The 56565-nt window shown below is 40.3% G+C and carries 62 protein-coding genes and 2 rRNA genes (1 of these 64 only partly in view); 36 read left to right on the forward strand and 28 right to left on the reverse strand.

The features are described 5' to 3' along the window. From HMPREF3020_RS06000 to hemN, 5 genes are all read left to right on the forward strand, one after another. A 23S ribosomal RNA gene (locus HMPREF3020_RS06000) occupies positions 1 to 160 on the forward strand; the annotation flags it as partial. A gap of 137 nt (positions 161 to 297) precedes the next feature. Then, positions 298 to 413, forward strand: a 5S ribosomal RNA gene (rrf, locus tag HMPREF3020_RS06005). Between the two features lie 178 nt (positions 414 to 591). After that, entirely contained in the window at positions 592 to 1149 is a 558-nt protein-coding gene (gene yihI, locus HMPREF3020_RS06010; RefSeq protein WP_070775900.1) for a Der GTPase-activating protein YihI, read from the forward strand. A gap of 5 nt (positions 1150 to 1154) precedes the next feature. Continuing rightward, on the forward strand, positions 1155 to 1598 hold the full coding sequence (locus HMPREF3020_RS06015; RefSeq protein ID WP_070775902.1) for a DUF2489 domain-containing protein: 444 nt from the start codon (positions 1155 to 1157) through the stop codon (positions 1596 to 1598). After that, complete coding sequence (hemN, locus tag HMPREF3020_RS06020) at positions 1598 to 2965, forward strand: oxygen-independent coproporphyrinogen III oxidase (RefSeq protein ID WP_070775904.1); 1368 nt, start codon at positions 1598 to 1600, stop codon at positions 2963 to 2965. The genes HMPREF3020_RS06015 and hemN overlap by 1 nt, the downstream gene beginning before the upstream one ends. Before the next feature lie 43 nt (positions 2966 to 3008). On the opposite strand, the gene lysA is transcribed toward hemN, so the two are convergent. Further along, positions 3009 to 4259, reverse strand: a complete 1251-nt coding sequence (lysA, locus tag HMPREF3020_RS06025; RefSeq protein WP_070775906.1) for a diaminopimelate decarboxylase — start codon at positions 4257 to 4259, stop codon at positions 3009 to 3011. Positions 4260 to 4286: 27 nt separating this feature from the next. Further along, a complete protein-coding gene (locus HMPREF3020_RS09515) occupies positions 4287 to 4412 on the reverse strand; it encodes an LPS translocon maturation chaperone LptM (RefSeq protein WP_005697346.1) in 126 nt (41 codons plus the stop codon). Positions 4413 to 4507: 95 nt separating this feature from the next. Between HMPREF3020_RS09515 and cyaY the strand changes: the two genes are divergently transcribed. Together cyaY and recQ are read left to right on the forward strand one after the other, a co-directional pair. Beyond that, the gene (cyaY, locus tag HMPREF3020_RS06030; protein ID WP_070775908.1) at positions 4508 to 4813 is read left to right on the forward strand and encodes an iron donor protein CyaY; all 306 of its coding nucleotides are present in this window, start codon (positions 4508 to 4510) and stop codon (positions 4811 to 4813) included. Further along, positions 4813 to 6678 (forward strand): DNA helicase RecQ, encoded by a 1866-nt coding sequence (recQ, locus tag HMPREF3020_RS06035; protein WP_070775909.1) that lies wholly within the window; start codon positions 4813 to 4815, stop codon positions 6676 to 6678. The genes cyaY and recQ overlap by 1 nt, the downstream gene beginning before the upstream one ends. A gap of 42 nt (positions 6679 to 6720) precedes the next feature. Here the strand turns inward: recQ and HMPREF3020_RS06040 are convergent, their stop codons facing one another. Further along, positions 6721 to 8262: a YjjI family glycine radical enzyme gene (locus HMPREF3020_RS06040; RefSeq protein ID WP_070775910.1), complete on the reverse strand. Its 1542-nt coding sequence runs from the start codon at positions 8260 to 8262 to the stop codon at positions 6721 to 6723. A gap of 190 nt (positions 8263 to 8452) precedes the next feature. Here HMPREF3020_RS06040 and HMPREF3020_RS06045 point away from each other — a divergent pair, with 190 nt between their 5' ends. After that, a complete protein-coding gene (locus HMPREF3020_RS06045) occupies positions 8453 to 9118 on the forward strand; it encodes a membrane protein YczE (protein ID WP_049368706.1) in 666 nt (221 codons plus the stop codon). Here the strand turns inward: HMPREF3020_RS06045 and HMPREF3020_RS06050 are convergent. From HMPREF3020_RS06050 to HMPREF3020_RS06075, 5 genes are all read right to left on the reverse strand, one after another. Beyond that, on the reverse strand, positions 9068 to 10099 hold the full coding sequence (locus tag HMPREF3020_RS06050; protein WP_070775912.1) for a glycosyltransferase family 9 protein: 1032 nt from the start codon (positions 10097 to 10099) through the stop codon (positions 9068 to 9070). The two genes, HMPREF3020_RS06045 and HMPREF3020_RS06050, sit on opposite strands and share 51 nt — an antisense overlap. Continuing rightward, positions 10096 to 11340, reverse strand: a complete 1245-nt coding sequence (locus HMPREF3020_RS06055) for an O-antigen ligase family protein (protein WP_049384073.1) — start codon at positions 11338 to 11340, stop codon at positions 10096 to 10098. The genes HMPREF3020_RS06050 and HMPREF3020_RS06055 overlap by 4 nt, the downstream gene beginning before the upstream one ends. Positions 11341 to 11422: 82 nt before the next feature. Beyond that, on the reverse strand, positions 11423 to 12502 hold the full coding sequence (gene fbaA, locus HMPREF3020_RS06060) for a class II fructose-bisphosphate aldolase (RefSeq protein WP_070775914.1): 1080 nt from the start codon (positions 12500 to 12502) through the stop codon (positions 11423 to 11425). 371 nt (positions 12503 to 12873) lie between these two features. Beyond that, a complete protein-coding gene (pgk, locus tag HMPREF3020_RS06070; protein ID WP_070775916.1) occupies positions 12874 to 14034 on the reverse strand; it encodes a phosphoglycerate kinase in 1161 nt (386 codons plus the stop codon). Positions 14035 to 14132: 98 nt separating this feature from the next. Next, a complete protein-coding gene (locus HMPREF3020_RS06075) occupies positions 14133 to 14846 on the reverse strand; it encodes a ribonuclease T2 family protein (RefSeq protein WP_070775918.1) in 714 nt (237 codons plus the stop codon). A gap of 75 nt (positions 14847 to 14921) precedes the next feature. Here HMPREF3020_RS06075 and HMPREF3020_RS06080 point away from each other — a divergent pair, with 75 nt between their 5' ends. The 7 genes from HMPREF3020_RS06080 (at position 14922) to rpoH (ending at position 20922) form a co-directional block, all read left to right on the forward strand. Next, complete coding sequence (locus tag HMPREF3020_RS06080) at positions 14922 to 15182, forward strand: YfhL family 4Fe-4S dicluster ferredoxin (protein WP_014064693.1); 261 nt, start codon at positions 14922 to 14924, stop codon at positions 15180 to 15182. Positions 15183 to 15217: 35 nt separating this feature from the next. Beyond that, positions 15218 to 15370 (forward strand): DUF1232 domain-containing protein, encoded by a 153-nt coding sequence (locus tag HMPREF3020_RS06085; RefSeq protein WP_005696968.1) that lies wholly within the window; start codon positions 15218 to 15220, stop codon positions 15368 to 15370. Positions 15371 to 15512: 142 nt separating this feature from the next. Next, positions 15513 to 16727: an MFS transporter gene (locus HMPREF3020_RS06090; protein ID WP_070775920.1), complete on the forward strand. Its 1215-nt coding sequence runs from the start codon at positions 15513 to 15515 to the stop codon at positions 16725 to 16727. Between the two features lie 134 nt (positions 16728 to 16861). Beyond that, positions 16862 to 18565 carry a nitrate/nitrite two-component system sensor histidine kinase NarQ gene (gene narQ / locus HMPREF3020_RS06095; RefSeq protein ID WP_070775922.1) on the forward strand — a complete coding sequence of 568 codons (1704 nt, stop codon included), beginning with the start codon at positions 16862 to 16864 and terminating at the stop codon, positions 18563 to 18565. A 9-nt stretch (positions 18566 to 18574) separates the two neighbouring features. Next, positions 18575 to 19600, forward strand: coding sequence for a UDP-N-acetylmuramate dehydrogenase (gene murB, locus HMPREF3020_RS06100; protein ID WP_070775924.1), 1026 nt, complete (start codon positions 18575 to 18577; stop codon positions 19598 to 19600). Between the two features lie 19 nt (positions 19601 to 19619). Then, complete coding sequence (locus tag HMPREF3020_RS06105; protein WP_070775926.1) at positions 19620 to 19931, forward strand: DUF2322 family protein; 312 nt, start codon at positions 19620 to 19622, stop codon at positions 19929 to 19931. Between the two features lie 148 nt (positions 19932 to 20079). Continuing rightward, positions 20080 to 20922 carry an RNA polymerase sigma factor RpoH gene (gene rpoH / locus HMPREF3020_RS06110; protein ID WP_070775927.1) on the forward strand — a complete coding sequence of 281 codons (843 nt, stop codon included), beginning with the start codon at positions 20080 to 20082 and terminating at the stop codon, positions 20920 to 20922. A 48-nt stretch (positions 20923 to 20970) separates the two neighbouring features. On the opposite strand, the gene plsY is transcribed toward rpoH, so the two are convergent. Beyond that, on the reverse strand, positions 20971 to 21570 hold the full coding sequence (gene plsY / locus HMPREF3020_RS06115) for a glycerol-3-phosphate 1-O-acyltransferase PlsY (protein ID WP_014064698.1): 600 nt from the start codon (positions 21568 to 21570) through the stop codon (positions 20971 to 20973). 97 nt (positions 21571 to 21667) lie between these two features. Here plsY and folB point away from each other — a divergent pair, with 97 nt between their 5' ends. Then, positions 21668 to 22024, forward strand: a complete 357-nt coding sequence (gene folB / locus HMPREF3020_RS06120; RefSeq protein WP_070775929.1) for a dihydroneopterin aldolase — start codon at positions 21668 to 21670, stop codon at positions 22022 to 22024. A gap of 54 nt (positions 22025 to 22078) precedes the next feature. Here the strand turns inward: folB and HMPREF3020_RS06125 are convergent, their stop codons facing one another. Then, a complete protein-coding gene (locus tag HMPREF3020_RS06125; RefSeq protein WP_070775931.1) occupies positions 22079 to 22690 on the reverse strand; it encodes a cation diffusion facilitator family transporter in 612 nt (203 codons plus the stop codon). A gap of 85 nt (positions 22691 to 22775) precedes the next feature. Between HMPREF3020_RS06125 and HMPREF3020_RS06130 the strand changes: the two genes are divergently transcribed. After that, entirely contained in the window at positions 22776 to 23159 is a 384-nt protein-coding gene (locus tag HMPREF3020_RS06130) for a MerR family transcriptional regulator (RefSeq protein ID WP_070775933.1), read from the forward strand. A 51-nt stretch (positions 23160 to 23210) separates the two neighbouring features. On the opposite strand, the gene HMPREF3020_RS06135 is transcribed toward HMPREF3020_RS06130, so the two are convergent. The 7 genes from HMPREF3020_RS06135 to HMPREF3020_RS06165 form a co-directional block, all read right to left on the reverse strand. Continuing rightward, positions 23211 to 24308: an NnrS family protein gene (locus tag HMPREF3020_RS06135; protein ID WP_070775935.1), complete on the reverse strand. Its 1098-nt coding sequence runs from the start codon at positions 24306 to 24308 to the stop codon at positions 23211 to 23213. Then, positions 24301 to 24993, reverse strand: a complete 693-nt coding sequence (locus HMPREF3020_RS06140) for an ATP-binding cassette domain-containing protein (RefSeq protein ID WP_180363115.1) — start codon at positions 24991 to 24993, stop codon at positions 24301 to 24303. The genes HMPREF3020_RS06135 and HMPREF3020_RS06140 overlap by 8 nt, the downstream gene beginning before the upstream one ends. Next, a complete protein-coding gene (locus HMPREF3020_RS06145; protein WP_070775937.1) occupies positions 24993 to 25790 on the reverse strand; it encodes an ABC transporter permease in 798 nt (265 codons plus the stop codon). The genes HMPREF3020_RS06140 and HMPREF3020_RS06145 overlap by 1 nt, the downstream gene beginning before the upstream one ends. Positions 25791 to 25811: 21 nt before the next feature. Continuing rightward, positions 25812 to 26789, reverse strand: a complete 978-nt coding sequence (locus tag HMPREF3020_RS06150) for an ABC transporter substrate-binding protein (protein WP_070775939.1) — start codon at positions 26787 to 26789, stop codon at positions 25812 to 25814. Positions 26790 to 26972: 183 nt separating this feature from the next. Then, positions 26973 to 27458, reverse strand: coding sequence for a hypothetical protein (locus tag HMPREF3020_RS06155; protein ID WP_070775941.1), 486 nt, complete (start codon positions 27456 to 27458; stop codon positions 26973 to 26975). Positions 27459 to 27484: 26 nt separating this feature from the next. Next, positions 27485 to 28894 (reverse strand): multicopper oxidase domain-containing protein, encoded by a 1410-nt coding sequence (locus tag HMPREF3020_RS06160; protein ID WP_070775943.1) that lies wholly within the window; start codon positions 28892 to 28894, stop codon positions 27485 to 27487. Position 28895: 1 nt separating this feature from the next. Further along, positions 28896 to 29618, reverse strand: coding sequence for a 1-acylglycerol-3-phosphate O-acyltransferase (locus HMPREF3020_RS06165; RefSeq protein WP_070775946.1), 723 nt, complete (start codon positions 29616 to 29618; stop codon positions 28896 to 28898). A gap of 87 nt (positions 29619 to 29705) precedes the next feature. Here HMPREF3020_RS06165 and lpxH point away from each other — a divergent pair, with 87 nt between their 5' ends. Next, positions 29706 to 30410, forward strand: a complete 705-nt coding sequence (lpxH, locus tag HMPREF3020_RS06170; RefSeq protein ID WP_070775948.1) for a UDP-2,3-diacylglucosamine diphosphatase — start codon at positions 29706 to 29708, stop codon at positions 30408 to 30410. A 64-nt stretch (positions 30411 to 30474) separates the two neighbouring features. Here lpxH and glmS read toward each other — a convergent pair whose 3' ends face one another. The 6 genes from glmS to nudC form a co-directional block, all read right to left on the reverse strand. After that, complete coding sequence (glmS, locus tag HMPREF3020_RS06175) at positions 30475 to 32307, reverse strand: glutamine--fructose-6-phosphate transaminase (isomerizing) (RefSeq protein WP_070775950.1); 1833 nt, start codon at positions 32305 to 32307, stop codon at positions 30475 to 30477. Between the two features lie 50 nt (positions 32308 to 32357). Further along, positions 32358 to 33140 carry a DeoR/GlpR family DNA-binding transcription regulator gene (locus tag HMPREF3020_RS06180; RefSeq protein ID WP_070775952.1) on the reverse strand — a complete coding sequence of 261 codons (783 nt, stop codon included), beginning with the start codon at positions 33138 to 33140 and terminating at the stop codon, positions 32358 to 32360. Positions 33141 to 33266: 126 nt separating this feature from the next. Continuing rightward, the gene (locus HMPREF3020_RS06185) at positions 33267 to 33539 is read right to left on the reverse strand and encodes an HU family DNA-binding protein (protein WP_005696943.1); all 273 of its coding nucleotides are present in this window, start codon (positions 33537 to 33539) and stop codon (positions 33267 to 33269) included. Positions 33540 to 33676: 137 nt separating this feature from the next. Then, positions 33677 to 34267 (reverse strand): YjaG family protein, encoded by a 591-nt coding sequence (locus tag HMPREF3020_RS06190; protein WP_070775954.1) that lies wholly within the window; start codon positions 34265 to 34267, stop codon positions 33677 to 33679. A gap of 11 nt (positions 34268 to 34278) precedes the next feature. Further along, on the reverse strand, positions 34279 to 35343 hold the full coding sequence (gene hemE / locus HMPREF3020_RS06195; protein WP_054419031.1) for a uroporphyrinogen decarboxylase: 1065 nt from the start codon (positions 35341 to 35343) through the stop codon (positions 34279 to 34281). A gap of 14 nt (positions 35344 to 35357) precedes the next feature. Continuing rightward, positions 35358 to 36149 carry an NAD(+) diphosphatase gene (gene nudC, locus HMPREF3020_RS06200; RefSeq protein WP_070775956.1) on the reverse strand — a complete coding sequence of 264 codons (792 nt, stop codon included), beginning with the start codon at positions 36147 to 36149 and terminating at the stop codon, positions 35358 to 35360. Positions 36150 to 36296: 147 nt separating this feature from the next. On the opposite strand from nudC, the gene HMPREF3020_RS06205 reads away from it, so the two are divergent. After that, on the forward strand, positions 36297 to 36752 hold the full coding sequence (locus tag HMPREF3020_RS06205; protein ID WP_070591889.1) for a DUF3290 family protein: 456 nt from the start codon (positions 36297 to 36299) through the stop codon (positions 36750 to 36752). Next, positions 36752 to 37387 carry a DUF421 domain-containing protein gene (locus HMPREF3020_RS06210; protein ID WP_070591886.1) on the forward strand — a complete coding sequence of 212 codons (636 nt, stop codon included), beginning with the start codon at positions 36752 to 36754 and terminating at the stop codon, positions 37385 to 37387. The genes HMPREF3020_RS06205 and HMPREF3020_RS06210 overlap by 1 nt, the downstream gene beginning before the upstream one ends. A 42-nt stretch (positions 37388 to 37429) precedes the next feature. Here the strand turns inward: HMPREF3020_RS06210 and HMPREF3020_RS06215 are convergent, their stop codons facing one another. Further along, positions 37430 to 38644, reverse strand: coding sequence for an aromatic amino acid transporter (locus HMPREF3020_RS06215; RefSeq protein WP_070775957.1), 1215 nt, complete (start codon positions 38642 to 38644; stop codon positions 37430 to 37432). A 176-nt stretch (positions 38645 to 38820) separates the two neighbouring features. Between HMPREF3020_RS06215 and HMPREF3020_RS06220 the strand changes: the two genes are divergently transcribed. The 4 genes from HMPREF3020_RS06220 to murQ all read left to right on the forward strand — a co-directional run bounded on the left by HMPREF3020_RS06220 (position 38821) and on the right by murQ (position 42686). Next, a complete protein-coding gene (locus tag HMPREF3020_RS06220) occupies positions 38821 to 39684 on the forward strand; it encodes a YicC/YloC family endoribonuclease (protein ID WP_070775959.1) in 864 nt (287 codons plus the stop codon). An 8-nt stretch (positions 39685 to 39692) separates the two neighbouring features. Then, positions 39693 to 40532: a CAF17-like 4Fe-4S cluster assembly/insertion protein YgfZ gene (locus tag HMPREF3020_RS06225; RefSeq protein ID WP_070775961.1), complete on the forward strand. Its 840-nt coding sequence runs from the start codon at positions 39693 to 39695 to the stop codon at positions 40530 to 40532. Between the two features lie 123 nt (positions 40533 to 40655). Then, positions 40656 to 41774 (forward strand): anhydro-N-acetylmuramic acid kinase, encoded by a 1119-nt coding sequence (locus HMPREF3020_RS06230; protein ID WP_070775963.1) that lies wholly within the window; start codon positions 40656 to 40658, stop codon positions 41772 to 41774. A 3-nt stretch (positions 41775 to 41777) separates the two neighbouring features. Next, positions 41778 to 42686 (forward strand): N-acetylmuramic acid 6-phosphate etherase, encoded by a 909-nt coding sequence (gene murQ, locus HMPREF3020_RS06235; RefSeq protein WP_070775964.1) that lies wholly within the window; start codon positions 41778 to 41780, stop codon positions 42684 to 42686. Positions 42687 to 42746: 60 nt separating this feature from the next. Here the strand turns inward: murQ and HMPREF3020_RS06240 are convergent, their stop codons facing one another. Beyond that, the gene (locus HMPREF3020_RS06240) at positions 42747 to 44405 is read right to left on the reverse strand and encodes a phospho-sugar mutase (protein ID WP_070775965.1); all 1659 of its coding nucleotides are present in this window, start codon (positions 44403 to 44405) and stop codon (positions 42747 to 42749) included. Positions 44406 to 44594: 189 nt separating this feature from the next. Then, positions 44595 to 45164 carry a DUF5358 domain-containing protein gene (locus tag HMPREF3020_RS06245; RefSeq protein ID WP_080972310.1) on the reverse strand — a complete coding sequence of 190 codons (570 nt, stop codon included), beginning with the start codon at positions 45162 to 45164 and terminating at the stop codon, positions 44595 to 44597. A 152-nt stretch (positions 45165 to 45316) separates the two neighbouring features. Between HMPREF3020_RS06245 and menB the strand changes: the two genes are divergently transcribed. From menB to fis, 12 genes are all read left to right on the forward strand, one after another. After that, on the forward strand, positions 45317 to 46174 hold the full coding sequence (gene menB / locus HMPREF3020_RS06250; RefSeq protein ID WP_005698319.1) for a 1,4-dihydroxy-2-naphthoyl-CoA synthase: 858 nt from the start codon (positions 45317 to 45319) through the stop codon (positions 46172 to 46174). 92 nt (positions 46175 to 46266) lie between these two features. After that, on the forward strand, positions 46267 to 47037 hold the full coding sequence (locus HMPREF3020_RS06255; protein WP_049368672.1) for a glycosyltransferase family 25 protein: 771 nt from the start codon (positions 46267 to 46269) through the stop codon (positions 47035 to 47037). A 61-nt stretch (positions 47038 to 47098) separates the two neighbouring features. Continuing rightward, a complete protein-coding gene (gene menC, locus HMPREF3020_RS06260) occupies positions 47099 to 48088 on the forward strand; it encodes an o-succinylbenzoate synthase (RefSeq protein ID WP_070775966.1) in 990 nt (329 codons plus the stop codon). A 60-nt stretch (positions 48089 to 48148) separates the two neighbouring features. Next, positions 48149 to 48601, forward strand: a complete 453-nt coding sequence (gene aroQ / locus HMPREF3020_RS06265; protein ID WP_049368670.1) for a type II 3-dehydroquinate dehydratase — start codon at positions 48149 to 48151, stop codon at positions 48599 to 48601. A 161-nt stretch (positions 48602 to 48762) separates the two neighbouring features. Continuing rightward, positions 48763 to 49227 (forward strand): acetyl-CoA carboxylase biotin carboxyl carrier protein, encoded by a 465-nt coding sequence (accB, locus tag HMPREF3020_RS06270; protein ID WP_005698314.1) that lies wholly within the window; start codon positions 48763 to 48765, stop codon positions 49225 to 49227. Between the two features lie 60 nt (positions 49228 to 49287). Further along, positions 49288 to 50634, forward strand: a complete 1347-nt coding sequence (gene accC / locus HMPREF3020_RS06275) for an acetyl-CoA carboxylase biotin carboxylase subunit (protein ID WP_070775967.1) — start codon at positions 49288 to 49290, stop codon at positions 50632 to 50634. Between the two features lie 96 nt (positions 50635 to 50730). Then, positions 50731 to 50985 (forward strand): YhdT family protein, encoded by a 255-nt coding sequence (locus tag HMPREF3020_RS06280; protein ID WP_070775968.1) that lies wholly within the window; start codon positions 50731 to 50733, stop codon positions 50983 to 50985. Then, on the forward strand, positions 50985 to 52409 hold the full coding sequence (gene panF, locus HMPREF3020_RS06285) for a sodium/pantothenate symporter (protein ID WP_070775969.1): 1425 nt from the start codon (positions 50985 to 50987) through the stop codon (positions 52407 to 52409). Before HMPREF3020_RS06280 ends, panF begins: the two co-directional genes overlap by 1 nt. A gap of 16 nt (positions 52410 to 52425) precedes the next feature. After that, the gene (locus HMPREF3020_RS06290) at positions 52426 to 53301 is read left to right on the forward strand and encodes a DMT family transporter (RefSeq protein WP_070775970.1); all 876 of its coding nucleotides are present in this window, start codon (positions 52426 to 52428) and stop codon (positions 53299 to 53301) included. Between the two features lie 12 nt (positions 53302 to 53313). Beyond that, positions 53314 to 54201: a 50S ribosomal protein L11 methyltransferase gene (gene prmA / locus HMPREF3020_RS06295; protein ID WP_049373572.1), complete on the forward strand. Its 888-nt coding sequence runs from the start codon at positions 53314 to 53316 to the stop codon at positions 54199 to 54201. A gap of 149 nt (positions 54202 to 54350) precedes the next feature. After that, positions 54351 to 55331, forward strand: a complete 981-nt coding sequence (dusB, locus tag HMPREF3020_RS06300) for a tRNA dihydrouridine synthase DusB (RefSeq protein WP_070591835.1) — start codon at positions 54351 to 54353, stop codon at positions 55329 to 55331. Further along, on the forward strand, positions 55325 to 55624 hold the full coding sequence (fis, locus tag HMPREF3020_RS06305; protein WP_005696908.1) for a DNA-binding transcriptional regulator Fis: 300 nt from the start codon (positions 55325 to 55327) through the stop codon (positions 55622 to 55624). The genes dusB and fis overlap by 7 nt, the downstream gene beginning before the upstream one ends. Before the next feature lie 50 nt (positions 55625 to 55674). Here the strand turns inward: fis and HMPREF3020_RS06310 are convergent, their stop codons facing one another. Both HMPREF3020_RS06310 and exbD read right to left on the reverse strand, forming a co-directional pair. Continuing rightward, positions 55675 to 56475, reverse strand: coding sequence for an energy transducer TonB (locus HMPREF3020_RS06310; protein ID WP_049365291.1), 801 nt, complete (start codon positions 56473 to 56475; stop codon positions 55675 to 55677). Next, positions 56472 to 56565 carry the 3' end of a TonB system transport protein ExbD gene (gene exbD, locus HMPREF3020_RS06315; RefSeq protein ID WP_070583513.1) on the reverse strand. 344 nt of this gene lie beyond the right edge of the window, so only the last 94 of its 438 coding nucleotides appear in the window; its start codon lies beyond the right edge, outside the window; the stop codon is at positions 56472 to 56474. Before exbD ends, HMPREF3020_RS06310 begins: the two co-directional genes overlap by 4 nt.

Below are 56565 nucleotides of genomic sequence, written 5' to 3' on the forward strand. Positions count from 1 at the left end.
AGTGCTGAAAGCATCTAAGCACGAAACTTGCCTTGAGATGAGTTCTCCCTGTCTTTGAGACAGTAAGGGTTGTTTAAGACTAAGACGTAGATAGGTCTGGTGTGTAAGCGGTGCGAGCCGTTGAGCTAACAGATACTAATTGCCCGAGAGGCTTAACTATACAACGCTCAAGGGTTTTGGGTGTTGTGAAGACGAAACTCTAGACGAAAGAGAAAGTTTTGAAGTTGAATCAGCTTGTTTGGTTGTGAGCGCTAGAGATAGCGGAACAGAAAGAAATAGAGTTATTAAAGGAATAATCCTGGCGGCGATAGAGCGGTGGTCCCACCTGACCCCATACCGAACTCAGAAGTGAAACGCCGATGCGCCGATGGTAGTGTGGGGCTTCCCCATGTGAGAGTAGGACACCGCCAGGTAGTGAATGTGAACCCCGAGCTGAATGGCTTGGGGTTTTTATTTTTAGATTTTATTTTAATAAATAAAAAGTGCGGTCAAAATCAGAATAGTTTTATTAAAGATGTTTAAATCTTTTAATGAGAAAATAGAGGTGGAATGGTACAATCACCAAAATTTTTTATAGGATAAATAACACAAATGGCTCGTAAAAAGAAAAGTCGTAAAATTAGCGATATTATGCCAATTCGTAAATCGGACAAGAAACCTGAAGCACCAAAGCTATCAGGTAAGAAATTAACACGTTATGAATTAGACGCTAAGGCAAGAGAAGATAAGAAAAAACGTAAACATAAAGGTTTAGCATCCGGTTCTCGTCATAGTAACGCTGAACAAAATAAAAATAACCAAATCATTGAACAAAAAGATCCGCGTATTGGTAGCCGTAAAAAGGTTCCACTGATTGTTGAATTTGTGAATAAGCCTGAGAAAGGGATGACAATTCCAGCCGTCAAAGAACCGAAAAAACTTGCGCCTGAAGTGGAGTTAGAACGTTTAGAAAATAATGAAATTCTAAATGAATTGTTGGATGCTTTAGATGAAGGCAAAACGATTAGTAAAGCTGATCAACAATTTGTAGATGAATGCTTAGATCGTATTGCTCAGTTAATGGAAGAATTAGGTATTCAAGATGAAGAAGAGACAGAGGATGACCTCTATCGAACCTTCGAGAAGATTGATATCAACCAATTCAGATAATTGTCATGTGGCCGATTATTTTAAGTATTATTGCTTTGGGAATTATTGCTGGCGTATCATTTTATGCCTTTAAATTACTTAGGAAGTTACGCCATCAAAACACTCTCATTAAACAGGCTAAGATAGCACGTACAAAACGCCTAAAAGAGAGTATGGTAATTATCGCTAAAGCGATGCAAAATGGAGATTGTAACCATTCAGAAGGGGTGATTCGTTTATCAATGCTTTTACTCCCTTTTGGACAATCTTTGCAGCCATATCAAGCCATGTATGCACTTTATAATATTGTAAAAGAAATGCCTACGCATGAAGCTCGGAAAGCATTGTTAAAAAAAGAAAGAATGAAACTCGATCTTGAGCGAGAAAGTGCAGAAGCAAAATTTGAAGAAGAAATTATGTTGGAGTTACGTCAGTTTTTAAATGACGTAGAGAAATTTGGGGAAGTTTAATGTCTGAAATTATTTGGGATCTTGCGTTAATTCAAAAATATAACCAATCAGGACCTCGTTATACATCTTATCCAACTGCATTAGAATTTAATGAAAGTTACACAAACGAAGATTTTATTGCAGCAGCTAATCGTTATCCGGAAAGACCACTTTCCCTTTACGTACACATTCCGTTTTGTCACAAACTTTGCTATTTCTGTGGCTGTAATAAGGTGATTACTCGTCATCAACATAAGGCGGATATTTATCTTGATTACCTTGAAAAAGAAATCAAAGCGCGTTCAGAATTATTCAAAAATCGTGTTGCGACTCAAGTGCATTGGGGCGGCGGTACACCGACTTATTTGACAGAAGAGCAATCTGCTCGTTTGATGAAGATGCTTAAAGATCATTTTACGATTGCGGATAATGCAGAAGTTAGTATTGAGATGGACCCACGCGAAATTGAGCTCGACATGCTTGATCATTTACGCAATATTGGTTTTAACCGAATTAGCATGGGTGTACAAGATTTCAATAAAGCGGTTCAAAAAGCGGTAAACCGTGAACAAGATGAAGAGTTTGTGAATGCATTACTTGTTCGTGCTCGTGAGTTAGGTTTCCAATCGACCAACCTTGATTTAATTTATGGATTGCCACTTCAAAATGTGGAAAGTTTTATGTTTACATTACATAAAGTGATTGAATTAAATCCAGATCGTTTGAGTATCTTTAACTATGCTCATTTACCAAGTCGATTTGCGGGGCAGGCAAAAATTAAAGAAGATCAATTGCCGCCACCAGAAACTAAGTTAGAAATCTTACAGAAAACGATCGAAACCTTAGGTAATGCGGGTTATAAGTTTATCGGTATGGATCACTTTGCTAAACCCGATGATGAATTAGCGATTGCTCAAGAGAAAGGTGTCTTACACCGAAATTTCCAAGGCTATACCACACAAGAAGAATGTGATTTGCTTGGTTTAGGTGTATCAGCCATTAGTTTATTGGGGGATACATACGCTCAAAACCAAAAAGAATTAAAACATTATTATCATGACGTGGAAAATTCAGGAATCGCATTACATAAAGGTTTAGCGATGACAGAAGAGGATTGCCTACGCCGTGATGTGATTAAGCAGTTGATTTGTAACTTTAAGCTTGATTTTGCACCAATTGAAAAACAATATAATATTGATTTCAAAAAGCACTTTGCTGAAGATTTACAGTTATTAAAACCATTACTTGAAGATGGATTAATTTCTGAAACGGAAACAGGCTTACAAGTTTCGCCTAAAGGTCGATTATTAATTCGTAATATTTGCTTATGCTTTGATACCTATTCAAGAGCCGCGGCAAAACGACAACAATTCTCTCGAATTATTTAGTCATACAAAAAACGGTCAAGATATAAGTCTTGACCGTTTTTATTTATTTAGCGATGCTTTCTAGTGCCCATAATTCGCTGAGATTTTCTCTGCGACGAATTAAGTGAGCTTTGTTTCCATCCACTAACACTTCAGCCGTACGTGGACGAGAATTGTAGTTTGAGGACATACTTGCACCATAAGCACCAGCAGAACGTTGAGCAATATAATCCCCTTCAGCAATGGCTAATTCACGCTGTTTACCTAGAAAGTCAGAGGTTTCGCATACTGGGCCAACAACATCATAAATGGCTTTTTCACGCCCTAAAGTGCGGTCAATTTCAATGATGTTCATATAAGCTTCATAGAGTGCTGGACGAATCATATCGTTCATGCCGGTATCAGTAATCGCGAAGTTTCGGCTTTCATTACTTTTTAAGTATTGAACTTTCGCCACTAAAATCCCCGCATTCGCCGCGATCGCTCGACCTGGTTCTAAAATAATTTCGAGATCTTCATAATCTTTTAATTTATTCAGTAGCGCCGTCGCATAATCACTTGGATGAGGTGGCGTTTCATCAGTATAAGTTACGCCTAAACCTCCACCGAGATCTAAGTGTTTTAATGTGATGCCATCTTCTTTTAATTGTTCCATTAAACGAATGAGGCGATCAGTTGCATCTAAGAAGGGCTGTAATTCAGTAAGCTGAGAGCCAATATGGCAATCCATACCCGTAATTTTTACATGAGGTAAGGTTGCAGCTAATTTATATACCTCACGCGCTTCATCTACGCTCACACCAAATTTATTTTCCTTTAATCCCGTAGAAATGTAAGGGTGTGTATGGGCATCGACATCGGGGTTTACACGTAAAGAAATCGGGGCTACTTTGCCCATTTCACCCGCAATCTGATTGATGTGATATAGTTCCGCAATAGATTCCACATTAAAACAACGAATGCCTACTTCTAACGCTCGCATAATTTCTGAGCGAGATTTTGCCACGCCAGAAAAGACTACTTTTGAAGCCTCTCCACCAGCCGCTAAGACGCGTTCTAATTCGCCCTGTGAAACGATATCAAAACCAGAACCTAATTTTGCCATGACATTCAAGATACCAATATTAGAATTGGCTTTTACGGCATAGCAAATTAGGTGTGGATGCTCTCCTAATGCTGAATCAAAGGCATGCCAATGGCGCTCAAGCGTGGCGCGCGAATAAATATAAAGTGGTGTGCCAAATTCTTCAGCGAGTTGTTTGACGGGCAAATCTTCAACATAAAGTTGCTCGTTTTTATATTGGAAAAAATCCATGACGAATCCTTTAAGTGCGGTCAGTTTTTATTGTGTTTTTTGTGTGTTTTGCGGCTGTTCTTTTTCAGGGAAATATAATGGCCCTTTTACGCCGCAACCTGTCGCTAAAGTACAGAATGCACTGAGTAATAAAATAGAAAGTAATTTTTTCATTTTTCAATCTCTCTAATAAGTAAAATCTGCCTTTGCCAACGAGGCGAAAGGCTTTATAATTCACGGCATTCTATCAGATTTAATCGGAAAATTTTATGAATGTTGCAGAATTTCACCAAAATATTGAACAGGTTTGGCAAAAAATTGAAGAAACGTTAGAGAATCAAGATTGTGATGTGGATTGCGAAACGCAAGGTTCGGTATTTACCATTACATTTGATGATCGTTCACAAATCGTCATTAATAAGCAAGAACCACTTCTTGAACTTTGGCTTGCTAGCCGTTTGGGCGGATTCCATTTTGCCTATAAAAACAATGATTGGGTGGCAAATGATGGTAAACGCTTTTGGGATTCTTTAACCGAGGCGGTTGCTGCTCACGGAGACACGGTAACATTCTAATGACCGAACTCGCGGAACATGCCCCGCAAAAAACAGACTTAAAAACGACCGCACTTAATACGTTGCGGTCTGTTTTTGGTTACCAATCTTTCCGCAAAGGGCAGGAAGAAGTGATTCACGCTGCGTTAAGCGGTCAGGATGCCTTAGTGGTGATGGCCACAGGAAATGGCAAGTCCTTGTGTTATCAAATTCCGGCACTTTGTTTTCCTGGTCTCACATTAGTGATTTCGCCTTTGATTTCTTTAATGAAAGATCAAGTAGATCAACTCCAAGCAAACGGTATTGAAGCCGATTTTCTAAACTCTAGTCAGACGCCAGAACAACAGCAGCAAGTTGAAAATAAGCTGATTTCAGGTCAATTAAAATTATTATATGTTTCGCCTGAAAAAGTGATGACAAACAGCTTTTTTCAGCTGATTTCTTATGCTCAAATTTCCTTTATTGCCATTGATGAAGCCCATTGTATTTCACAGTGGGGCCATGATTTCCGCCCTGAATATACCCAACTTGGCGGCTTAAAAGCGGCGTTTCCAAATGCGCCGATTATGGCATTAACGGCTACAGCGGATTACGCGACAAGACAGGATATTCTCACTCATCTTAAATTAGACCATCCTCACAAATACATTGGCAGTTTTGACCGACCAAATATTCGTTATACGTTAGAAGAAAAATTTAAGCCAATGGAGCAGCTTACGCGTTTTGTCTTAGCTCAGAAAGGCAAAAGTGGCATTGTGTATTGTAATAGTCGTTCGAAAGTAGAACGTATAGCTGAAACTTTGCGAAATAAAGGTGTTTCAGCTGCGGCATATCATGCGGGAATGGAAACTGCACTGCGTGAACGCGTCCAGCAAGATTTTCAACGAGATAATGTTCAAGTTGTTGTTGCGACGATTGCGTTTGGAATGGGCATTAATAAATCCAATGTGCGTTTTGTTGCCCATTTTGATTTGCCGAGAAGCATTGAATCATATTATCAAGAAACTGGTCGCGCGGGGCGAGATGATTTACCTGCAGAAGCAGTACTTTTCTACGAACCGGCTGATTATGCTTGGTTACAGAAGATTCTGCTTGAAAAACCAGAGACGCCACAACGTCAAATTGAGCAACATAAATTGGAAGCCATTGGTGAATTTGCCGAAAGTCAAACTTGTCGCCGTTTGGTATTACTCAATTATTTTGGTGAATATCGTCAAACGCCTTGCCAAAACTGCGATATTTGTCTAGACCCGCCAAAGAAATATGATGGCTTAATTGATGCGCAAAAAGTGATGTCGACGATTTATCGTGTGGGGCAGTGTTTCGGCGTGCAATATGTGATTGCGGTATTGCGAGGGATGCATAATCAAAAAATTGTAGAACGCCAACATGATAAGTTAAGTGTTTATGGCATTGGTAAAGATAAAAGCAAAGAACATTGGCAATCGGTCATTCGCCAACTTATCCACCTTGGTTTTATTCAACAAGTAATCGGTGAGTTTAATAGTGCAACGCTTCAGCTCACAGAAAGTGCACGCCCTGTTTTAAAAGGCGAAGTGCCGCTTGAATTAGCGATGCCACGTATTTCATCCATTAATAAAATTGTGCATACGTCTCATAAAAATACAGTGGCAAATTATGATAAAGATTTGTTTGCGCGTTTGCGTTTCTTACGGAAGCAGCTAGCGGATAAGGAAAATATTCCACCTTATATTGTCTTTAATGATGCAACATTGCAGGAAATGGCACAGTATATGCCAACAAGTAATATTGAAATGCTACAAATTAATGGAGTCGGGGCGATCAAATTAGAACGCTTTGGGCAGCCGTTTATGGCATTGATTAGAGAACACAAAGCAATTTTAGAAAAGGCAGAAAAAGAATAAGTGCGGTCAAAAAACAAAGAATTTTTCGACCGCACTTTTTTTCTAGCTTGCACTTACATCTTGTTCATCGCGTAATTGGCGGTCAAAGACTTGTGCACAATCATCGGTACCTGAACCATACCAAGTGGTATCACGTAATGCTACTTCACCTTTACGGTATTTTTCTACTTCGCTTTTCTTCACCAAATAACCCGTTACCCGAATCAAATCGGTGTTTTTAAGATAAGTGGTGATATAACGGTAACCTTGCGCAAATGAACCATCGATAATATCAACGACGGCATCTAAATGATCCACATAGGTTTGGTCAAAGGCAAACAAATCTCCCGTACCTGATGGGAAGTATTTATGGAATGGCGCAGATTGTTTTAAATGAGCCAATAACGTTGGTTCTTCACCCACACGAATGCGATGTGCCGGCGCATTACGTTTATCTTCCTCATGATTGCTTGCACCTACTTGTGCATGTAATAAATAACGGTTGCCCGTGCGTTCAGCATACACGCCTTCATGGTTATCTGTGACTTCTTTCAATTTATCCATAATTAAGGTCGCAATTTCATCACCGCGTTGGCTTTTACCAAAGGTTTCATTTAAGCCTTCTTGTTGCAATAAATGATTTGCTGCATCAGCGAGACCAACAATAGCAAACATCCCCGTAAAATTAGTACGTTTGATAAACCCTTCTTTTTCGAGGAATGAGGTATTGAAGAAGTTGCTTTCTTCCACTACAAATTTATGGCGTTTATCCATGGTGGAAAGTGCACATTTTGCTACACGAGGTAAGAGTTCATTGACCATTTCATCCACGGTTTTACAGGCGCGAGCGATGGTACCTAAACGCAAGCGAGTGAGGGTATAAGCGCCGCCACATTCAGGCAGTGCGTTATAGCAGCTTGCAATACCATATTGTTCGCCTAAGTCAGAAATGTAGTAAGCATCATTGGCAAAAGACGGTTTGGAAACCAATAAGCACGCTTTTGCCGCCAATTCTGCAAATTCACGACTTGTTTTACTCTTATCATAACGAATGGTCATATTTGGTGTTGGCGCTTCCAATTCAATCACCGCTTTTAAAATCAAACGCCCTGCTTTGGTATCATAAGGACCAATATTGGCGTGGCAAAATGAATCCGGCACAGTTTTGTCTACATGATTTAAGAAACGTTTAATTTTGATGTAGTCTTGTTCCTCATCGGTAATAAACGGATCAAGTAGCACGTCTAAACGACCAATGTAAACTGGGAATGTGGTAATGGAGGGCACGTGGGAATATAAAATCAATAAGCCATCTAATGCTTCATCAAGATCTTTTGGTGGCGGCAATTCAAGGAATTCACTGCCTTTTTTAATATACACATTGTAATCCGGCAAAATATAGCGGGGGCGATAAATCGCATAGCCTTCGTTTAAATCACAGATCATTTGATTTTGAAGGAATTGCCATTCTTCATCCGTGTAGCCTAATAATTCACGAGGATCAAATAATCGCTCGGCGATATTGCCTAAACACATGAGTTTTTGTTGATAGGTGAGTGTATTGGATTTTACGGTATCCAAAATATCTTGAAGAGATGCAAGCATAATCATGTCCTAATTTAAAAGGGTAGCCTATTTTAAGTCAGTGGCTGAATGATGACAATTTTGACAATGTGATCTACATCACATTTATGATATTTATCAGTCAATTCGGTTATATCATATGACGTTAAAATGTTTTGGTTTTATGGGGTTTCCCATTATGATGTAAGCGTTAAATATAAATGGGAATAATATGAAAAAAGCACGGGTGATTCCTCACACCAGTTGGGCCGCCAAATCGCTATGGTCAGTCGAAGGTAAAACCATGTCGATGCTCTTATTTGCTTTGGCAATACTGGGCATTGGAGATGGCTTGATTGTGCTCGCTAATTTGGGTTCTTCACCTTGGACCGTACTTTCTCAAGGCGTGGCATTACAAGCTGGAGTTAGTATTGGTTGGGCATCATTCGGTATTAGCTGTTTGGTGATGTTGGCTTGGATTCCCCTTAGGTTAAGATTTGGGCTTGGCACGATTTTGAATATTATCGTGATTGCTTTTTTTCTGGGTTTAACCGTGAAAATTATACCTGAACCAACCGCACTTTTGAGTCGAATCTTATTCGGCGGAATTGGGCTTTTGCTTTATGGGCTTGGAACAGCATTATATTTAACCTGTCATCAAGGCGCTGGCCCGCGGGATGGATTAATGGTGGGGTTTTGCCAACGCCTTCATTTAAAAGTAGGCATTGTGAGAACAAGCCTTGAAGTGTCGGTTTGTGTGTTGGGTTATCTTCTCGGCGGCACAGTCGGAATCGGTACCGTTGTTTTTGCCGCCGCAATAGGTTGGATTGTACAGTTATGCTTAAACTCAATTGCTCGCTTGCCACATCTTCCGCACGAAGGGGATAATCTCAATTAAGGCATCATCAATCGAAATTAAGCCTAAATTAATTTCCTCTTTGCCTTTTGGCGGGCAGAAAGCAAGATGTTTATCTGCATCATTAATCGGCTTCCAACGACGAGGCTGAGATGAGCGACTATTTGGATAGAATCCGATCGTTGGCACATTGAATGCACTACTTAGATGCAATGGTCCAGTAGAGCCCGCAATGAATAAATCTGTACAAGCCAGTGAGTGAGCAAAATCCACTAATCCTTTATTCTTATCGTAAACCACCACATTTGGGTTATCGATTTTTGCCGCTAACTCATGGGCTTTTTCACTTTCACCAGGTCCTGCCGTTAAGATAATCTGACAGTCAAATTCGTTTAATAAACCTTGTATCAATTGAGCATACTGTGTCAGAGAAAGGCTTGTTGCTGAACCACCTGTTCCACTATGCACAAAGACCCATTTTTTATCCGCCGATAAACCGAATTGTTCTTGAAGAAAAATACGTTGTTTTTTAACCGCACTTTCAGGAAATGAAAGGTAAGGTGGTTTAGGTTCTACAATCGGCATGTTGTGTTTCTTTAAGAACGCCCGAGCCAGATCTTGATTGTACTCGGCTTCCGATTTTTCTGAACGTGAACGGCGTTGTGTTAAACGATGGTTATAAAGGATTTGTACCCATTTTGTTGCGGGCGCAAGACGATAAGGAATCCCACTTTTCCAGGCTAATTTACCGTTATGGGTATTGGAAAAGAAGCTAATCATGCCATCAAATTGCTGCTCTTTGATTTCTTTAATAAGCCGGTTGAAATCTGCTTTGTCGTTCTTAGCACTATCAATGATAACATCATCTAAATAAGGGCAAATTTGTGCAAGTGGTGCGGTATAAGCTGGCACAAGTGCGGTCAGTTTTAGCTCGGGATTTGAGGCTTTCAACATCGCAAAAGCCGGAAACGCCTGAACAAAATCACCCAGTTTATCGTTACGAATGACTAAAATTTTCATTATTCCGCCTTCTGATGTGTTCGTATTGCAGCATAAAACACAATCGTTAAGAAAAAGTAAAAAATAGTACCTGAATTATGTACCAAGAAACCTTGGCTTAAGCCATAAATCATCACAGATAAAATATGGGCAACACCTAACGTTGCAATCAGCTTAACCTCATCGTTCGTGGTGTTTAGCTTTTTCATAAAGGTACGCAGAGGAATAAATAAAACAGCAAGCAAGGCGAGTAATCCGACGATTCCTCGTTTGGAGAGGTCATCTAAATATTGGTTATGAGCATGTGTAAATTGTCCAATGTTACCTGTAGCAATTTTTTCTTCCGTTTCTTGCTTACGTTTTTCTGTTGCACCTTGAATACCCCAACCAAATAAAGGTTTTTCTTTTGCCATTGCAATTGCGCTTTTCCACATTTCAAAACGAGCACCTAGAGAGGTGTTACCATTATTTTTATCTAGATAAAGCTGGATATCTTTTTGAGCAACATTAATTCGTTCCATAATGCGGTTATTGGGCATTTGACTAATACCAATGCTCGCGACCACAATAATCCCAAAGAAAGTCAGGAAAAAACGTTTTGAAAGAGAATGACGATAAATATAAAGAATAACGACAAGCAAGACAGGCAATGCAACCCATCCACCTCGAGCGGTAGAAAGCAAACTTCCTACGATGCCACATAAACCACCAATAACACTAAGAGTGGTTAACTTTACGTCTTTTTTATGATGGGCATAGAGGGCAATAATTAGGCTAAAAATACCTAATGACATAGAAATATCACCACCTTGAATATGCATAATTCGAGGATTTTGCTCTGGGCGTAGATTCAAGATAAATTTATCATAAAGTGCTACGCAAAGGGAAATAATACTACCAAGCGGAATAGAGTAACTCAAAACGCAAGTTTTGATAGGGTATTTTAATAATAAAAGTAAAACAGGAACAAAGAAAACGACTCGGCTTGCAGTATCAAGATCGCGCATTTTCCCCCCGTTAATGCAGAGGGAAAGTACAAATGTAAGAAAATAAAAAAGGTAGCTATAAATTAACCATTTATCAACTTTCGATAAGTTTAAAAGTGGTTTCTTGATTAAAGCATAAACGCCATAACCTAAACCGATTAACATCAGTAGAGCAGGTGCAGCATTATATCCCCCCTTGACAATAAATATCGAAAGGAAGAAAAGCGTTACTGCAAAGTTTATTAGGGTAACTAACCAATTTTGTTTTGTTATTTGCATAGATTATGCTCGATATTTAGGTTATGTAAAATAAAAAAACCGCACTAGAAAGTGCGGTCTTATTTTAGTCTATTTTTATGGATTATAAAACATCAATGCAGTTTAAGTCTTCGAAAGATTGCTCTAAGCGTTTAGACATTGATTCTTCCATTTTACGTAACCAAACACGTGGGTCGTAGTATTTTTTATTTGGTACGTCAGGACCTTCAGGGTTACCTAATTGACCTTGGAGGTATGCTTCGTTTGCTTTATAGAAACTTAAGATACCATTCCATGCAGCCCATTGAGTATCCGTATCGATATTCATTTTGATTGCACCATAGCTAATTGCTTCGCGGATTTCTTCGCGGCTAGAACCTGAACCACCGTGGAAGACGAAGTTGATTGGTTTAGCTGGTAGATTGCGTTCTTTTGCAACGAACTCTTGTGATGCACCTAAAATAGATGGTTTTAATTTTACGTTACCTGGTTTGTAAACACCGTGTACGTTACCGAATGCTGCTGCAACGGTAAAATTAGGGCTTACAGGGTTTAATTGGTCGTAAACATAAAGCACATCAGATGGTTGAGTGTATAAGCGAGATTCATCGACATCTGAGTTATCTACACCGTCTTCTTCACCACCGGTAATGCCGATTTCGATTTCAAGGGTCATACCTAACTTGTCCATACGAGCAAGGTATTCACGGCAGATTGCCATGTTTTCTTCCATTGGTTCTTCAGATAAGTCAAGCATGTGAGAAGAGAATAATGGACGGCCAGTTTCTGCAAAGTGTTTTTCACCCGCTTCAAGTAACCCATCGATCCATGGAAGTAATTTTTTCGCAGCGTGGTCAGTGTGAAGAATAACAGGAACACCGTATTCTTTGGCTAAAGTATGAACGTGTTTCGCACCTGCGATTGCACCTAAAACGTCTGGACGTGCACCGCTTGTTGGTTTTATACCTTTACCTGCGTAGAAAGCTGCACCACCGTTTGAGAATTGGATAATTACTGGCGCTTTCACACGTGCAGCGGTTTCCAATACAGCATTTACGGAGTCAGAGCCCACGCAGTTTACTGCAGGGATAGCGAAGTTGTTTGCTTTAGCATAAGCAAAGATTTTTTGAACATCTTCACCTGTTACTACGCCAGGTTTTACGATATCTAATAATTTAGCCATTTTTACTTTTTCCTTATATGTTTGGGAGGATTAAATCCATCATTGACGTTTGTGAGAAGGTGATCACTTTTTAAACATAGGTCGCTTAAGATAAATACGCTCCATTGTCTTGTCAGAATGCCATTTAGCAGATCTTGGACACTTAGCTAAATAACCTTGAGAGGTGCCTGTATTTTGATCTGCAATATTATGAATACATTCCAACTGTGCTTGTCGCTCCAAACTGGAGCCAGATAAGTGCCTTGTATTGTAGACACTGGAACTTCCATCACTACAAGCAGTTAATAATATAACACTAACTAATAGACAGGGAGCTGAGGCTTTAGGCTCATTTATCATAAACTAGACCTTAGATTAGCAATTTTTTCCAATTAACCATTCGCACGTTTTTCAAGAATTTCTACTGCAGGTAATACTTTACCTTCAACGAATTCTAAGAATGCACCGCCACCGGTTGAGATGTAAGAGATTTTATCTGCAATACCGAATAAATCGATAGCCGCTAAAGTATCACCGCCCCCTGCGATAGAGAATGCATCGCTGTTTGCAATCGCGTGAGAAATGATTTCAGTCCCTTTACGGAAGTTAGGGAATTCAAACACGCCAACTGGACCATTCCATAAAACAGTTTTTGCATTTTTGATGATTTCAGCTAATTGTTCAGCAGATTTGTCACCGATATCGAAGATAGATTCATCATCTTTCACTTCGGTCACTGATTTTTCTGTTGCAGGTGCAGTTTCAGAGAATTCAGTACCTACACGTACATCAACTGGTACTGGAATGTCAGTGCTTGCTGCTAATTCTTTTGCCACAGGGATTAAATCTGCTTCATATAAAGATTTACCCACATTGTGGCCTGCTGCCGCGATGAACGTATTTGCAATACCACCGCCTACGATAATTTGGTCAGCAATTTTTGAAAGAGAGTTTAATACTTCTAATTTAGTGGAAACTTTGGAACCGCCTACGATCGCAACCATCGGGCGAGCAGGTTCTTTTAATGCTTTACCTAACGCATCTAATTCTGCTGCAAGTAATGGACCTGCACAAGCAACCGGTGCAAACTCCGCTACGCCGTAAGTTGATGCTTGCGCACGGTGAGCGGTACCGAATGCATCCATCACGAATACATCGCAAAGTGCGGCATATTTTTTACCTAATTCAGGATCGTTTTTCTTCTCACCTTTGTTCACACGTACGTTTTCTAAAACAACGATTTCGCCTTCTTTAACATTCACACCGTTTAAGTAGTCTTGCACTAAACGCACATTGAAACCTGCGTCTTTTAAGTAATCAACAACCGGTTGTAAAGAGTCTTCAGGTTTGAATTCACCTTCAGTTGGACGACCTAAGTGAGAGGTAACCATCACTTTTGCGCCTTTCTCTAAAGCTAGTTTTAACGTCGGGATAGTCGCACGAATACGCGCATCAGATGTCACTTTGCCATCTTTTACCGGTACGTTTAAGTCCGCGCGAATAAATACACGTTTACCTTTTAAATCTAAGTCGGTCATTTTGATTACTGACATAAGCTTTCCTCTTGGGTTAGTTAAAATTAAACGGGAACATTATACCTAGTTCTTACTAGGTTGTAACGATGTAGATCAAATAAAAAAGCGAATTATGCTTATTTTGGGCAATCGATTACTTCCCACTGGCGATTGTAACAAATGAATAGTTCATTATGGCTCGCCCCTAAATAAGCGCCTTTTAATTGCGGATTATGTTGCTTCATCCATTGAAATAATTCTTTACGGCTTAATTGTTCGTTTGGCAAGGAAAGCGATTCAAATAATGCTTTCTCTTGTTTGAAGTAAGCCTCCGCTGAATCAAATGCACAGCTACCGTGTTTTTCCCATTCGCCTTGCAACAATTTTGCGCCTGGCGAGATTGAAAGGTAAGGCTCGAGCGTTTCAATTGGAAGTGGCGCTAAATCACCCTTACAAAAACGTGGATGATCCGTAACAGAACGCGCATTCGCATTTTGAGGCCATAAGCCATGCACTACCCAGCCAAATTGATTTTTTATATCACATTGATATTGTGCTGAATCAGGTAAATTATTGCCATATTGCGCACGTTGTTTTTCACAGAATGCGGGTGACCAAGATAAGGCCAACATATAATAATCAACAGGGGCATTTTTGTTTTGCCCAATAGCATCATCACGCATGATGACATCATAATTCCCAAAATCTTTGGTGTTTTTGACCGCACTTTGACTTTGCTGTTGTGTGGTTGTTGGGGCGGGTTTTGTGTCTTTTTTGTGTTCAGTGAAATATTGCCAAATACTAAATGCGGCAAGGGCAATAAGGGAAAGAGTAGAAACCTGTTTTTTCATAAAAATCCTGTTTAAATTTTGTCAATTTTGCTTTTGTCGGCTATAATTCGCCGCTTTCTCATATAAAGGAATGGTATGGCGTTACTGATCACAAACAAATGCACAAACTGCGATATGTGTCTCCCCGAATGTCCGAATGAAGCAATTTCAATCGGCGAGGAGATCTATGTGATCGATCCTGTGCTTTGTACGGAATGTGTTGGTCATTATGACACGCCAACCTGCCAAAAAGTTTGCCCGATCACAAACTGCATCAAGCCAGATCCTGAGCACCAAGAAAGCGAAGAGCAGCTTTGGGAACGTTTTGTGATGATTCACCATTCGGATAAGTTGTAGAATTTACCTGATCTTTTTCTTTTCGTCCAATGACTATGAATAAAACGAAGTTAATTAAAATCGCCATCATTCTGATTTATCTGTTCAGTCCCATTGATATTTTGCCTGAAGCGGTGCTTGGCCCATTAGGTTTAGTGGATGATGCGGCAGCGATTGCCTTATTAATTCGAATTTTATTGAAAAAATAAAAACTTGAATAAAATCAACTGCACTTTGCTTTTCTTATTCTTGCAAAATTCCGTCAATTTCTCTAAACTACGCGTCGGAAAATTTCTTTCCTCATTATTTCACTTTAAACGCTACCCGTGAGTAGCAAAAGGGACCTCAATCATGACAAACGTCAATCAATATGGCTGGAAAGCCTTGGTTGGATCAGCTGTCGGCTACGCGATGGATGGATTCGATCTTCTTATTCTTGGATTTATGCTTAGTGCCATTTCGGCAGATCTTAATTTAACTCCTGCACAATCTGGCTCATTAGTTACCTGGACACTTATTGGTGCTGTGGTGGGCGGTATTGTATTTGGTGCATTAAGCGATCGTTATGGGCGTGTACGCGTGCTGACTTGGACAATCGTCCTTTTCGCCGTATTTACCGGTTTGTGTGCAATCGCACAAGGCTATTGGGATTTATTAATTTATCGCACCATCGCGGGTATCGGTTTAGGCGGTGAATTTGGTATCGGTATGGCATTAGCCATTGAAGCGTGGCCAGCAAAACACCGTGCAAAAGCCGCGTCTTATGTGGCGTTAGGTTGGCAAGTGGGTGTGTTAGCAGCTGCGTTACTCACCCCGGTATTGCTTCCACATATCGGCTGGCGCGGCATGTTCGTTGTTGGTATCTTCCCAGCGTTTGTGGCCTGGTATTTACGTACCCGTTTACACGAACCTGAAATTTTCTCACAAAAACAGACTGAACTTTCAACCCAAAAAATATCGAAACTGGAATCTTTCCAACTCTTAGTAAAAGATAAAGCAACTACAAAAGTAAGCCTTGGTATAGTGGTTTTAACGTCTGTACAAAACTTCGGTTACTACGGCATTATGATTTGGATGCCAAACTTCTTATCTAAACAACTTGGCTTTAGTTTAACGAAATCAGGTTTATGGACGGCTGTTACGGTATGTGGGATGATGGCGGGGATTTGGATCTTTGGTCGTCTAGCCGATAGAATCGGACGTAAACCAAGTTTCTTATTATTCCAACTTGGTGCCGTGATCAGCATCATCACTTACTCTCAATTAACTGACCCAACCGCTATGTTGGTGGCCGGTGCATTCTTAGGGATGTTTGTAAACGGCATGATGGGCGGTTATGGCGCATTAATAGCTGAAGCTTATCCGACAGAAGCGCGTGCAACGGCGCAAAATGTGTTGTTTAACTTAGGTCGTGCTGTTGGTGGTTTTGGACCGGTTGTTGTCGGGGCGATTGTATCCGCGTATTCATTCAGCATTGCGATTGCTTTCTTGGCGGTGATTTATGTGATCGACATGGTAGCGACAGTCTTCTTATTGCCAGAATTAAAAGGCAAAGAATTGAGCTAAGTGCGGTCAAAAAAATTCAAGTTTTTGAAAACATCGGTGTCAAAGCCGATGTTTTTTATTTGTGAAAAATCAGCCAATTTCAACCGCACTTTGTGCTAAACTATGGTCACTTTTTCCAATTTTGAAGAATTATCGTGTACGCTAAACGTTCAGTTTCTACCCGTATTGCTAAATATTTATTTGTAGTCATTATCTTCATGGGCATTATTAGCTCATTGAGTTTGATCGTGATGGCGAGTAATAAGTCGGATGCGGAAGCCATTAATATCTCCGGTTCTTTGCGTATGCAAAGTTATCGGCTATTAACGGAAATGGAACGTTCGCTGGATACGGTCGAACAGAATTTAGTACGTTATCAACGTAGTCTCAATGCTGATGCTTTGCTGACGGTACAAAATCAGCTTTTTGCGCCATCAGGTGTGAGAGAGTCCTATCAAAAAATCCTAAAACGCTGGGCGGTGATGTCCGATTTTGCGCGTAGCCATCAAATTGAAAAATATCACGCCGAACTAAAAAGTTATGTACAAGATGTCGATGATTTCGTGTTGGAATTACAACGCTTTGCTGAACTAAAATGGATTATTGCAGTTTCTGTATTGTGTGTTTCCATGCTATTGATTCTTGCGATGGTATCGTATGTGATTTGGTATATGAAGCGCGAAGTGGTGAAACCTCTAGAACTCATGACCAAAGCCAGTATGCAAGTGCAAATGGGGCAGTTTAAACATATCCAACTTGATACAGAAAGTAATAATGAGCTTGGTATTTTAGCGAAAGTGTTTACGCAAATGTCTTCTGAGTTAGGGCGACTTTATTCGCGTTTAGAAGATGCGGTAAATGAGCAAACGCAAAAGTTGCGTCAAACCAACCGCTCTTTAACAACACTTTATCAAAGCTCACAGTTACTTACGCCCACGAAGATTAATGATAAAATTCTCAGCCAAGTGCTCAATCATATTCGTGTCAGCGAACATTTACGCTACATTGAGTTAGAAATTTTCGGATCAGAACATTGGGAAATTTCTTTTGGTCAAAAAGATCCTAAACAATCACTTCAAGTCGAAGAACTTTCCATTGAAAATGAAAACTTAGCAGTGCTCTCATGGCAAGCCGGTTTACCTTGTCCCGATCCGCGAATGATGAAAAACCTAGGACAAATGGTGGCAAAAGCGTTGTATTCACACAAAACGCAACGCCAGCAAGAGCAACTCTTATTGATGGAAGAGCGGTCAATTATTGCCAGGGAATTGCATGACTCGTTGGCGCAAGTGCTGTCTTTCTTACAAATTCAATTAACGTTGTTAAAGCATAATTTGAAGAAAGAAGATGAAAAATCAAAAGAAAAAAGTATTGCCATCATTGGTGAATTTGAACAAGCCTTATCAGATGGTTATTCTCAATTACGAGAATTATTGGCGACCTTCCGTTTAACGGTGCAAGAAGCGAATTTACAGGTTGCCTTGGAACAAGTTATTGAAAGTTTGCGTTCACAAACGAAGATGCAAATGACTGTGGAATGTAGTTTGCCATCGCAAAGTTTAAATCCACAAGAATTAGTGCACGTTCTGCAAATTGTACGTGAGGCAACGTTAAATGCGATTAAGCACTCCAAAGGTACACGTATTGAGGTAAAAGCCCATATTAATGCTGAGGGCGAATACGAAATCCTCGTACAAGATAATGGCGTAGGGATTCCGACGCTAGACGAGCCAGAAGGGCATTATGGTTTAAATATCATGACTGAGCGCAGTCGACAATTAAATGCTCAGTTCAGTATTTTAAAAGGGGAGCAAGGTGGTACTATCGTGAAAATCACGCTTCCTCACACGTTTTTTTAAGGAAAGTTAATGCAAAGTTTACAGCCGTTTCACACCTTCAATATTCCAGCAAATGCACGTGAAATTATTGAAGCCACATCGATTGAACAAATCCAACAAGCTTGGCAAAAAGCACAAGCTGAAAATCTACCTGTCTTATTTTTAGGGCAAGGCAGCAATATGCTGTTTTTAGACGATTTCCAAGGTGTTGTAATTGTTAACCGTTTATCGGGTATTCAACATACAGAAGATAGTGATTACCATTATTTGCATGTTAATGGTGGCGAAAATTGGCATCAGTTAGTGGAATGGTCACTCTCTCAAGGGATTGACGGCTTAGAAAATCTTGCACTTATTCCCGGCTGTGCCGGATCGGCACCGATTCAAAATATTGGCGCGTATGGCGTAGAATTTAAAGATGTGTGCGATTACGTGGATGTATTGAATCTTAACACGGGCGAACAATTCCGTTTGCAGGCTAACGAATGTGAATTTGGTTATCGTGAAAGTATTTTCAAACATCACTATGCGCAAGGTTATGTGATTACAGCGGTTGGATTGAAATTAGCCAAAAATTGGCAACCGATTTTAAAATATGGCTCATTAGTGAATTTTGATCCTCAAACGGTAACGGCAAAACAAGTGTTTGATGAAGTATGCCATATTCGCCGCAGCAAATTGCCCGATCCAAAAGAATTTGGCAACGCGGGCAGTTTCTTCAAAAATCCTGTGGTGAGTGCAGAACAATTTGCGAAAATCCAAAAACAGGTCGAAAATCTACCGCACTTTCCACAACCAGATGGTTCAGTGAAACTGGCAGCGGGTTGGCTAATCGATCAATGCCATTTAAAAGGTTTTCAAATCGGTGGCGCGGCCGTTCATCAACAACAAGCTTTAGTGCTGATTAATAAAGGTAATGCCACTGGACAGGATGTTGTTAAGCTAGCACATCATATCCGTCAAACTGTAGCGGGTAAATTTGGTGTGTATTTACAGCCAGAGGTACGCTTTATGGGCGCAAATGGCGAAGTAAATTCAGAGCAAGCCATTAGTTAATTTATAGAGGAAAGCAATCATGAACTTTAAAGACATTTTAGAGACTTTACCAAGCATTGAGCATCTAACAGGTTTGGATGTGCTAAACGGTGAAACCGTGATTCATCATATTCCTGCCGCTCCAGGCAAGCTTGGCTCACTTCGTCTTTATCATGCGTTAGCAGAAAAATTTAACGGGAAATTAGACCGCACTTCTGCACAACAAGGCATTGAATGGTTTGCTGAACACGTTGAAGATGCGAAACAAAATCCTGGAAAACACCCGAATATTGATTTATTGTTCAAAGTCGTTGCGGAAGAATTGAATTATTCACTCATTCCATTAAAATAGTTTGATAAATTTATCGCAATAAATTTGAACTTTTAATCGCTAAAAACTGTCAAATAGAACAAATTAAAGCTACAATAATTCTAAATATTGTGCTATAACTAAACGATTAATAAGTTGGGGCTTAGCTCCGCATGCTGTGAGGAGAAGAATGAATAAAGAAACTCAAATGATGTTAGTACCTCAAGGTAGCATCGAAGGCTATATTCGAGCAGCAAACGAATATCCGATGCTGACTGCAGAGGAAGAAAAAAGCTTAGCAGAACGTTTGTATTATGACGGTGATATTGAAGCAGCGAAAAAGTTAGTTTTATCACACTTACGTTTTGTTATTCATGTTGCGCGTGGTTATTCAGGTTATGGATTACCGCAAGCAGATTTAATTCAAGAAGGTAATATCGGATTAATGAAAGCGGTAAAACGTTTTAATCCGGAAGTGGGTGTTCGCCTTGTATCTTTTGCGGTACATTGGATCAAAGCAGAAATCCATGAATATGTCCTTCGCAACTGGCGTATTGTGAAAGTCGCAACCACGAAAGCACAACGTAAATTGTTCTTTAACCTACGTAAAACTAAACAACGTTTAGGTTGGTTCAATGAAAACGAAGTGGATATGGTGGCGAATGAGCTTGGTGTGTCAAAAGAAGATGTCATCGAAATGGAATCCCGTATGACAGGGGCTGATGTCGGCTTTGATTTGCCAACAGACGATGATGACGAAGCTTATGCACCTTCTTTATATTTAGAAGATAAAAGCTCAAACTTTGCGGCAGAACTTGAAAGCGAAAACTTTGAAGAACAAGCAACAGAAAAGTTAGGTACAGCCTTAGAAAATCTTGACGAACGTAGCCAAGATATTATCAAAGCACGTTGGTTAGATGATGATAAAGCCACCCTTCATGATCTTGCAGCAAAATATAATGTGTCTGCAGAACGTATTCGTCAGCTTGAAGCAAACGCACTGAAAAAACTTAAAAGTGCGGTTGATTTCTAAGCCGTTTTGATAAAAAGAAACCTGTCGATTATCGACAGGTTTTTTTATTTATTTCTTCTTGGATTTTCCCCACATTTTATCTTCTTGGCCTCGCCATAAGCGCTGAATATTGTCGTGGTGACGATAAATCAGCAAACAGCAAACTAAGGCAACGGGGAAGGTAAATTCCGGTTTAAGCCACCAAACATAAAATGGCACGAGAAGTGCCGTAATAACAGCACTTAATGAAGAATAACGACTAATTAAGAAGACTAACAACCATGTACCCAGCGTTGAGCCAGCGACGCCCCAAGAGATGGGCGCAATGGCACCGAATGCGGTCGCGACTCCTTTCCCGCCTTTAAATTGAAAAAAAATGGGGAAGATATGTCCTAAACACGCCCCTAATGCAACCATGCCTAATTCAAATTGTGTGAGCCCTAAATAATAACCCGCCCAAACAGGTAACATCCCTTTTAAAATATCGCAAATTAATACTGCGAGCGCTGCCCAACGTCCACCAATACGTAATACATTGGTCGCACCAGGGTTATGAGAACCGTTTTTTCGCGGGTCAGGTAAGCCTGCAACTTTACAAATCAAAATTGCACTGGAAATCGAACCCAGTAAATAAGCAAAAATCATATAAAAAAGGGCAAATAGGCTCATTTCGTGCTCCACAATCTTGATTGTATTTGAAAAACTTGTTCATTATTTTAACCAAACTTGATAGCATAAGCCCACTATATTTTTACAGGAATGAGAGATGGATCGTATTTTTATTGAAGAATTAGTCGTCTTCGCACAAATTGGCATGTATGACTGGGAGCAACAAATTAAACAAAAGCTCGTTTTTGATTTGGAAATGGCATGGGATTGTCAAAAAGCCGCAGAAACAGATGATGTGCAATACTGCCTCAATTATGCGGAAGTGAGTCAATTTATTTTAGATTATGTCCAAGCTAAGCCATTTTTATTGATTGAGCGAGTAGCTTATGAAGTAGCAGAACAATTACAACAACGTTTTGGGATTTTATGGTTACGTCTTAAATTAAGCAAACCGAAAGCCGTTGCTCAAGCTAGTAATGTGGGTATCATTGTAGAGCGCGGTGAGTTGAAATAATCGCTGAAAATTGACCGCACTTTGGAAATATCAAACCAAAGTACGGTTAATTTTTTAAGTGTTTTTTAATGCCAAGCGAAATGCTCCAATTCCGCTTTTTAATACTAGCATGCTTAATATCATACTTGCCAATGGGTCAACCCATAACCATCCCAGAAAATAGGTACTGAGACCCGAAAGTATAGCAATAATGGAACCAAATAAATCGGTGAGTACATGTAGATACGCTGCTTTAATATTGAGATTATCATGATCGCTGTTCAACATTATCTTTGCAACGAAAAGATTCACCAATAATCCTAGAGATGCCACGCCAAGCATTGGTAATGCCATCATCTCGATGGGATTTTGCCAGCGTTGAATGGCTTCAACTAAAATCATCAATGCCACAACAATCAATGAGCCGCTATTAAGTAGGGCAATGTATCGTTGTTTTTGAGTAGATAGAAACAACGCTAGCAAGGCTAAAAATAACGATAAACTATCATTTGCCATGTGTCCCGCATCAGCCATGAGTGCCAAGCTGTTAAACCAATAGCCACCAACAAATTCGACAACCATAAAGCCGGTAATGATAGCCAAACTGAGTGCTAAGATTTTTTTATCTTGTGGAATATGCGCATGAGATGAATGGTCATGGTGTTCATGGGAATGATGTTCGGACATACTGCTCCTCATTGTGTCTTTGATTAACTTGGGATAAAGTATAAAGTCCGTAGCAACTACAAGGTCAAGGCTTAATTTTAGAAAGATGAAGATTCATGAACTCAGCAAACAAAGCGGTATTCATTTAGAAACGATTCGGTATTATGAAAAAATGGGGTTAATGCCAGAGCCTAAACGTCTAGCAAACGGTTATCGAGATTATGATGAAGCCAGTTTGAAGCAATTAAAATTTATTAAAACCTGCCGAGCGTTAGATTTTAGTTTGGCCGAAATTAAATATTTTAATGCGTTGAAAACGCAGCAATCTCAACATTGCGAAGTGGATAGCATGTTGGCGAAACATTTGGTTTCAGTCGAAGAAAAAATTGCCGAACTGACTGAAATTAAACATTTCCTACAGAGTTTAATTACCGAAGATGATCATCAAGCCTCAGATTGTAAAGCAATGGCTCAATTAAAAGCCTATTAAGTGCGGTCTAAAAAATATCAAAAATCCGCACGTTGATGTGCGGATAGGTTATTATTCTGGATCATCTGTAAAGGCATTGTTTCGGAATATCGGCACAAAGGTTGCGAGATACAGTACAAAAACAATGGCAATTAAAATAGCCGGAATCGTGATAAAAAACAGCTCGTCCACATACATTAAACAAGCTCGGGAAAGCGCGGCTGTGAAAAGACAAAGCACGGCAAGGCGACAGAGTTTGGGATAATCTAGTTTTGTAAAGCCACTATGCCATAATCCCGCGGTGAGCCAAATCATCATCATACTGCCGAGAATGCCGCCGAGTGTCACCATATGTAATGGATCGGCAGTCGGTTCATCAATTAATTTATTGATGCCCATCCACAAATAGCCAATTGCGGCGAATAGTTGAAGGAAATAATAAGTACGCACGTAATGTTTACGTAGCAGTTCGTGGTGATGTAATTCGCGTAATTTAGCAAGCAAAATAAATCCAACCGCAAAGGCAGTAAAAGCGATAGTTTGCGCAGGTAACCATAATTCTGCAGCAGCATGAAGCAACAAGAATGTAATCGCGATATTTTTATACACGACATTTGGGATAAATACAGGATCTTTTAAGGTGCTTTCTTTCAGTGCCTCTGCGCCTAATAGAATGCTTACCCGAATCGATACAAACATTACAGCCGCCATATTTAAATGCACCTGTGCCCGCAATAATTTCAGGCTATCAGTCATGGCGTAAGCAGTCTGACAAACCGTAAATGCGGCAAGTAACATCAGTAAAGTAAAATTGTCGGTATTGCGATCCAACCAAAACAGCCAAGCACAAAAGAGTAACAACATGAGCCAATAAGCTGCCACTAAAAATGAGGCGGTTTGCGGGGAAAATGGCAATAACACCAATCCAGAAAGCAAGAGCACGGCTAAAATCGTCGCAATAGGTTTTAAATTACCTTTGTAATTTGTCCACTCAAGCATGGAAGCTGTCAGGAAACCGCCGTACGCCGCGGGCAACATAAATTCTAAGAAAATTTTGCGGTGTAGGATGAGATCATCGGGGCTGATGAAAAAGCTCAAAGCCCCCACAATCGCAAGAATGGCTGCACCAACAAAAAAGGGTCGCATCGGATGGGTAAAGAAATTATTCATAATAATGGATTCCTTGAAATTCGCGTGCGACTACGGTTTCTTCAAAGGCTGAATTGCGTTCAGATAATGGCGTTGGCAAAGTAATCACATTTTGTATATCCATCCCTTTTGGAGAAAGCTGCATGATTTCTCGGCTTAATCGAGCCGCTTCAAAACGATCATGCGTCACTAAAATACAGGCCATGCCTTGTTGCTCAATTTTTTCCACTAACATAGTGGCTAAAATATTACGTAAATCGCGATCCAAACCGACAAAAGGTTCGTCCAATAAGGCTAAATCACAGCCGCATAGTAATAGACGCAAAAATGCCACGCGTTTTGCCATTCCACCCGATAATTCGGTCGGGTATTTATTTAAATCACCCGAAGAAAGCCCAATCTTTTCTGCCAGCGCAATGATTTCATGTTCATTTGGTTCATCCATAAAAATGGCAATATTCTGCATAGCCGTGAGATTTTCCAATAGACGATTTTCTTGAAACAGAAAGCCCGTTTTACGAAATGTATTCTTGATTTCCCCCGATTTTGGCGTTTCCAAACCTGAAATTAAACGTAGCACAGTGGTTTTGCCACAACCGCTTGGACCGAATAAAGTTTTCACTTCACCCGATTGTAAATCCATACTGAAATCGCGCACGATGGGATCGCGGAGAATTTCAAAACGCACCTTCTTTAAACTCAGCATTATCTTCTCCACGGCATAAACAGGATTTCCAATGGCTTGGTAATCAAATATTCAAAGAGTGAAACAAACACAATCACCAACAGCACATAAGCCATCACTGTTGACGTATCTAACATGGCTCTGGCATCGGCAATCTTTGCTCCGACACCCTCATTAGCCCCCAAAAGCTCAGCCATAATGACGACTTTTACGCCCATGGCAACCGCGACGCCAATGCTGGAAATCACATAGCCTATGAGATGGGGAACATACAAATAGCGGATTTTTTTCCACAATCCGAGTTTGTACGCATCAAACAATTCTTCATGTTGTTTGTTGACACTTGCCATACCCATGGCGGCACTGGCAAAGGTCAGCGGGGCGACTAATACGATAATGGTAAATAGCACGCTAGGATTGCCAAAGCCAAACCAAAATAATGCCATCACGACCCAAATAATTGGCGGCATGGCTAATAAAATCGTAATCACGGGTTTGAGCAATGCCATAGCAGTTTTAAAGCTGCCCGCAATCAGCCCTGTGGCTAAGCCTGCGACTAATGCAATGGTAATGCCCACCACGGAACGCCATAACGAAATGCCGATTTCGTTTTGTTGGAAATGCTCGAGCAGATCAAGGGCTTTTTGAAAAACATCCGCGGGCGCAGGCAGCATAAATTCACCAAATACTGCGCTGCCCCAAGCCCACAAGGCAACCACTATCATCGCCACACTCAAGCCGGTAAAGCCGCTCCAGAGATAGTCGATGATGTACAACAGAACAGGTTGTGGTTTACGGATTTTGTCAGTTTTAATCATGTGTTGTAATTCAGTTTTAAATTAAGCCAAGAAGAATTTGTCATCCGGTAATTTACCACCTAAGAGTTTTGGATTGAACGCCATCAAGGTTTCATAGAATTGCATGATTTCATTCTTCAGTTCACTGGCTTTGGTCACCGTTAAGCGCGCACCGTCTAAGCCCATTTCAATAGCGGCTTCTGGTGCTGGCAGATAATTAGCGCCAATTTCAGCCGCACTTTTTCGGTTAGCCATAATCCAGTTTAACGCATCGCTTAAATCTTGATGGAATAGATCAAACTCTGCCTTATGTGCGTGGAAGTATTCTTCATTGGCAATAATGCCTGCCATTGGAATAAGCGGTTTTGTATTAAATGCTTGTCTCCATTCTTTCACTAAATCAAACCCACGCACAATCTCCGTACCGACAATTTTAGCTTTCTGCACAACGGCACTCGCCATTGGTTCTGGCAGAATGGCAGCATGGAAATCTTTCAGTAAGAACAAACCAATCGCTTCCGTTGGTGTGGCGGCATAAGTGATATCCACTTTATTAATATCAATATTCAGTTTTTTCAGTAAAGCTTGCAATACGATGTCAGGCATATCGTTTTTAAATGGCACAAGGATTTTTTTACCGACCAATTCTTGCGGTGAAGTGATAGGCGTACTTTTACACATCAACTGCGTAATGCCATTGGTAAGAATATTTACCATGCCAATTTGTTGCCCTTGATTACGTAAATTCACGCCCACATTACTTGGGCTCATCATCACTTTAAATTGCCCACTTGCCACACCCGCACGCAGTTGATCAGGTGAACGCCAAATCTCTAATGCGACATTCGCTTGTTTGGCTAATTTACCTTGTGCTGCCGCCACCGCAATGGTCACACTTGGCATCGCTGGTGCACCATAAATGGTAAATTGTTCTTTTGTTGCAGCAAAGAGAGAAGGCGACATGCCCGCTGCCGTAAGTGCTGCGCCCATTCTTAAAAAATCACGTCTATTCAGTGCCATAGCTATCTCCTTATGATGAAACAAGTCTAACGCCTATATTTTGATAATAGTTTTCATTAATTATCTTACTGGAGATGACTAAAGTAAAGAAAGACCGTCTGAAAATTGAATTTCAGACGGTCTTTTGTTTTAGTCTTAAAACAGCACACATATAAGTGCGGTCGTTTCTTTGTGTATTTTTAATTACTCAGTCACGTAGAAAACTTGTTTTTCAAATTCGTGTTTACCGATTTTGACAGTCAGCACATATTTGCCGATTGGATCTCTGCGGTCGAATGTCCAGCAGTTCATCATGTATTTGCCATTTTCTAATGTTGGTCTGGTATAAGTGATAGTATGGAGTTTTTTATTTGGTGAAGACACCACTTTCGCATTTTCAATCGAACTGGCGAATTCACTTTGGGCTTGAGCTTTAAAGGTTTCACTTACTGTTGCTTTTTTCCCAAAATCACCGGTTGCGAGCCAACATACTTTCTCGGTTTTATTGGAACGAGAAGTTTCTTTTTTATTTAAATCAGGTGATGGCTCTTGAGTTCTATCAAACACAGAGAGGTAAATAGTGGGCTCATTTGCCGTATCTTTAGCTGTTTCTTTTGATTCTGGTGATGCAGCAAATGGGGATGTTGAAAATAGGGTCAAAATTAAAGCGAATGTTGAGATTTTTTTCATGTTAGATTCCTTTTTATATCATTATTTTATTGAACAAGCATTATACCAAGGCAGCCCATATCTGCCAGCATTAAATTGGATGAGCCAAATAAGAAGGGATGTGTATTTGACGAAGGCTGTTCAAATTTTACTAAAATTTGTACTTTCTTTTTCACCCAAACCGTGTCTTTCCAGGCTAGCTCCGACACATCAACGTTGACGTCATCTTGGCTTTCAATCACAAATTTAGCACCTTGAATAGTGAAACCTACTGGTAGAGAGCTGTTGATGATCCAACGTTCGACGGTACCGACTTTAGCTGAAACATCAACACGGCGCGGGTCAAAGCGTTGTTTATTGATTAAGCCATTCGTTACATCTAATTCAAAGGTGCGTTCTTGGGCGATTTTACTTTCGAGCATAGCTGTAGCATCAGTATTGAATGACTCATTCATTTTTTTGCTGAATGCAGAGATTTCGCCTTGTGGGCGAAGTTCTAAAACGGTGTTATCTGCAAAATCATTACCTGAGCTGAACACATTTTTGATTTTGTCGAAGAAACCACGTTTAGCCCCAGAGATGAGCGATACGCCTTCTCCTTCACTTAAATTAACTAATACTTCAGCACGTTCCCCCGGTGCAAGAATGAGAGAATTTATCGCTTTACCTTGAGGTAAAAAACCTAAATCTCGTGCAATGAGCAACATGTCTTGTTCGTTATCTAAACGCAGATCATAGGCTCTTGCCAATGAAGCATTGAGTAAGCGTAAACGCACCCAGCCGCGAGGGACGTCAAGATAAGGCGCTTCTTGTCCATTCACAAGAAGACGATTACCGACAAAGTGCGGTTGATTTTGCTTAAATAATTGTAATCCGTCGCTGTTAAATTCCATGTCTTGTAAGATTAATGGAATATCGTCCACGCCGTATTTATGAGGTAACTGAGATTTTAAGCTTTGATCATCTTCAATCAACCACATCCCGACGATGCCGCGATAAGTTTGATAAGCCGAGTTTGCCAGGGTGGCTGAGCGATACCAACAAGTCGCAGCAGGTTGGTCTATTGGGATAATCGGTGCCCAAGATTCCCCTTTTTTGAGGACTTTTGCAGCACCACCAAATAGTTCACCACTGGCTTGCAATCCTTGAATAGAGAGGGCAATGCTTTGTGGCAAATTGTTGTGATAATTGAGTTTTGCAAAAGACCCTGATTTGATGCGAATAGTCGGCCCAAGATAATTGCCGTTAAAGCCCCACACACTGACGCTATGGGAACCATCTAGCTTATAGCCGGTTTCTTCCATATTAAGAATAATGGGGCGACCACGTTTCGTTTCCATCAACGGTGGAATGGTTAATTTTTCACGGGATGCCGCTAATGCCGATTGAGGTGTGGCAGCAAGTGCGGTTGAAATTGCGGTAGTTTTTAATAATTGGCGACGAGAAAGACGCAACATATTATTTTCCTTGTGCAATTTCAGCATCGAGTTCAGCGATGCGTTTTTCCATCAAATCGTGACAGTAAGAGGCTAGTTCGCGTACATTGTCTTTTGTGTAGGATGAAGTATCAATCGGCTCCATCATTTCACAAATCACTTTACCATTATCCCAACGATTTAAATCAATTTTGTTATGGGTTGTCGAGCACACCACAGGCACGATTGGTACGCCAGCTGCAATCGCGGCATGGAATGCGCCTGTTTTGAATGGCAATAAACCACGACCACGGCTACGAGTGCCTTCAGGGAACATCCAAATTGACAGGTTATCTTTATTGATACGACGAGCAAGCTCAGTCATGGTGCTGTGTGCTTTAGAGCGATTTTCACGATCTAAGAAAATATTGCCCGTCACCCAATATAAAATGCCGAAAAAAGGAATCCAAATTAAGCTTTTTTTACCTACACTCACCGTGCGAGGTAATACCATGTAAGAGATGGTTACCATATCGAAATTATTTTGGTGGTTACCAATGTAAATACAACGTGGCATATTCTCTTTATTTTGTGGAAAACGATGTTCTACATTTAAGCCAAATAAAGGGTATAGACGACCAAACCAGCGAGCCATAACGCCCACATTACTTGGATTTTTGAAACGAATAAAGGAATAGATCGTACCGAGCACACAAATTAAAATACAGCAAAGTGCAACGATGAGAATTCTGGCGATTTTTAACATAGAAAATACCTAATTAAAATTTTTGGAAAGTATAGCAAATTACACAAAAATGTGTGCTAATCTAATGAAAAAAATGACGGAATAGTTATGAAACCCATTTATTTTATTGCAGATCTTCATTTGAGCGAAACGCATCCAGAATTAACCGCACTTTTTAACGATTTTATGCAAAACAAAGCACAAGAAGCCCAAGCGGTTTATATTTTGGGAGATCTTTTTGATTTTTGGATTGGTGATGATGAAACTTCACCTTTAATCTCACAAGTCAAACAGTTGATTAAAAACCTGACAGAAAAGGGCATTGCTTGTTATTTCATTCATGGCAATCGTGATTTTCTCGTCGGGAAAAAATTTGCAAAAGATTGTGGTTTAACGTTATTGCCTGACTATCATTGTGTTGATCTTTATGGGGCGAAAACCTTAATTTGTCATGGTGATACGTTATGTGTTGATGATGTGAAATATCAACAATTTCGCCGAAAAGTGCATCAAAAATGGAGACAAAGGCTGTTTTTATGTTTGCCACTAAAAGTGCGGTTAAAAATTGCAGAGAAAATTCGCGCGAAGAGTAAACAAGATAAGCAATATAAATCGCTGGATATTATGGATGTGAATTTAGCGTTTACGGCACAAACGGTAAAAGCATTTGGCGTGGAACGGTTAATTCACGGTCATACGCATCGAGAAGGCATTCATCAGGAAGAAACATACACGCGAATTGTGTTAGGCGATTGGCGAAAGGATTATGCCTCAATTTTGGAAGTGACAGAAAACGGTTATCGGTTTATTTAAACAAAAAGCACAGGATTAAACCTGTGCTTTTTTGTATTAAAACGTGCTGATTTTCAACCGCACTTTATTCTACGGTTACCGATTTTGCTAAGTTACGAGGTTGATCCACGTCGGTTCCTTTAATTAATGCTACATGGTATGACAATAATTGCATAGGAACGGTGTAGAAAATTGGTGCAATAATTTCATTCACTTTTGGCATGGTGATAATTTTCATGCCTTCGCTTGGTGTGAAGCCTGCTTCTTTATCAGCGAACACATAAAGCTGACCACCACGCGCACGTACCTCTTCAATGTTTGATTTCACTTTTTCAAGTAATTCATTATTTGGTGCGACCACGATAACCGGCATGTCTGCATCGATTAAGGCTAATGGACCGTGTTTTAATTCACCTGCCGCATAAGCTTCAGCATGGATATAAGAAATTTCTTTTAATTTCAATGAAGCTTCCATTGCGATAGGGTAGAACTCACCACGACCTAAGAAAAGTGCATGGTTTTTCTCTGCGAAGTCTTCTGCTAATGCTTCGATATCTTTATCAAATGCAAGGGCTTTTTCAACTTCAGCCGGAAGTGATTGTAACGCTTTTACAATTTCCACTTCTTGTTCGTTTGAGATATTGCCTTTTACTTTACCAATGGCAGTGACTAACATTAATAATGCGGCCAACTGAGTGGTAAAGGCTTTGGTTGATGCCACACCGACTTCAACGCCTGCACGTGTCATGAAGGCAAGATCAGATTCACGTACTAAAGATGAACTTGATACGTTACAGATCGTTAAGGCTGCCATGTAACCTTTTTCTTTTGCAAGACGAAGTGCGGCAAGAGTATCCGCTGTTTCACCAGATTGAGAGATAGTCACTAACAAGCTATTCGGACGAGTCACGAATTTGCGATAGCGGAATTCAGATGCGATTTCAACATCACAGCTTACGCCAGCAAGTGCTTCAAACCAGTAACGAGCAGTCATCCCTGCATTATAAGAGGTACCACAAGCCACAATTTGAATGTGTTCAACTTTTTCTAAAATTTCAGCTGCGCCATTACCAATAGCATCCACAATCACGTTATTGTGAAGGATACGACCTTCCATGGTGTTGATTAATGCATTTGGTTGCTCATAGATTTCTTTTTGCATGAAATGGCGGAATTTGCCTTTTTCTGCCGCATCATTTTCAAGGTTAGATTCGTGCACCTCACGTTCTACTTTTTGACCATTTGCATCGTAAATATCCACGATACGACGTGTAATTTCTGCAATGTCGCCTTCTTCTAAGTAGATGAAACGACGAGTCACGCTTAATAACGCAAGTTGGTCAGATGCCAGGAAGTTTTCACCAATTCCTAAACCAATCACTAATGGGCTGCCTGAACGAGCAGCCACTAAATGTTCTGGATGCTCACGATCTAGTACAACCATACCGTATGCACCAGTAAGTTGTTTTACGGTTTTTTGGACAGCTTCAAGAAGATTTGAGGCGGTACGCATTTCCCAGTTAACAAGGTGTGCAATTACTTCGGTATCAGTTTGAGAATTAAACACATAACCACGTGATTTAAGTAATTCACGTAATTCTTCGTGATTTTCGATAATGCCGTTATGTACGACAGCAAAGTTACCCGAAGTATGCGGGTGAGCATTGGCTTCAGATGGTTCACCATGGGTTGCCCAACGCGTGTGTGCAATCCCTGTACCACCGATTAATGGTTTTACTGCAACCGCTTCATCAAGGGCTTTTACTTTACCCAAGCAGCGCACGCGGTGTAATTCATGGTTTGGATCCACGACAGCAACACCCGCAGAGTCGTAACCACGATACTCTAAGCGGTGTAAACCATTAATTAAAATTTCTGCTACATCACGTTGTGCTACCGCACCAACAATACCACACATAGTTTTTCCTTATTTACTAAAATTAAAAGTCTTGTTTTTCTGACCGCACTTTATGCTATATCCACACAAATCACTTCTACGCCTTGCGCCATTATGGCGTCTTTATCGGCTTGAGATAATTTGTTATCGGTAATCAGCACATCAATTTGCTGCCAGGTTAATTCCACATTTGGCATTTTTCTGCCAATTTTTTGTGATTCCACCATCACAATCACTTCGCGAGATACCTCAGCCATCACCTGGCTTAAGCGAACCAACTCATTAAATGTTGTTGTACCACGTTCTAAATCAATGCCATCGGCACCAATAAATAATTGGTCAAAATCATAAGAACGAAGTACCTGCTCAGCAATATTGCCTTGGAAGGATTCAGAACGCATGTCCCAAGTGCCTCCCGTCATTAAGAGCGTCGGTTCATTTTCGAGTGAACGTAATGCTGTCGCCACCGAAAGCGAATTCGTCATCACAACCAAGCCTTGCTTGCGATTAAGTTGTTTAATCAATGCAGCGGTTGTACTGCCACTATCCACAATAATGCGATTGTGATCACGAATACGTTCTGCAGCTGCCTTTGCTAAGACTAACTTTCGTTGCGAAAGTTCATCATCTTGTTCTTCTTCGATAATTTCTTGTGGCATTAAAATAGCACCACCATATCTACGAAGAAGGAAACCATTACTTTCCAATGCGGTGAGATCTTTTCGAATCGTCACTTCAGAGGTGTCAAATAACTGTACTAGCTGTTCTACACTGACTTCACCTTGTTCTTGCAGCAGTTGCATGATGGCATGTCTGCGCTGTTGGGTATTTCGGTGTTGAATGTTTCGTTTCATTATTTATATCCGTATTTAAGTTTCGCTTCGGAATTATATCGGCAAAATGATGATTGTAAAGCTAAAATTTAGGCAACAAAAAACCCTGACAAAGCAGGGTTTAATTAAAATCCGTTTTAAGACCAATTATTTGATTGCGTCTTTTAATGCTTTACCAGATACGAATGCAGGAACTTTAGATGCTGCGATTTTGATTTCTGCACCAGTTTGTGGGTTACGGCCAGTACGTGCTGCACGTTTGTTCACTTTGAATGTACCGAAACCGATTAATTGAACAGGTTCACCTTTTTTAAGGCTACCAGTGATAGCGGCTAAAGTAGCTTCTAATGCAGCTTTAGCTTGTTTTTTGTTTAATTCAGCTGCACTTGCAATTGCATCGATTAAATCTGTTTTGTTCATAAATTTGTACCTTCTGTTAAATTAAAATTGACTCTATTCAAATAAGCGTAGCTTTTAACTGCTACGGCTTGGGCAAGTCTAATCGAACTTGGGGGGAAATAAAAGCCCGATTTGCAAAAATTGTGACAAATCTCACGTTATTGCTCAATTTTTATACCAATATTGGAGATTCCCTCCTGCTTTATCTCGTTGCGGAGGGATAAAATCAAGTCTACATCGCGTTTTTCACAGTCTTTGAGTAAGCGATAGATTTGCCATTGAAGGTCTAATTCTTCTTCAATTTCTTCACGGCTTTTCAGTTCAGTTTCAGAAAGATCTCGATCTTCTTGTGTTTCTAACAAAGAACAAACCGTGCCTAATGAAATTTGGCTGATTTGAATTGCTTTTTCAAGTGTCTCGCCCGCGATAATCGCATGCAATAATTCACCTAACGCTTCACAAGCATCGAGAGCAGGTACCACACCAAAGAAGTCGTAATCATTCACATCAGGAATAATTTCTTCAAGTTTCTCTAATTGGTTCTCGAAATTAATCTTTGCCTCTTTAACCGTTAGAAACTCCCACACTAAGTTTAAAATGTTGTGATAGGTTTTGTCTGCAGGCTTTTGTTCCGTCATTTGGCAGAATAGGGTAAAGTTAGGTGCCATACGCTCGCATAAGCAAGCCATAAAGGTTAGATGTTGCCAGCTTTCGAGATTTTCGAGTCGCTTGTGAATCGGATTTCGCATTTTCTTCTCGCTTATTTATGATAGGCTTTAGAGAACTCATGAATCGCATCCACGAAGATTTTTGGTGCGCTTTCCGGCACATCTTGATGAATACCATGACCTAAATTAAATACATGTCCGCTGCCTTGACCAAAATCAGCTAAAATTGACCGCACTTCTTGCTCAATACGTTCTGCTGGTGCATATAACACGCTTGGATCCATATTGCCTTGTAGTGCCACTTTATGGCCTACGCGTGCTTTTGCATCAGCCAAATTAACGGTCCAGTCTAATCCGAGCGCATCACAGCCCGTATTCGCCATGGCTTCTAACCATAACCCGCCGCCTTTAGTAAATAAAGTCACCGGTACTTTACGGCCATCGTGTTCACGAATTAAACCATCGACGATTTTGTGCATATATTGCAAAGAGAAGTCTAAATATTCGCGATGACCTAACACGCCGCCCCAAGTATCAAATACCATGACGGCTTGTGCACCTGCTTTGATTTGAGCGTTTAAGTATAAAATCACGGAATCCGCCACTTTATCTAATAAAAGATGCAAAGTTTGCGGTTCGGCATACATCATTTTTTTGATTTTATTGAAGGTTTTGCTGCTACCGCCTTCAACCATATAAGTCGCCAGTGTCCACGGGCTACCAGAGAAACCAATCAGTGGTACTTCGCCTTTTAGTTCACGACGAATTGTGCGCACAGCGTTCATTACATATTGAAGTTCGCCTTCAGGGTCAGGAATGGGTAAATTTTCGACCGCACTTTTGTTTTCAATTGGATGGGCAAATTTCGGACCTTCACCTGCACCAAAACTTAAGCCTAGCCCCATCGCATCAGGAATAGTCAGAATATCTGAAAATAAAATGGCTGCATCTAAAGCATAGCGACGAAGTGGCTGTAAGGTAACTTCACAAGCTAAATCTGCATTACGGCAAAGAGACATAAAATCGCCCGCTTCAGCGCGTGTTGCTTTATATTCAGGCAAATAGCGTCCCGCTTGGCGCATCATCCATACGGGTGTCATATCCACGGGTTCACGTAATAAGGCTTTTAAATAACGATCATTTTTTAATTCAGACATGGGCTTTCCTTTATTTATTTTTGTTCCGCTTTGCAAAGCTCAAGCGTAGCATTAATTAATTTGAGTGCGATAGTACCTGTTGGCGGTAATTCTGGCAAGGGGGCCGCGCTAGAAAACCATTGTGCATCATGCAGTTCTGTTTCTTGCAGTTGAATTTCTCCGCTGTCGTAATCAGCTAAAAAGCCCACCATTTGTGAATTCGGGAACGCCCAAGGTTGACTACCGAAATAGCGAATATTCTTCACACGAATACCGGTTTCTTCAAACACTTCGCGACGAACAGCATCTTCAAAAGTTTCACCCACTTCCACAAAACCGGCCAGCGTGGTGTACATCCCAGCTTTGCCAGGCGTGTAATGGCGTTTATGGTTAGCTAATAAAATCTCAGTGCCACGGCGAACGGCGACGATAATCGAAGGGCAAATAACCGGATAAGTGCGATAGCCGCAACTTGTACATTGAACCGCAAGTTCATCGTGAGTTTGTTTCGCTTTTTGACCGCACTTTCCGCAGAATTGGTGAGTTTCCAAAAAATGATTGATTTCTACGCCTCGGCTTAACACATGAAAATCTTCAGTCGGTAAGGACAACAAACTCCGTAAGGAAAGGTATTCTCGTTCATCTTGATCATTTTCTGCCACAAGCCATAAAGGTTGTGATTTCCATTTCCCGAGCAACATAGCTTTTTGCGTTGTGAGGTCGAGTTCCTTTGCTACTCCAAAAGGCAGATCATTTTCCAGCCAATAAAGTGTTGATCCTTTGGTGAGCAGCCAATATCCCTGATCTTCGGGCTGAATTGCTTTCATATTTTTCTCTTTTTGTTTCAAAAGTGCGGTCATTATAAAAGGGATTTTTCGGAAAAACGAATTTAATTTCTGTGATAAAAATAGCTAGTCAGTTTTCGTTGTGCTACACTAGCAACCTGTTTTTCTCTTTAAAATTAGGAATGACAAATGTCTTTTTTCTCTTTTGCTTTTTTAGAAAATGCGATGTCTTTTCAAGGTTATTTTAAATATATCGCCATTTTTGTCTCGTTAGGTGCATTGCTTGTGGTGACAAGCTTATATTTGCGTCATCGGTTACAAACCAAATATCGTGATCTCAGTATTATTTTCCTTTTATTAATCATTTTCTTGCTCGGTGTGCAATATAACCAATATGAGCGAAGTGAAGTCTATACAGCTGATACCTCTCGCGTGGTGACATTTTTAAATTCGGTGAAAGACAGTCAAAATTTGCAGAAAGAAGATATTCGTACCAATAGCCGTACATTAACGAACGGCATGATTTTAAATATTCGGGATCAGTATTTCGAAGTCCATTTTAATAATGATTTTTCAGCGTATACCTTATCCCCAATTAACTTAGTAAACCCGAATGTTACTGTGATTGATAAGGAGGATAAATAATGGATGGCTACACATTATTAGGCTTGAAATTGGCCATGGGTATTATTGGACTGGTACTCCAAATTAACTTAATGGGAAAAGGTAACCTTGCACCGACCTCCGCGATGGATCAGGTACAAAACTATGTGCTAGGTGGCATTATTGGTGGTGTGATTTATAGCGATAGTATTGGGGTATTCCAGTTCTCTCTCGTGCTCGTGCTTTGGACATTATTGGTTTTTACCCTCCGTTTTATCAAAAATCATAACAAATTAGTTAAATCGTTGATTGATGGTAAACCTGTTTGGGTGATTTCAAACGGTAAGGTCAAAACCGCTGAATGTATGAAAAACGGTATTGCTGCCCATGACCTCATGTTTAAGTTACGTGCAGCCGGTATCTATGAAATCAAAACGGTTAAACGTGCGGTATTCGAACAAAATGGGCAACTCTCGATTATTCAATACGGCGATGATAACTTACGTTATCCATTAATTGTTGATGGACAATTAGATGATGATATTTTAGACATTATTGATCGTGATGAAGAATGGGTTAAAGCCGAGTTAGAAAAACAGAACCTAACAGTTGAGCAAGTGTATATTGGCGAATATTTGAATGGTCAGTTAGTGACACATTTATATGAAAACAAATAAAAAAAGACCGCACCTTAAAAGTGCGGTCTTTTTTGTTTCATTTTAACCCACGACGAAAGGTAAGTAACCAGCTCTAATCGCAAAAGGAATTGAAGTAATAATCACTCCAAGGACTAAGACGAGTACTAACAATGCTTTACCGCCCCACACTCTGTATGGCAAGTTAGGATGAATCGCACGTGCTTTCCAAACTAATGCTACCGGTAAAACCACTGCGTAGAACGCGAACATTTGACCGGCATAACCCAGAGCGAGAATAAAACCTTCCGGATAGAAAAGGGAGAAAAGCACTGGGGGAATAAAGGTCATTAAACCTAATGAAATACGCCCTGCATGAATATCAAAAGATTGTTTGAGTAAGTCTTCGATACATTCTAATAAACCTAATGCCACCCCTAAGAATGAAGTGACCAATGCTAAAGTGGAGAAGATTTTTACCGCATTCGCAATAATTGGGCTTTGGGTGATTTCTAAGGTTGCTTTCACCAAGCCATTTAACGTGGCGTCTTCACGTAAAATTTGTAAAAACTCATTTTGGCTGAGTAAGCCGTGCGTCGAAAGCTGCCATAAAAAGTAAGCAAATAATGTGATGCCGGAACCCACTAAAATCGCAATGCGTAAGGATTTCACATTACCGTCTAAGTATTTATTTAAACTTGGAATGGAACCGTGGAAACCAAATGCCGTGAAAAATACAGGGCTTGCAGAAATAATTAAAGCGTTATCAATTGGCATCGCCATTAAGTTATCAAATTTGATGTTTGGTAGCATTAATGCGAGCACTAAGATAAAAGCAGCAATCATCACAAAGAATAATACGCGATTGATTTTGTCCACACTGTGTGTGCCGATGACAATAAAACTGCCGAAGAAAATGGTGAATACAAGCACCGCGATTTTGTTCATGGTGTCTTTATCGCCCATGGCTGGGAGTAAATCCATTAATAAGGAACCACCACCACTTACGTAAGCGGCAATTAAGGCATATAAGAAGACAATTAAAACAGCGGTGGAAATAATTCGCCCTGCTTTACCAAAATATTGTGCAGCAAGTGTGCCGATCCCTGCATCACTGTCAGCGGTTTGATACAGTTCCACGAATAAAAGTGCAGTGAAAGTGAGCACAGCCCACAAGCCAATTAATAAGAAAACAGTTGCAGTTAAGCCAATCCCCGCAGAGGTGAGTGGCATTGCCAACATCCCTGCACCAATCATGGTTCCTGCAACAAGTAAGGTACTTCCCACAGTCTTGTTCATTTTATCTCCCTTAGGTTGTAATAATAAATTTACGATGATTGTATTTTAATCTTTACAATGTGTAAAGTAGGGAAAACAAAATTCTTCTACAAAATGTACGGTAGAAATGACCGCACTTTCCCGATAAAATAGCCGGCAAATCAATTAAGACAAGAGACAATAGTAGGAGAGCGCTTATGATTTATAGTATGACAGCCTTTGCACGCCTTGAAATCAAGAAGGATTGGGGCGATGCAGTTTGGGAAATTCGTTCGGTTAACCAACGTTATTTGGAAAACTTTTTCCGCTTGCCAGAGCAATTTCGTGGCTTGGAAAATGCTTTGCGTGAGAAACTTCGTCAAAATCTCACTCGCGGTAAAATTGAATGCTTATTGCGTATTGATAGCAAAAAGCAAGCAGCGGCTGAACTCAATTTAAATAAAGAGTTGGCGAATCAAGTTATCCAATCTTTACAATGGATTAAGTCGCAAGCTGGTGAGGGCGAAATCAATTTGGCGGATGTATTGCGTTATCCTGGCGTGGTAGAAGCGACTGAGCAAGATTTAGATGCGATTAGTCAAGATTTGTTGACAGCTTTTGATGAGTTGTTGGTGGAGTTTATTGCAATGCGTGGCCGTGAAGGCGAAAAATTACAAGCCATTATTCAACAACGTTTAGATGGCATTACGGTAGAAGCCGAAAAAGTGCGGTCACAAATGCCGGCAGTTTTACAATGGCAGCGTGAGCGTTTATTGCAACGTTTTGAAGAAGCGAAAATTCAACTTGATCCACAACGTGTCGAACAAGAAATGATTTTATTGGCGCAACGTGTGGATGTGGCGGAAGAATTAGATCGTCTGCAAATGCACGTGAAAGAAACCAACAACATCTTGAAAAAAGGTGGGGCAGTGGGTCGTAAACTAGATTTTATGATGCAAGAGCTCAATCGTGAATCTAACACGTTGGCATCAAAATCCATTAATGCAGAGATCACCGCTTCTGCTGTGGAATTAAAAGTATTAATCGAACAAATGCGTGAGCAAATTCAAAACCTTGAATAGGAAAAATCATGGCAACATTTATTTCATTAAACCACTATGATTTGGTGGAAGTGGTGGGCGTAGATGCGGAGAAATATCTGCAAGGCCAATTAACTTGTGATGTGGTGCATTTGGCAGCAGGCGCTTCAACGCTTACAGCGCATTGTGATCCTAAAGGCAAAATGAACTCGTTGTTCCGCTTAATTAAGCTTTCTGCAGAGCAGTTTTTGATTTTAATGCCGAAAAATTTATTTGCTCCACTCGATCATTTAAAAAAATACGCCGTGTTTTCAAAAGTGACTTTTCAAGTATTGGATTGGCAAATTGTTGGCTTGATTGGTGAAAAGTGCGGTCGAATTCAAGCACAAATCATCTTGGATATTGATGAAAACCGAGCTATTTTGATCAATCCTACACCGTTAGATGTCACCTTTAATGGCGATGAAAAACAATGGCTTTGTGCGGATATTCAATCGGGCTTACCAAGCTTGAGTGCGGAAACGCAAAATGAATTTATCCCGCAGGCATTAAATCTACAAGCTATCGAACAAGCAATTTCTTTTACTAAAGGCTGTTATATCGGGCAAGAAACTGTCGCGCGAGCCAAATATCGTGGCGCCAATAAACGAGCGATGTATGTGCTTTCGGGTGAAACAACGGTTACACCGAAAATCGGCAGCGAAATTGAAATGCAGTTAGAAACAGCTTGGCGTAAAACGGGTACGATCGTAAGTGCGGTCAATTTTGACGGCGTTTTATGGTTACAAGTGGTGATGAACAACGATTTAGAAGAAGGGATAAGTTTCCGTTTACCTGAAGATGGAACCGTTCTGAAAATTGAACCGTTACCTTATTCCATCAATAGTTAAAAAACGATTTAGTCATTGATGGCTTATAAGCTTATAAGAAGAAAAGAGAGAACCACAATGTTCTCTCTTTTTTTATTTTTTTAAAATCCGCTATAATTCTGAAAAACTCACGAATTGAACTCTATGACTTATTATCTTGGTATTATGTCTGGCACCAGCCTTGATGGGGTGGACATTGCCCTTACTGACATCCAATCTAATCAAACCAAATTAATTGCGGCAGATTTCACGCCGATGCCGGCAAATTTACGCGAAAAAGTAACCGCACTTATTCAATCGGGTGAAACCTCGTTACAGTCTCTGGGCGAGCTTGATCATCAATTAGGCTTGCTTTATGCCGATTGCGTAAATACCTTTTTACATAAATACCAGTTAAAACCAGAACAGATCGAAGCCATTGGCTGTCATGGACAAACAGTGTGGCATTCCCCAAAAGGTCAATTTCCGTTTACCATGCAAATCGGTGATATGAATTTATTAGCCGCTAAAACAGGTATTACGGTCGTTGGTGATTTGCGCCGTAAAGATATGGCATTCGGTGGACAAGGGGCGCCTTTAGTACCCGCCTTTCACCAAGCGGTATTTTTTGATCCTAACTGGGCAACAGTGGTGCTTAATATTGGCGGCATTAGTAATGTATCCTTATTGATACCCGAACAGCCTGTCATTGGCTTTGATACAGGAACCGGTAATACCTTGCTCGACCAATGGATCGAAAAGCATCAAAGAAAAGCTTATGACAAAAATGGTGAATGGGCGGAGTCAGGTCAAGTGAATTCAGATTTGTTAGCGGCATTATTAGATGAAGATTTCTTTCAACTGCCACCACCGAAAAGCACAGGGCGTGAATTATTTAATTTGGCTTGGCTAGAGAATAAAATTCAAAAAATAGCAGGCAAAACGACCGCACTTTTACCACAAGATGTGCAAGCCACCTTGGCTGAATTTACCGTGCAAAGCATTGTTTTAGCCCTTAATAATATTCAGACGACATTACCATGCAGATTACTTGTTTGTGGCGGAGGTGCTAAAAATCAGGCGATCATGAATGGTTTAAAACAAGCATTACCAAATTGGCGTATTCAACTAACGACTGAATTAGAACTTGATATCGATTATGTGGAAGCGGCAGCTTTTGCTTGGTTGGCCTATCGTCGTATGCATAATTTGCCGGCTAATTTGCCGAGTGTTACGGGCGCTACAAGTGCGGTCAGTTTAGGGGCGATTTTTCCAAAGGAATAAACCATGGCAGAGAATTTATTACAAACCCTTTCAACTTTAATTACTGAACAACGGAATCCCAATTCCATGCAGGTGGATAGCTTGTCTGCATTGGAAATTGTGCAGTTAATGAATCAGGAAGATAAACAAGTACCTTTGGCAATTGAAAAATGTTTACCTCAAATTGCCCAAGCAGTCGAATGTATTGTTGCTGCATTTCAACAAGGTGGTCGATTAGTCTATATTGGCGCAGGGACCAGTGGTCGATTGGGGGTATTAGATGCCTCTGAATGCCCACCAACATTTGGCGTGTCACCTGAAATGATGAAAGGTATTATTGCAGGTGGTGAGCGGGCATTACGTCATCCAATTGAAGGGGCGGAAGACAGTAAAGCACAAGCCGTGGTTGACTTACAAACCATTCAATTTTCCTCAAAAGATGTGTTGGTGGGTATTGCTGCAAGTGGACGAACACCTTATGTGATCGGTGCATTGGAATATGCGAAAAGTTTAGGTTCAGTGACCGTTTCGATTGCAAGTAATCCGAATTCAGCGATGGCAAATATTGTGGATATTGCCATAGATACAGTAGTGGGAGCAGAAGTGCTAACTGGCTCGAGCCGCTTAAAATCAGGTACTGCACAAAAATTAGTACTGAATATGCTGACTACAGCTTCCATGATCTTAATGGGTAAATGTTATCAAAACTTAATGGTGGATGTGCAGGCAAGTAATGAAAAGCTGAAAGCCCGCGCCATTCGCATCGTCATGCAAGCCACGGATTGCGATAAGGCTCTCGCAGAAGAGACATTAAAGCAGGCAGATCAAAATGCGAAATTAGCGATTATGATGATTCTGAGTGGATTAGATCGTGTTCAAGCAGAGGCTTTATTAGAAAAACATCAGGGCAAGTTACAACTTGCATTGAAATAAGTAAAAATAAAAACGCTAGGCATCAAACCTAGCGTTTTTATTATTTAATAGTTTGCTCAATTAGCAATCTTGTTTGCCGTAAGCATCTTGACGAAGGATTTGACGAACGCCTTCATCAAATTGTGCTAAAACGTGATCCGCATCTTTTGGATCTTTACCGCGCGCATCAAGATAGAACTTGATTTTCGGTTCAGTACCAGATGGACGAACGATTAAGCGGCTACCGTTTTCTAATACGAATACAAGGATGTCGCTTTGGCGATCTGTTTTAGTGTGGTCGATAAATTGTGCCACTTTAACACCACCTACTTCAGCTGGAGGCGTGTTACGAAGTGCGGCCATTAATTTACCAATTTCAGATAAATCGCTTACACGAATAGAAATTTGACCACTTACATAAGCACCGAATTCTTGTGTGAAGTCATTGGCGTAATCCGCTAAGGTTTTACCTTGTGCTTTTAAGTGACGCACTAAATCTAAGAACACGATCGCTGCAGAAATACCGTCTTTGTCGCGTACTTTATCAGGGTCAACTAAGTAACCAAGCGCTTCTTCGAAACCGAATAATAAACCTTGAACTTTACCGATGTATTTGAAACCGGTTAAGGTTTCTTCTGATTGGAAGCCGTATTTTTTCGCAATTTCAGCAAGTGCAGGAGAAGATACTAAAGAGCACGCTAATACGCCTTTCTCACCTTTTGCATGATATTGTTTTGCTAAATACCAACCTAAGAAACAGCCTACTACGTTGCCGTGTAAAGATTTCCAGTTACCTTGTGCATCTGGAACAGCCACCGCTAAACGGTCTGCATCTGGGTCATTAGCAATAATGAATTCCGCATTGTGTTCTTTTGCTACTTTAATTGCTAAATCTAATGCACCTTTTTCTTCCGGGTTAGGGAAGTTTACTGTTGGGAATGTGCCGTCTGGCCATACTTGTTCCGCCACAATATGAGGTTGTGGAAGCCCAGCTTTGGTTAAGGTTTTGCTTAATACTTCATAGCCTACACCGTGCATTGCAGTATAAACGTAGTTAATGTCTGCTTCTGGTTCTTTAGCAAGAGATGCTGTTTTTTCAATATAAGCGTTAACCACTTCATCATCTAACACAACATAATCTTGGCTACGTGGTAAATCTTTTACATTACCCGCTGCGACTTTGTCGATTAATGCCGCGATATCTTTATCTGCAGGAGAAACGATTTGGCCACCGCCGTTCGCTTTACCCAAATAAACTTTATAACCATTATCTTCTGGTGGGTTGTGACTTGCAGTCACCATGACACCTGCGGTGGTATCAAAATATTGGATTGCGTAAGCTAATACTGGCGTTGGTAATTTACGTGGAAGTAAATAAGCTTTCACGCCTGCACCCGCCATGATTTCAGCGGTATCACGTGCGAAAACATCAGAGTTTTTACGACCATCGTAACCAATCACGATGGAAGGTTGTTTGTCGTAATCTTTTAAATAATCTGCTAAACCGCCCGCAGCTTGTGCCACTAAAACACGGTTCATACCCATAGGGCCTGCTTGTAATGGTCCACGAAGCCCCGCAGTACCAAATTGTAAACGGCCACTAAAGCGAGCTTGTAATTCAGATTGTGCTTTTTCATCACCATTTTTCGCCGCCGTTAAAAGTGCGGTTAATTCTGCGTGAGTTTCTGCATCAGGATCTTGATTTAACCAGTTTTGTGCAATATCAAAAAGCGTTGTCATGATGTTTTCTCCTTGTAAAAACTAATTCTTGTTAGACTAGCTGAAAATGACTTTAATTTAAATGACTATTTTGCTTTTTTACTGAAAATTTAAGCTTTTTTTGATCGCAACCGTTTTCTCTTGATATAAAAACGGCGTAAAAATATTTACGCCGTGAGAGTGATATAAATTTATATAAAATAATAAAAATTAGAGAAGAAGGGCAGAACCCCATTTAATAATATCAAAGAAGAATTTGTTTTGATTGGTTGCAATACCATCACCCGTTTTCTTCAATGTGCCGTCATCATTTTTCGTTTCATCTACCATGCCATTTACATACTGGCCTTTCACCACATCTAAGTCTTCTTTTGCCTGAGTACGTAAGATTTGGCAAGCTTTTGGTTCTAATGCATCGACATCACCAATTTCTGCGCGGAATTTCTTAAATTGATAGGTTGCATAATTCATCGATTTTTCATCTTTTTGAATCATTTTTACATAATCTTCACCGATGATTTTTTCTAACGGATAGAAAAAGACATATTGGGAATGAATATAGCTATCTTCTTTGGCAAAATGTTGTTGCTGAATACGAGTTAAATTTGGATAGATACATTGCTCAGCTTGTTTACTTGCTGTAGCCCATGCTTTCGCATTCTCATCTGAAAGGAGATAATCAGCTTGTGCGAATTCAGCAGGAATAGTTGATTGTGATGAACCAAATAAACTACAAGCATTCAATAACATGATGCTGCTTAAAAAAATAATTTTTTTCACTTAAATTTCCTTATAACATCTAGAATGGCAAAATTTTAACAACAACAATCTGATTGTAAAGTGATTCTCTAATTGAGAAGTGATTTTCTTTCCCGAACTAAAAAACTTCCGCTATAATGACCGCACTTTTTACACTTATAAAGGAAAGAACAATGCAAAATCCAAAAGATGATGTTTTATATGCACCAGTTGAGTGGGTTGATCATAGCGAAGGTTATACTGATATCCGTTTCCACAAATCGACTGATGGTATTGCAAAAATCACGATTAACCGTCCGGAAGTGCGTAATGCATTTCGTCCGCAAACAGTCAAAGAAATGATCCATGCTTTTTCTAACGCGCGTTTCGATGAAAAAATTGGCGTGATTGTGTTAACCGGTGAAGGCGAAAAAGCATTCTGTTCTGGTGGTGACCAAAAAATTCGTGGTGACTACGGCGGTTACAAAGATGAAAGCGGTGTGCATCACTTAAATGTATTGGATTTCCAACGTGATATTCGTACTTGTCCAAAACCAGTGGTGGCAATGGTCGCAGGTTATGCGATTGGTGGTGGTCACGTACTTCATATGTTATGTGATTTAACTATTGCGGCAGACAATGCGATTTTCGGTCAAACTGGTCCTAAAGTCGGTTCATTTGATGGTGGCTGGGGCGCAAGCTATATGGCACGTTTAGTGGGGCAGAAAAAAGCCCGCGAAATTTGGTTCTTATGCCGTCAATATAATGCACAAGAAGCATTAGATATGGGCTTAGTGAATACTGTTGTACCTTATGCAGATTTAGAAAAAGAAACTGTGCGTTGGTGCCGTGAAATGTTACGTAACAGCCCAATTGCATTACGTTGCTTAAAAGCCGCATTAAATGCAGACTGTGATGGTCAATCAGGTTTACAAGAGCTCGCGGGTAACGCAACCATGTTGTTCTATATGACTGAAGAAGGTCAAGAAGGTCGTAACGCGTTCAACGAAAAACGCGCGCCAGACTTCAGCAAATTTAGACGCAATCCTTAATTTGAACATAAAAGTGCGGTTAGAAATCTGTGTGTTTTTAACCGCCTTGTCGTGATATATCTCAATCCTTATTCATATTTTAGAATTATTTTATGTCCTGTGTGAAACAACATAATTATGTGATTAGCTTAACCAGAGAAACAAAACGTCGCAAACACATTGAACAAGAATTTGGTCGGCAAAATATCCTTTTTTCATTTTTTGATGCAGTGACGCCAGATCGTATTGAGGATGTTGCAAAGAAATTTAATATTATTTTAGATCGCTCTTCAGAAGCTAAATTATGGGATGGGGAAATTGGTTGTGCGTTAAGTCATATCTCACTATGGAATTTAGCATTAGAAAAGAACTTAGATTATATCAATATTTTTGAAGATGATATTTACTTAGGCGAGAATGCAAAAGAGCTGTTAGAAGTCGATTATTTGCCTGATGATATTGATGTATTGAAGCTTGAAGCTAATGGAAGAATGGTATTTCGCGCGCCTAGACCAGCAAAGTATGATAGAAAGATTTATCCCATAACATTTAAGCAATCAGGAACGGCGGGTTATACCGTGACAGCGAAAGGCGCTAAATATCTTCTCGAACAGGTGAAAAATAAACCCCTTGAAGTGGCCATTGATTCTCTTATCTTTGAGCATTTTTTGAATTTAAAGGATTATAAAGTGGTTCAGCTTTCACCAGGGATTTGTGTGCAAGATTTTGTTGTGAATCCGGATAAGCCTTTTGAAAGTAGTTTGCAAAAAGGTCGAGAGTCGGTTTGTGAAAATCAAACGAAATTTTCAGTCTTTGAAAGAATCATAAACGAATTTATGAGAGTAAAACGTAAATTATTTATGAAACAAGTGCCTTTTAAATAGAATACGTGCGGTTAAAAATCTGTGTGTTTTTAACCGCACTTTTACCATCAAGGAGAATAAGATGGAAACCAAATCATTTAATCTTTATCGTTATTCTATTCCCGTCGATAGTCAGTTAATTTTACGTGGACGTTTTTTAAAACGCCGTGAAGGTTTGATTGTACGTGTTGCTTGCAGCCGTGATGGCTGGGGGGAAATTGCACCTTTACCTGGTTTTAGCGAAGAAACCATCGAACAAGCGCAAGAGCAAGCCATTGAATGGCTGACGAATTGGTGTCATGCAAGCTGCGAAGCTCCAAGAGTCCCCCTTGATGGTTGTTATCCTTCTGTTGCTTTTGGTATTAGCACGGCGATGGATGAGATGAAACGTTATTTAAATGAGGAAGGTAACTATCATACTGCACCGTTGTGTTATGGCGATCCTGATGAGTTATATGCAGAACTTAATCAAATGTCAGGTGACAAAGTCGCTAAAATCAAAGTCGGTATGTATGAAGCGAATCGTGATGGTTTGATTACGGATATGTTTCTTGAAGCCATTCCTGATTTGCAATTACGTCTAGATGCGAATCGTCAATGGACCTTGGAAAAGGCGTTAAAATTTGCGGAGAAAGTAAAACTACAACATCGTTCTCGCATTCAATTTTTGGAAGAACCTTGTAAAACCCGTGAAGAAAGCCGCCAGTTTGCAACTCAAACAGGCATTAATATTGCTTGGGATGAAAGTGTGCGAGAGCCAGATTTTCTTTTAGAAAAAGAACCGCACTTAAGCGCCATTGTGATTAAACCAACATTGATTGGCTCGCTGCAAGATTGTCAAAAGCTGATTGCACAAGCGCATAGCTTAGGCATAAAAGCGGTGATCAGCTCGAGTATTGAAAGTAGCCTTGGATTGACGCAACTCGCTCGTATCGCTGCGCAATATACGCCTAACGTGATGCCTGGATTAGATACATTGAATTTGATGCAACATCAGGTATTACGAGCATGGCCGGGCTCAGATTTACCGTTAATTGATCTAAATTCAGAATTTATTACCAAAATTATCTAGAGATACGACCACCATTACACAAAAAATCGCTATAATTCGCACAAGTTAAAGGATGTGAAAATGTCAAAAAAATTCAATATTTTGCTGTTAAATGGCCCGAACTTGAATATGTTGGGCGCAAGGGAACCAAAACATTATGGTTCACTTTCATTATCTGCCATTGAAGAAAATGTGGGTAAACTTGCTGAGCAGCATGGTGTGAATTTGGAGTGTTTCCAAGCAAATAGCGAAGAAAAGTTAATTAATAAGATTCATCAAAGTTTTCAGAAAGTGGATTTTATTTTAATTAACCCGGCAGCTTATACGCATACCAGTGTTGCATTGCGCGATGCGTTGCTTGCGGTGTCAATTCCTTTTGTCGAAATTCATTTGTCTAATGTACATAAACGCGAGCCATTCCGTCATCATTCTTACTTTAGTGATGTGGCTGAAGGTGTGATTTGTGGCTTAGGTGTAAAAGGCTATGAGTTTGCTCTCCAATTTGCGTTAGATTTTTTAAATAAAAAAGCATAAAATTTCACAAAATTTACAGATTTTCGCAGAAATTTATCGCAAAGTTCATGATTTTGCGGTAATCTTGCCGACACAAAAAAACAGGTTTCAAAATGACCGCACTTTGGAAATCAATTCTGAAAGTGCGGTTAACAATTCATTATTATTTTTAGGAAGAACGTATGGACATTCGTAAAATCAAAAAACTGATTGAATTAGTAGAAGAATCGGGTATCACTGAATTAGAAGTGCAAGAAGAAGAAGGTACAGTACGTATTAGTCGTGCGGCACCAGCTGTTGCACCTGCTGCAATTCAATATGCAGCAGCCCCTGTCGCACCTGTTGCGGCTCCTGCTGCTGCGCCAGCACCTGCAGCGGCTGCACCTGCGGAAGCACCAGCAGCTGAAGTGTCTGGTCACCAAGTACGTTCACCAATGGTGGGTACATTCTATCGTAGCCCAAGTCCAGAAGCGAAAGCTTTCGTGGAAGTGGGACAAACTGTCAAAGTAGGCGATGCGCTTTGTATCGTTGAAGCAATGAAAATGATGAACCGTATCGAAGCTGATAAAGCTGGTGTGGTTAAAGCAATCTTAGTAAATGATGGCGAAGCGGTTGAATTTGATCAACCATTGATCGTTATCGAATAATCCCTATCAATCTGAAATGGCGAGCTTTCTCGCCATTTTTTCACCCAAGTGGAAATTGTTATGTTAGAAAAAGTTGTGATTGCTAACCGTGGTGAAATTGCACTGCGTATTTTGCGTGCCTGTAAAGAATTAGGCATTAAAACTGTGGCGGTTCACTCTACCGCTGACCGTGATTTAAAACACGTATTACTTGCAGATGAAACAGTTTGTATCGGACCTGCGCCATCTGTAAAAAGTTATTTAAATATTCCTGCGATTATTGCTGCAGCAGAAGTAACCGGTGCGGATGCTATTCACCCTGGTTATGGATTCCTTTCTGAAAATGCAGATTTTGCAGAGCAAGTTGAGCGTTCAGGCTTTACTTTTATCGGTCCAACAGCAGATGTCATTCGTTTAATGGGTGATAAAGTTTCTGCGATTAAGGCAATGAAAAAAGCGGGCGTGCCTTGTGTTCCAGGTTCTGATGGTCCTGTAGGCAGTGATATCGCGAAAAATAAAGAAATTGCAAAACGTATTGGTTATCCAATTATTATCAAAGCATCTGGCGGCGGAGGCGGTCGTGGTATGCGCGTGGTACGTAGCGAAGATGCACTTGAAGAATCCATTGCGATGACCAAAGCAGAAGCAAAAGCAGCGTTTAACAATGATATGGTTTACATGGAAAAATATTTAGAAAATCCACGCCATATTGAAATCCAAGTTTTAGCTGATACACACGGTAATGCAATCTATCTTGCTGAACGTGATTGTTCTATGCAACGTCGCCACCAAAAAGTGGTGGAGGAAGCACCAGCACCAGGTATTACCGAAGAAGTCCGTCGTGATATCGGTTCTCGCTGTGCGAAGGCTTGTGTTGAAATTGGCTATCGCGGTGCAGGTACATTTGAATTTTTATATGAAAATGGTGAGTTCTATTTCATCGAAATGAATACTCGTATTCAAGTAGAACACCCAGTAACAGAAATGATCACTGGTGTGGATTTGGTGAAAGAACAATTGCGTATTGCGGCTGGTTTACCACTTTCTTACAAACAAGAAGATATTAAAGTGAAAGGTCATGCGATTGAATGTCGTATCAATGCAGAAGATCCAAAAACATTCTTACCATCTCCAGGTAAAGTGGTACACTTACACTCACCAGGTGGTTTAGGCGTTCGTTGGGATTCTCATATATATGCTGGTTATACTGTTCCACCACACTACGATTCTATGATCGCAAAATTAATTACATACGGTGATACTCGTGATGTTGCAATCCGTCGTATGCAAAATGCATTATCAGAGACGATCATTGACGGTATCAAGACAAACATCCCTCTTCATGAACTTATTCTTGAAGATGAAAACTTCCAAAAAGGTGGTGCAAATATCCACTATTTAGAGAAGAAATTAGGGATGCATGATTAATTTATAATTTTCTAGGCAAAGGCAGAATATTTCTGCCTTTTTTGTTTATCGTTTAATATAATTATTGACGGTAAAACATTCTAATAGGAGCTAATAATGGATTTATCACAACGATATAAACAAGCCGCCAAGGAGGCGCGCTGGGCATTAGGTTTAGCTATTTTTTATGTCATAGGATGGTGTATTTGTGCTTATTTACCAAAAGGGGCACTCGGGCCGATAGGTTTTCCGTTGTGGTTTGAATTATCCTGCATTTATTTGCCCATTTTGTTTGTAGTCATTGGGTATTGGATTGTCAAAATTGTCTTTTTAGATATTCCTCTAGATGTTGAGTCAAAGGAGAATAAATAATGAATTTAGGTATTATTCTCCCATTAGCTATCTATTTAGTCTTCATCTTTGGTGCGGCATTATTTGCTTATGTAAAACGCAGTAAAGGGGATTTCCTTACGGAATATTATGTAGGAAATCGTTCCATGACAGGTTTCGTCCTTGCGATGACAACAGCTTCCACTTATGCCAGTGCCAGTTCTTTTGTTGGGGGACCAGGGGCAGCCTATAAATATGGGCTAGGTTGGGTGTTACTCGCCATGATCCAAGTGCCGGCTGTGTGGTTAGCCTTAGGTGCATTAGGCAAAAAGTTTGCATTACTTTCTCGCGAAACCAATGCGCTTACTATCAATGATTTATTTTTCTATCGTTATAAAAATAAATATCTCGTTTGGATTTCCAGTCTAGCATTGTTGCTTGCCTTCTTTGCCGCTATGGTTGTGCAATTTATTGGTGGCGCAAGATTGCTCGAAACCACGATAGGGATTCCTTATACTCACGCCTTACTTATTTTTGCCTTAACGGTTGGTATTTATACGTTTATTGGTGGTTTCCGAGCCGTCGTGTTAACTGATACGATTCAAGGTACCGTAATGATTTTTGGCACAATCGTACTATTAGTGGGCGTGATTTACCATCTCGGTGGCGTGGAAAATGCGGTCAATAAATTAACTGAAATTGATCCGAGCTTAGTAAGCCCTTACGGCCCAAATGAGATGCTTGATTTTCAATTTATGGCATCATTTTGGATCTTAGTCTGTTTCGGTGTGGTAGGTTTACCACATACAGCCGTGCGTTGCATGGCTTTCAAAGATAGTAAAGCCTTACATCGAGGCATGCTCATTGGTACGATTGTCCTTTCAGTTATTATGTTAGGGATGCATTTAGCGGGAGCTTTAGGTCGTGCTGTTGTGCCAGATTTAACGGTGTCAGATAAAGTCATTCCAACCTTAATGTTGGAAGTGCTTCCGCCTATTGTTGCAGGGATTTTCTTAGCCGCACCGATGTCGGCGATTATGTCCACAGTTGATGCGCAACTCATTCAATCCTCCTCAATTTTTGTGAAAGACTTATATCTTGCAAGCAAACCTGAAGCCGCGAAGAATGAAAAACGAATTAGCCGTATTTCATCAGTCATTACACTAATTTTATCGGCGTTGTTAATTCTTGCCGCACTGAATCCACCTGATATGATTATTTGGTTGAATCTATTTGCTTTCGGTGGATTAGAAGCAGCATTCCTTTGGGTGATTGTATTAGGCATTTATTGGGATAAAGCAAATGCAGCAGGTGCAATAAGCTCAATGGTGGTGGGATTAAGTAGTTATGTGCTACTGACTCAATTTGGTATCAAACTATTTGGTTTTAATGCCATTGTACCTGCACTTGTATTTGGCTTGATTGCTTTCATCTTGGGTAACCAATTCGGCGCAAAAAAACAGTAAAAATGGACCGCACTTTATGATTTACCAGATCCTAGCGTTGTTTATTTGGAGTAGTGCCTTTGTTGCCGCTAAATACACCTTTACAATGATGGACACCATTTTGATGATCCAAGCCCGTTTATTAATGGCGGCGATTATTGTGATGCCACTCTTTTTTCGTCGTTGGAAAGGCGTGTCTAAACCGATGCGAAAACAGCTTTGGTGGCTAGGTTTTTTCAATTATACCGCGACCTTTTTGCTGGGATTCATTGGTTTAAAATATACAAGCGCGGCGAGTGCAACGACCATGATTGGATTAGAACCATTATGTGTGATTTTCATTGGGCATTTTTTCTTTCAAGATCGTGCGAAATGGTATCATTGGTTGTGTGGGGCTTTTGCCTTTTTAGGCGTGGCCATTTTAATTCTAGGCGGGCAGGGCAATGAAGGCGCAAGTGAAATTAGCTTATTGGGTTGCTCCTTAGTGGTGGCGGCAAGTATTGTGTTTGCTTGTTGCTTGCGTTGGACGAAAAAAGTGGTGGCAACGGTTTCAGCACAAGCCTATACATCCATTTCGATTGTGTTAGCAAGCATCACCATGCTGCCATTTACTTTATTGCTGACGGAAAACTGGGATATCCATTTTAACTGGCTTGGTTTCTTCGGTTTGATTTATCTCGGTGTAGTATGTAGTTGGTTTGCCTTTTGGTTGTGGAATAAAGGCTTAAATTCGGTGGATGCAAAAATCTCGGGAATTTTGACCGCACTTGAGCCGATTTTTGGTGTCTTTTTGGCAGTATTATTACTCAACGAAGAGGTTTCACTTGTTTCAGCGCTTGGGATTATCATTATTGTGGTTTCAGCCCTAGGCGTAAGTTTATTACCCAGATGGTTACATAAAGAAATTAATTAAAAGGAAAAGAAGATGGCGTGGATTCAAATTCGCTTAAATAGTACAAATGAAAAAGCCGAGAATATTAGCGATTTTTTAGAAGAAATTGGCTCAGTTTCGGTCACATTTATGGATAGCCAAGATACACCGATTTTTGAACCACTTCCAGGCGAAACACGTTTGTGGGGAAATACGGATGTGATTGCATTATTTGATGCAGAAACCGATATGAATGAAATTGTGAGTTTGCTTAAACAAGCACATCATTTAGATGAAAACACCGCTTACAAAATTGAGCAAATCGAGGATAAAGATTGGGAACGTGAATGGATGGATAACTTCCACCCAATGCAATTTGGCAAACGTTTATGGATTTGCCCAAGCTGGCGTGAAGTGCCAGATCAAAATGCAGTTAATGTGATGCTTGATCCTGGTTTAGCTTTCGGAACAGGCACCCACCCGACAACCGCACTTTGTTTAGAGTGGTTAGATGGTTTGGATTTAACTGACAAAACCGTCATCGATTTTGGTTGTGGCTCTGGAATTCTTGCCATTGCAGCCCTTAAATTAGGGGCTAAAAATGCAATCGGTATTGATATCGATCCACAAGCCATTCTCGCCAGTCGAAATAATGCAGAACAAAATGGGGTGGCGGATCGTCTTCAACTTTTCTTATCCGATGATAAACCTGCAGATTTAAAAGCAGATGTTGTTGTGGCGAATATTCTTGCGGGGCCATTGAAAGAACTTTATCCGATTATTTCTCAACTAGTGAAAGAGAGCGGTGATCTTGGATTATCGGGTATTTTAGAAACCCAAGCAGAATCGGTATGTGATGCTTATACACAATCCTTTGATTTAGATCCTGTTGCAGTGAAAGAGGAATGGTGCCGTATTACAGGTAAATTAAAATCGGCTTAATTTCTTTTTGTCAATTAAAAAAAGTGCATTTTTTGAACAAATTTCCCTTTGCAAAAAAAAAGAAAAATGCGTAATATAGCACCCCTTGTCGGTGACTGCTGTTGCCTGACTTGATAGAGATTAGGACTTGTAATTGGGGATAACATAAAATGCGAATTGGTTCTTATGAATTAAAAAATCGTATTTTATTGGCGCCCATGGCAGGTATCACGGATCAACCTTTTCGACGTTTATGTGCCCATTACGGCGCGGGATTAACGTTTTCAGAGATGATGTCCACTAATCCACAAGTTTGGCATACAGAGAAATCGAAACTTCGTTTAGCACATAGTGAAGAGCTAGGATTAAATGCGGTGCAAATCGCAGGTTCTGATCCTTTAGAAATGGCCCAAGCTGCAGCAATTAATGTAGCCTATGGCGCTGAAATTATCGACATCAATATGGGCTGTCCTGCAAAGAAAGTGAATCGAAAGCTGGCGGGTTCTGCACTGCTTCAATTTCCTGATTTAGTGGAAAAAATTTTAAAAGAAGTCGTGAATGCCGTTGATGTGCCTGTGACGTTAAAAATTCGCACAGGTTGGGATAAAGCAAATCGAAACTGTGTGCAAATCGGCAAAATTGCAGAACAATCTGGTATTCAAGCTTTAACCATTCACGGGCGGACGAAAGAATGCCTATTTGAAGGGGAAGCGGAATACGACAATATTCGAGCAGTCAAACAATCAATTTCAATTCCTGTTATTGCGAATGGTGATATTGATTCTGCCTCGAAAGCGAAAAAGGTACTTGAGTATACAGGTGCTGATGCAATAATGATCGGTCGTGCCGCACTAGGCAATCCATGGCTTTTTCAAGCCGTCGAGGCTTTAGTTGAACATGATTCGATAATTCAAACTCCAAGTTTGCGTGAAAAGTGCGGTCATATTTTGCGTCATATTCAGGAACTTCATGAGTTCTATGGTGAGCAAAAAGGCTATCGAATAGCCCGTAAGCACGTAGCTTGGTATTTACAGGGAATTCAACCCGATTCCGTTTTTAGACAGACTTTTAACGCAATTAATGAACCGAAAGAGCAGTTAATTGTGCTGGAAGATTTTTTAAATTCAATTTTGGATAAAGAAAAATGTTAGAACAACAACGTAGTCCGTCTGAAGCGTTAACCGTTTCAGTTTTAAACTCTCAATCACAAGTAACAAACAAACCATTACGTGATTCAGTAAAACAAGCTTTACGCAATTACTTATCACAATTAGATGGTCAAGATGTGAATGATCTTTACGAATTAGTATTAGCGGAAGTTGAACACCCGATGTTAGATATGATTATGCAATACACCCGCGGTAACCAAACTCGTGCAGCGAACATGCTCGGCATTAACCGTGGTACATTGCGTAAGAAATTGAAAAAATACGGTATGGGCTAATTAAGATTAGCAAAAGAAAAGGCGAACATGATGTTCGCCTTTTTATTTATCTATTGAATGGTGAAGCTAATTGGTACACTGACTGAAGAGGTAAATCCAGCGGGTTTTGGACCAACAGGTCTTGCACTTCTCACCGCTTCCAGTGCTGCGTTGTCTAAGCTTTCATCTCCAGAGGAGTTCGTTACTCGTTCTCCTGATAAGGAACCATCTGCCCCTACGCTAAAACTCACGCTCACAACACCTTGTTTACGCATCATCTTCGCTCGAGCAGGATAACGTTTGTGCCGTTCAATTTCACGTCGAATAGCTGCACGGTAAGCATTTAGCTCATCCGTATTGGTACCTGAGCCACCTTGAACGCCATTTGTACCAGGTTGACCTGTGGTCGTTGCTTTAGAATTTGCCGTAGCCGTTGAATTAATATTCTTATCGCCAATCGGTAAGCTCTTCGGCATTTCTACCGCTTTCTCTGCTTTTACCTCATTTTTAGGTTTTTCTTTTGGCTTCTCTTTCGGTTTTGGTTTCGGCTTTTCTATTGGTTTTTCTGGCTTTTTCTCAGGTTCTTTTTTCTTCTCAGGCTCTGGTTTCTTCGTTGGATCTGCGACGACTTCTTGCTTTTCAGGTTCCGGTTCTGCCTGTTGAGGTTCAGGTTCCGGCTCAGGAGCGGGTTCTTCCACTCTCATCCCTTGAATCATTTCCATTGATATTGTCGTGGATATTTCACCTGTAGCATTACTTGCAGCTTCACTTGGCTTATGCCAGTTCCAAAGCAATGCGCCTACAATGGCACCATGAATTAATAGAGAAATAAGCAAGCCTAATAGTGATCGTTTAGCTTGTTGGCTGTTCATTGTTTATGCCCTACTCCGACGCCTCCCACTGCTGGCGCATTTTTGCTCGAAGCGCCTTTATCTTTCATCGAAACAATCGCGACATTTTTA

This window comes from Haemophilus sp. HMSC068C11, from assembly GCF_001815355.1.
Lineage (GTDB): Bacteria > Pseudomonadota > Gammaproteobacteria > Enterobacterales > Pasteurellaceae > Haemophilus_D.

Coding starts and splice junctions, on each gene's coding strand:
- yihI (WP_070775900.1), top strand. CDS start 592: ATGGCTCGTAAAAAGAAAAGTCGTAAAATTAGCGATATTATGCCAATT.
- HMPREF3020_RS06015 (WP_070775902.1), top strand. CDS start 1,155: ATGTGGCCGATTATTTTAAGTATTATTGCTTTGGGAATTATTGCTGGC.
- hemN (WP_070775904.1), top strand. CDS start 1,598: ATGTCTGAAATTATTTGGGATCTTGCGTTAATTCAAAAATATAACCAA.
- lysA (WP_070775906.1), bottom strand. CDS start 4,259: ATGGATTTTTTCCAATATAAAAACGAGCAACTTTATGTTGAAGATTTG.
- HMPREF3020_RS09515 (WP_005697346.1), bottom strand. CDS start 4,412: ATGAAAAAATTACTTTCTATTTTATTACTCAGTGCATTCTGTACTTTA.
- cyaY (WP_070775908.1), top strand. CDS start 4,508: ATGAATGTTGCAGAATTTCACCAAAATATTGAACAGGTTTGGCAAAAA.
- recQ (WP_070775909.1), top strand. CDS start 4,813: ATGACCGAACTCGCGGAACATGCCCCGCAAAAAACAGACTTAAAAACG.
- HMPREF3020_RS06040 (WP_070775910.1), bottom strand. CDS start 8,262: ATGCTTGCATCTCTTCAAGATATTTTGGATACCGTAAAATCCAATACA.
- HMPREF3020_RS06045 (WP_049368706.1), top strand. CDS start 8,453: ATGAAAAAAGCACGGGTGATTCCTCACACCAGTTGGGCCGCCAAATCG.
- HMPREF3020_RS06055 (WP_049384073.1), bottom strand. CDS start 11,340: ATGCAAATAACAAAACAAAATTGGTTAGTTACCCTAATAAACTTTGCA.
- fbaA (WP_070775914.1), bottom strand. CDS start 12,502: ATGGCTAAATTATTAGATATCGTAAAACCTGGCGTAGTAACAGGTGAA.
- pgk (WP_070775916.1), bottom strand. CDS start 14,034: ATGTCAGTAATCAAAATGACCGACTTAGATTTAAAAGGTAAACGTGTA.
- HMPREF3020_RS06075 (WP_070775918.1), bottom strand. CDS start 14,846: ATGAAAAAACAGGTTTCTACTCTTTCCCTTATTGCCCTTGCCGCATTT.
- HMPREF3020_RS06080 (WP_014064693.1), top strand. CDS start 14,922: ATGGCGTTACTGATCACAAACAAATGCACAAACTGCGATATGTGTCTC.
- HMPREF3020_RS06085 (WP_005696968.1), top strand. CDS start 15,218: ATGAATAAAACGAAGTTAATTAAAATCGCCATCATTCTGATTTATCTG.
- HMPREF3020_RS06090 (WP_070775920.1), top strand. CDS start 15,513: ATGACAAACGTCAATCAATATGGCTGGAAAGCCTTGGTTGGATCAGCT.
- murB (WP_070775924.1), top strand. CDS start 18,575: ATGCAAAGTTTACAGCCGTTTCACACCTTCAATATTCCAGCAAATGCA.
- HMPREF3020_RS06105 (WP_070775926.1), top strand. CDS start 19,620: ATGAACTTTAAAGACATTTTAGAGACTTTACCAAGCATTGAGCATCTA.
- rpoH (WP_070775927.1), top strand. CDS start 20,080: ATGAATAAAGAAACTCAAATGATGTTAGTACCTCAAGGTAGCATCGAA.
- plsY (WP_014064698.1), bottom strand. CDS start 21,570: ATGAGCCTATTTGCCCTTTTTTATATGATTTTTGCTTATTTACTGGGT.
- folB (WP_070775929.1), top strand. CDS start 21,668: ATGGATCGTATTTTTATTGAAGAATTAGTCGTCTTCGCACAAATTGGC.
- HMPREF3020_RS06125 (WP_070775931.1), bottom strand. CDS start 22,690: ATGTCCGAACATCATTCCCATGAACACCATGACCATTCATCTCATGCG.
- HMPREF3020_RS06130 (WP_070775933.1), top strand. CDS start 22,776: ATGAAGATTCATGAACTCAGCAAACAAAGCGGTATTCATTTAGAAACG.
- HMPREF3020_RS06135 (WP_070775935.1), bottom strand. CDS start 24,308: ATGAATAATTTCTTTACCCATCCGATGCGACCCTTTTTTGTTGGTGCA.
- HMPREF3020_RS06140 (WP_180363115.1), bottom strand. CDS start 24,993: ATGCTGAGTTTAAAGAAGGTGCGTTTTGAAATTCTCCGCGATCCCATC.
- HMPREF3020_RS06145 (WP_070775937.1), bottom strand. CDS start 25,790: ATGATTAAAACTGACAAAATCCGTAAACCACAACCTGTTCTGTTGTAC.
- HMPREF3020_RS06150 (WP_070775939.1), bottom strand. CDS start 26,789: ATGGCACTGAATAGACGTGATTTTTTAAGAATGGGCGCAGCACTTACG.
- HMPREF3020_RS06155 (WP_070775941.1), bottom strand. CDS start 27,458: ATGAAAAAAATCTCAACATTCGCTTTAATTTTGACCCTATTTTCAACA.
- HMPREF3020_RS06160 (WP_070775943.1), bottom strand. CDS start 28,894: ATGTTGCGTCTTTCTCGTCGCCAATTATTAAAAACTACCGCAATTTCA.
- HMPREF3020_RS06165 (WP_070775946.1), bottom strand. CDS start 29,618: ATGTTAAAAATCGCCAGAATTCTCATCGTTGCACTTTGCTGTATTTTA.
- lpxH (WP_070775948.1), top strand. CDS start 29,706: ATGAAACCCATTTATTTTATTGCAGATCTTCATTTGAGCGAAACGCAT.
- glmS (WP_070775950.1), bottom strand. CDS start 32,307: ATGTGTGGTATTGTTGGTGCGGTAGCACAACGTGATGTAGCAGAAATT.
- HMPREF3020_RS06180 (WP_070775952.1), bottom strand. CDS start 33,140: ATGAAACGAAACATTCAACACCGAAATACCCAACAGCGCAGACATGCC.
- HMPREF3020_RS06185 (WP_005696943.1), bottom strand. CDS start 33,539: ATGAACAAAACAGATTTAATCGATGCAATTGCAAGTGCAGCTGAATTA.
- HMPREF3020_RS06190 (WP_070775954.1), bottom strand. CDS start 34,267: ATGCGAAATCCGATTCACAAGCGACTCGAAAATCTCGAAAGCTGGCAA.
- hemE (WP_054419031.1), bottom strand. CDS start 35,343: ATGTCTGAATTAAAAAATGATCGTTATTTAAAAGCCTTATTACGTGAA.
- nudC (WP_070775956.1), bottom strand. CDS start 36,149: ATGAAAGCAATTCAGCCCGAAGATCAGGGATATTGGCTGCTCACCAAA.
- HMPREF3020_RS06205 (WP_070591889.1), top strand. CDS start 36,297: ATGTCTTTTTTCTCTTTTGCTTTTTTAGAAAATGCGATGTCTTTTCAA.
- HMPREF3020_RS06210 (WP_070591886.1), top strand. CDS start 36,752: ATGGATGGCTACACATTATTAGGCTTGAAATTGGCCATGGGTATTATT.
- HMPREF3020_RS06215 (WP_070775957.1), bottom strand. CDS start 38,644: ATGAACAAGACTGTGGGAAGTACCTTACTTGTTGCAGGAACCATGATT.
- HMPREF3020_RS06220 (WP_070775959.1), top strand. CDS start 38,821: ATGATTTATAGTATGACAGCCTTTGCACGCCTTGAAATCAAGAAGGAT.
- HMPREF3020_RS06225 (WP_070775961.1), top strand. CDS start 39,693: ATGGCAACATTTATTTCATTAAACCACTATGATTTGGTGGAAGTGGTG.
- HMPREF3020_RS06230 (WP_070775963.1), top strand. CDS start 40,656: ATGACTTATTATCTTGGTATTATGTCTGGCACCAGCCTTGATGGGGTG.
- murQ (WP_070775964.1), top strand. CDS start 41,778: ATGGCAGAGAATTTATTACAAACCCTTTCAACTTTAATTACTGAACAA.
- HMPREF3020_RS06240 (WP_070775965.1), bottom strand. CDS start 44,405: ATGACAACGCTTTTTGATATTGCACAAAACTGGTTAAATCAAGATCCT.
- menB (WP_005698319.1), top strand. CDS start 45,317: ATGCAAAATCCAAAAGATGATGTTTTATATGCACCAGTTGAGTGGGTT.
- HMPREF3020_RS06255 (WP_049368672.1), top strand. CDS start 46,267: ATGTCCTGTGTGAAACAACATAATTATGTGATTAGCTTAACCAGAGAA.
- menC (WP_070775966.1), top strand. CDS start 47,099: ATGGAAACCAAATCATTTAATCTTTATCGTTATTCTATTCCCGTCGAT.
- aroQ (WP_049368670.1), top strand. CDS start 48,149: ATGTCAAAAAAATTCAATATTTTGCTGTTAAATGGCCCGAACTTGAAT.
- accB (WP_005698314.1), top strand. CDS start 48,763: ATGGACATTCGTAAAATCAAAAAACTGATTGAATTAGTAGAAGAATCG.
- accC (WP_070775967.1), top strand. CDS start 49,288: ATGTTAGAAAAAGTTGTGATTGCTAACCGTGGTGAAATTGCACTGCGT.
- HMPREF3020_RS06280 (WP_070775968.1), top strand. CDS start 50,731: ATGGATTTATCACAACGATATAAACAAGCCGCCAAGGAGGCGCGCTGG.
- panF (WP_070775969.1), top strand. CDS start 50,985: ATGAATTTAGGTATTATTCTCCCATTAGCTATCTATTTAGTCTTCATC.
- HMPREF3020_RS06290 (WP_070775970.1), top strand. CDS start 52,426: ATGATTTACCAGATCCTAGCGTTGTTTATTTGGAGTAGTGCCTTTGTT.
- prmA (WP_049373572.1), top strand. CDS start 53,314: ATGGCGTGGATTCAAATTCGCTTAAATAGTACAAATGAAAAAGCCGAG.
- dusB (WP_070591835.1), top strand. CDS start 54,351: ATGCGAATTGGTTCTTATGAATTAAAAAATCGTATTTTATTGGCGCCC.
- fis (WP_005696908.1), top strand. CDS start 55,325: ATGTTAGAACAACAACGTAGTCCGTCTGAAGCGTTAACCGTTTCAGTT.
- HMPREF3020_RS06310 (WP_049365291.1), bottom strand. CDS start 56,475: ATGAACAGCCAACAAGCTAAACGATCACTATTAGGCTTGCTTATTTCT.